A 57,351-nucleotide genomic window follows, 5' to 3' on the forward strand; every position below is an offset into this window, starting at 1 on the left:
CGGCGTGTTTCGGCCCGGGCCTTGGCGTAGGCTTCCGTAAAGGCCGGGTCGTCGAAGAAAAAGGCCGCGATGACGGTCCCGGCGATGCGGCCGGCCGCCACGTCGCTCGGGTAGTGCACGCCGCCCAGTTCCCGGTTGAACCGGTAGACTTCCGCTCTGGTGTAGATGGCGTCCGCGTGTTCGGGCAGCATATTGGCCAGAAGGATGGAGGTGACGGTGGCGAAGGTGGAATGGCCGCTGGGGTAGGAGGCGTTTCCCGGCCTGTGCAGGCAGGGCGTCAGCGCCGGATTGGTCGCGTAGGGCCTGGGGCGGTCGAAATGTTCCTTGGCCGGGCCGAGGAGCTGGTCGGCGGCGTGGCGGACCTTGTCGAAAAAAGCGGCCGTGACCGGCAGCTCGGCGGCGGAAAAGGCCGGGCTTACGGCGTCGGCGAACCGGAACACGGAGCGCATGGCGTCGGCCTGGGCCAGGGCGACCTGGGCCGGGGTGCGGGATTGTTGCAGCGTCATGAGCAGGGCCATCTCCTCCCGCTGCTTGGCCGATCCCACGGTGGGCGGCGGCGGCAGCAGCCGGACGAGGTCGACCTGTTTTGCCGTGAGGCCAAAGGCCTGTTCGCCGGCCTGGCCGGTACAGGGCACCGTCAGCAGCAGTAAAAGGACAAGCAGGCGAAACGCCTGGCGCATAGATACCTCCGGTTTCTCGTGTTGCGGGCATGACGTTCCATGCCCGGGCTTTTGTGCCCGATACGCCCGTCCGCCTTGCCACCGGGCGGCCAACCATTATATCAAGCGGATCGTCCGGTCGCGCGCGCCTTGCCGGCGCGGCCGCGCGCGCATTACGCCACAAAGGAGGGGACCCGGCGACCGTCCGGCCGCCTTCGGGTCCGAGATCCCCATATGCAGCATCCCCACGCCAACGGCCACGGCCATCCCCATAACGCGCATCCCGCCGGCCCGGCCGGCATGCCGCCCCTGCGGCTCATCGCCTGGGAGGTCACCCGGGCCTGCAACCTGGCCTGCAAGCACTGCCGGGCCGAGGCCTGCCTCGATCCCTGGCCCGGCGAGTTCGACACCGCCGACGCCAAGGCCCTTATCGACACCTTTCCGGAAACCGGCAGCCCGATCATCATTTTTACCGGCGGCGAGCCGCTGTTGCGCCCGGACATCTTCGAGCTGGTGCGCCATGCCAGGAGCCGCGACCTGCGTTGCGTCATGGCTCCCAACGGCACGCTCGTCACCGCCGAAAACGCCCGGGAAATCCGCGATTCCGGCACCGCCCGCTGCTCGATTTCCATCGACGCGCCCAACGCCGCCGACCACGACGCCTTCCGGGGCGTGCCCGGGGCCTTCGAAGGCGCGCTTCGCGGCATCGAGTACCTCAAGTCGGCCGGGGTGGAGTTTCAGATCAACACCACGGTGACCAAGCATAACATGGCAAACTTCAAGGAAATATTCAAGCTGGCCGACGCGCTTGGGGCCGCCGCCTGGCATATTTTCCTGCTCGTGCCGACCGGCCGGGCCGTGGAGCTCGGGGCCGAGATCATAACGGCCAAGGAATACGAGGAAGTGCTCAACTGGTTCTACGATTTCCGCAAGACCACCAGCATGCACCTGAAAGCCACCTGCGCCCCGCATTATTACCGCATCATGCGCCAGCGGGCCAAGGCCGAGGGCGTGGCCGTCACCCCCGACACCTTCGGCATGGACGCCATGACGCGAGGGTGCCTCGGCGGCACGGGCTTCTGCTTCATCTCGGCCGTGGGCCAGGTGCAGCCCTGCGGCTATCTGGACCTCGACTGCGGCAACGTGCGCAAAACGCCGTTCCCGGAGATCTGGCGCTCCTCGCCCCAGTTTCTCCAGTTTCGCAACAAGGACGAGTACCTCGGCAAGTGCGGCGTGTGCGAATACCACCGCGTCTGCGGCGGCTGCCGGGCCAGGGCCCACACCATGTCCGGCAACTACATGGCCCCGGAGCCCCTGTGCGACTATACGCCGGCCAAGGCCGAAAACGCCGGCGGGGAAAGCTGACGCTCACAGCACGATTGCCCGGTCGAACAGCTCGAAAACGGTGGTCACATCCGCCGGGACCGTGTGGTAGGCGAGGAGCTCTTCGATCTGGCGCAGGCAATTGAAACACGGGGCCGCGACGAGTGCGGCCCCGGTGGCCGCGATCTGCTCGATCTTCTTTTTCCCCGATACCTTCATGCGGAATTCGTAGAACGTGTCCTCGCGGTCGATGCCCTCGGCCGATTCCAGTACCGCCAGCCCGCCGCCGCCGCCGCAACAGAAATTGGCCTCCCTGTTGGGCCGCATTTCGCGAAAATCCGTCACACAGGCCCGCAAAAGCGCGCGGGGAGCCTCCGTCACGCCGCCGCTACGGGCGAAATTGCAGGGATCGTGGTAGGTGACGGGGCTGGTGTTGGCGGACGGGTCCAGGCGCAGGCCGCCCCGTTTTAGCACCCGCGCCGCCTGGGTGAAGATGTCGGTGACGGTGTAGGGCAGTCCCTGGGCGCTCGTGTAGCCGCCCATGTATTTGGCCACGCGGTAGGCGTGCCCGCATTCGCCGATGACCAGGGTCTTGGCTCCGGCATCCAGACAGGCCTCGTGCAGCATCTTGTTTTTCCGGAGCATATGGGCATCGTCCCCGGAAAAAAGGCCGAAGTTGGCCGCGTCGAAGGCGATTGTGGAAAGTGTCCAGGATATCCCGGCCGCGTGGAAAAACGCGGCGCAGCCCATGAGATTTTCGGGCCGGGCCATGATTTCGCTCGAGGCCGTGGCGAAAAAGACCTCGGCCTTGCTATCGAGCGGAATCCGGATATCCGCTCCATGCTCTTCGCACAGCTCCCCTTCGAGAAAACGAACCATGTCACGGATGGCGGCCTCGGGCGCGCCCTCGTTGTTGCCCAGGCGGTCGGACGCCCGCTGGGTGGCGACGATGCGGCAGGGCGTCAGGCTTAGGGCATGGAGAATGCCCCTGGCCTTGCGGGTGATAAGCGCATTGTCGAGGCCCAGCGGACAGTAGACGGCGCAGCGGCGGCAGCCCGAGCACTCGTAGAAGTCGCGCACCCACAGGGCAAGGTCCCGCGGGTCGGGTCCCCGGCCGCGACGGTACAGGGCGCGCAGCAGTTCGGCCCGGCGGGCGGGCAGGAAGCGCTTTTGGGGATCGGCCAGACTGACGTGGCAGGCTTCGGCGCACCTGCCGCAACGCACGCAGATGTCGCAGGCAAGCTGCAACGCCAGCGGCCCCTCCTTGATGGCCGCCACGGCTTTCCTGGCCTGTGCCAGTTCCTCCGGGCCGATGGCCGCGATTGCGGGACGCATGGCGCTTCTCCCTCCTTTTGTGCGTGAGACGCCGGTCAGGCGGGCGGGGACGCGGCCCGGACCGCGCCCTGGCCGAGCCCGAGCTTGGCCGGCAGGATGCCGGCGGCGTGCAGGAGCTTGCCGAACGGGAAGACGACGATCAGGGCCTGGGCCAGCAGAAAATGGAGGGCGAAGCCGGGTGTTTCGGGCATGGGCTCGGGGCGCAGGGAAGCCAGGGCGGCGAAATAGGACCGCACGGATTCGAGGTCGGTCGCGCGCCCCAGACGCATGGCCAATCCCGAGGCGATGACGGCCAGCAGCAGGGTCAGGAGAAAAATGTCTTCGAAGCGGGTTATGCCCCGCAGCCCGGGCAGCACGAGCCTGCGCCCGGCCAGCCACAGGCCCGACCCCAGGGCGAAAAGCCCGACCGCGCCGCCGGCCAGGGCGGCCAGGGTGGCAACCACCTCGGGAGAAAGGCCGAGCGCGGCCCAGAGCCTCGGAAAGTCGGTGAAGGCCCGGATGTGTCCGATCAGGAGCAGAACCAGGGAAAAATGGAAGCACCAGGCGGCAAGGGCCGGCCTGCCGGCGCGGCGGCCGCGCAGCAGGCAGATTTCCGCCGCGATCCGCGCCGCGTCCAGGGCGGGCGACGGCGGGGATTGCCGCGTCCGGGGCGACAGGGGAAAAAGCGGGGACGGCGCTGCCCTGGCCCGGTTCCAACGACGCAGGCGCCAGACCAGTCCGAGGACGAGGATGGCGGCCGTCAGATAGGGCAGGCAGGCGGGAACGGTGTTTGGGCCGGGGATCATGGCGGACCTCCCTGGCGGAGGGATTCCGGCGCATGGCCGGATCGCGGTGGTTTGCGGCCATGCCGCCGCATGCGTGACGGGAACGTCGCATTTTCTGTCGGGAAAAGAAATCATTGCCATTTTTAGGGAAAAGTGGCTTGATTATTGGATGCGCATCCGACGATTGTGCGGTCTCCTTGTCCTGATCGCCGGCCTCGGCCTGTCCGCCTGGATATGGCAGCGGGCCGGCGCTGGCGCGGAAACGTCGGGCTACATGGTCATCGACGGCGTGGCCTACCCGCAACGCCTGGAGGACACCAAGGCCTACAACCGCCAGATGGAGGCGTTCGGCGGCAAGGGACTGGTCCTGGCCGAAAAGCTGGAAGAGTGGTTTTCCGGGCTTGGCCGTTCCAGGGGCTTTGCCGGAGGCCTGGCCGTCTTTTCCTTGGGCCTTGGCGGCTGGCTTTTCCTGGCGCGTCCGGGCCGGCCCGACGGGGATGAAGCGGACAAGCGGGCAGGCTAGGCCGTCACGCATGGGGCCTGACGATAAAAGCCGGAGGGATCAAGTCCCCCCGGCTTTTTCCGTTGGCTTTCGGGAAACCGCGTAAAGCCTAGGCGCAATGCCCCGCCGGCGTGTCGGCCGTAGCCGCCTGGGCTTCGTGGTAGGCGATGAACGCGGCCAGCCCGGCCTTGCCCATGTAGCGCTCGAGCTGGCGTCGGTCGGCCTGGAGCAGGTCCACCACGATCAGCCCGTCGAGGCAGTCGGCGAAACCCTTGTCCACGTTGAAGGCCAGGATCTTGCCGCCAAGTTTCAGGTACTGGCGCAACAGCACCGGGATGCCTTTGCGGTCGGCCTCGATGTCGTCGATGAGCGCCAGCAGGTCGTCGAGGTCCTCGACCAGGGTCCGGGCCGCCCGGGCCAGCCATGTCTGGCCGCGCAGGGGCGTTTTGGGCCGCACCAGCCGGGCCAGGTTGGGATTGGTGACGTTGCCCTCGAAATAGCTGGCGATAAGCCGCCTGGAGGCGTGCTTGTAGTCGTTGGTGATGCTGACCGGGCCGAAAAGCACCCGGTAGCGCGGCTCGCGCACCACCATCTGGGCCAGCCCCTTCCACAAGAGCAGCAGCGGCGAGTAGCTTTTCTGGTACTCGGGCCGCACAAAGGACCGGCCCATCTCCAGCGCCGGGCTGATGCGCGAGAAAAAGGCGGCCTTGAGCACGAAAAGCGTGCTGGTATAAAGTCCTTGCGGGCCTTTTTCGGCCAAAAGCTCGTCGGTGCGGCCGATGCGGTAGGCTCCGGCCACTTCGCGTGTCGCGGCGTTCCACAAAAACAGGTGGCGGTAGAAGGGATCGAACCCGTCGAGGTCGCAGGCCTTGCCCGTGCCCTCGCCCACCCGGCGGAAGGTCAGTTCGCGCAGCCGCCCGATTTCGCGCAGCGTCAGGGGGATGTCCACGGCCTTGGCCTCGATGACCTGGAACTCGCCGCTTTGATGCAGGACCGCTCCGGCCGCAAGGGAGGCGATCTCGTCGGCCAGCAGGTCTGGGCTCACGGGTGGGATGAGTGCCTCCTGGCGGCCGGCGTTTTTCTGGGGGAAAATCGGCGGCCGGCGCAGGGGCCTGTCCGGGCGATTGCGCAAGAGCTCCGTGCGCAGGCGCAGGTAGCGGGTGATGCAGGTATCGGCTTCCTCGTCGCAGGTCGAGACCTTGGCCAGGCGATCGTACCGGATGGGGGTGCCGATGCGGGCTTCCACGGTGCGGCCGCGTTTGTTGTAGAATTCCCGGGGCAGCATGGCCGTGCGCATGAGGGGATGGATGAGCCCCAGGACCTGGAACAGACGGCTGTTGTGGCCGCTGAAGTGGATGGGCACGACCGTGGCTTCGGTCTTGCGCACGAGCCGCGCCACGGTGGCGCTCCAGGCCGGGTCGCCGATGGTGAGCCGACCGTTTTCCAGGTGGGGGTGCGCCACCGCGCCGGCCGGAAAGATGCCGAGCAGGCCGCCCTTGCGCAAAACGTGCAGGCATTCCTTGAGGGGCCGGATGTTGCTGCCCGTGGCCGAGGAGCCGCCGAAGGGGTCGACGAAGACGAAAAGATCGCGCAGCTCCGCAATGCGGGAGAGCATGAAATTGGCCATGATCCGGGTGTCCGGGCGCACGGCCAAAAGCATTTTGGCCAGCACCAGCCCTTCCAGGCCGCCAAAGGGATGGTTGGCCACCACCACCACCGGCCCGGATTTGGGAATGCGCTCCAGTTCCTCGGTCGCGGCCCGCACGCGCACGTTCATGGCATCGAGCACGGCGTCCACGAAGGAGCCGCCGTCCAGGCCGTTCGGAATGGCGCGGTAGAGGTTGTCGATGGGGGCAAGCGACAGCGCCTTGGCCAGAAAAGGCTCGGCCAGGGCGACGGCGCGGCGCGTGACGGCCCCGCCAAAGGAGGGGGCCAGGGAAAAGATGCGGGGACGTTCGCTTTGTTCCATGTCATCACCTCAGGGGATGGCGTCTAGGAAGACGGGGCCCGGAGCCACTCGTCAAACCATATAGGGCATAGCCAGCCAGGGTTACGACTCCATGGAGAATTGGCTGCGTTCGCTGACGATTGTGCGCGGATGCGTCACAACGCAGGTGGATTTGTAACATACGAAACTTACGCCGTTGTCCGCCGTCCGGCAAGATGTCGACGTCTTGACACCCGGCGCGGGCCGCTTCTAGGGTATAGGACATGCGAGAGGGAAAACCCTTTTCGCGCGCTCTCTTCCCAAAAATTTCAACCGTTATGCGATGTGGAACGACAGGCTCTTGTTTTCCGTGAAGAGTCTTTGGAAAGGGGGTCTGGGGGGAGAACCTTTCTGCAAGAAAGGTTTCCCCCAGTGGCCTTGTATAAAATAGCTCCGGGGAATGCGCCGTGTCGGAAAATCGTCTGTACTCCGTGGCCGCCATCGCCAAGCTGCTGGATATGCCGGAATCCACGCTCCACTATTGGAAAAACCGCTTCGACGAGGTGCTGCCGAGCGTCGGGCGCGGGCGCAGCAAGCGGTTTCGGCCCGAGGCGGTGGAGGTCTTCCAGGCCATCGGCCGGCTGCTCGGCCAGGGGCTCTCGGCGGCGGACGTGCGGGCCGAACTGATGCGGCAATTTCCGGTCAACGTGGCCCACGAATCGGCCGCCGAGGCGGGGCTTTCCCCTGTCGCCGCGCCCGCTTCGCCCGCAACGACCATCACTGCGGGCGAAGGGGCGTTTCACGGCGGCGAGCCGGCCGTCATGGCCATGGCCGCCGGTATCGGCACGGAAATCGCCCGGTCGATCATGGCCCAGTTCCAGCAACATTTTCCGCCGGTTCAGCCGGCCCTGCCCGAGGAGACGGCCGAGGGGCTGCGGGCGCAACTCGAGGCGGTGCGCGGCGAAAACGCCGCCATGGCCGAGAAGATGCACCTGCTGGAGGCGGAACTTGTGCGCCTGCGCAAGGATCGCCGCGAACTGGAAAACTACCTCGTGGACAAGATAAACGCCCTGCGCCGCGCCGACGAGACGTCGTGAGTGGGGGGGGAGAGGAAGAGGTGCGAGAGGGGGACCCTTTTTGGGAAAAGGGTCCCCCTCTCGCGCTCTCCCCTCCCAAAAACTTTCCTGGTTACGCACAATCCTCAGCCAGTTTGAGCAGTCTGTAAGGCATGGGCGGCGTCCGCAAGGAGACCCAGGCCAACCGCGTGAGCATTGTCGCCAAGTCATAACGGCGATTGAATCGATATCCGAACGAGGCCAGATAGCGCGACACATGTTTGCCTCTCACGGCACGATATGTTCCCAATAATGCTGACTTCACATTGCCAAGCATGGTGTTGACCCACTTAAATACTGAGTCCTGCACAGCCTTGCGGCCACTGTCTTGAACGGGTTCGTGCCGACAGCCCGCAGCCTGGACCTCGGAAAAACATGGCAACCGGTCCGTCACCACCAATGTCCCGGAACGCAAGATTTTCTGAGATGCCCGCTGCACCTCATTACGCCGAAAACCTTTGACTCGGCACAGCTTCATCTTGTGTGGTTGTCCACTTTTTGTCGTTTCAACTGCCGCAATAAACGGAATTTTTCCTGGGGCACCACGTCCACGTTTCCCACCACGTCGTTTACCGCCAAGGTAAGCATCGTCCATCTCTACGCGGCCGGTGAGACGTTGCTGGTGTTCACGTTCGAGCATGACCTGCATCAGCTTGTGAGACATTTTCCAGGCCGTCGTTTGCGTGACACCAAGTCTGCGGGCTAATTCGACACTGGAGATGCCGCCCTTACTTTGAGTGAGGTGATAAATGGCGCGGAACCACTTCTTGAGGGGAACTTTGGTGGAAGCGAAGATTGTGCCAGCGGTCACCGAAGTCTGCGTACGGCAATGTGAGCACTGAAAGAGCCGTCGCCTGCCAACAATAAGCAGCGAGTACTTATCCCTGCCGCAAATTGGACAAACGAATCCTTCGGGCCAACGCCATTGCACGAGGTGTGCCCAGCATTTCTCCTCGGTGCCGAATTGCGCCTCAAACGCATCTTCGCTCATACCCTTCTGGAATTGCACAATGTTTCTTGCCAGATCCAGCGCCTCCAACCCCCAGAAAATACACAAAACAATGACCGCTGACAATTAGCTGATGATTGTGTGTAAGCAGGAAAACTTTTAACGGTTACGGGCGGTAAGACGACAATCGGTTGTTTTCCGTGAAGAGTCTTTGGAAGGGGGGGGCCGGGGGGAGAACCTTTCTGCAAGAAAGGTTTCCCCCCGGTCTTCGCCCTGTGGGGGATGCAAATGGGGAAGGCCGCTTGCCCGGCTTGCGCCCGGCTCACGGCCTTCCTTTCCTCGAGGACTATCGCCTGGTCCGCGAGGCCGCCCCGACGCCGCGGAAACGTCGGTTCGCCTTCCGGTTGACGATGGCGGCCCAGCAGACATCGCTTAAACGATGGGTCCCGATGGGCTTGGGTGGGTCGCTTTTCGGCGACTGGCGCCTAAACGTCCATGATCTCCAGATAGACCAGGGTCTGGTTGAGAAGCTGATAGGCGATCTCGCCGTAGGTGACCGGCCCGGTGAAGGGATCGGTCTTTTTCCCTTCCAGTTCGGAATACAGGTAATTGAGGATGCAGTTGCAGGAGAAGGCCACCCGGGAGGATTCGATGGAGCATTCCTTGTTCAGGCGGCTGTTGAATTCCTTGACGTAATCCGACACGGGCTTGGCGTGCTTGTAGCGGATGCCGGAGAAGACCGGGGCGTAGAACTTCACCTGGCCTTCCACCTCGTCGACATCCTGGAAGCTGATGTTGACCATGGCTCCGTAGTAGTCGGCCACGAGCGGCAGCTTGGTGTCGAGCTTGTTTTTCACGATGTAGGCGGCGAAGTTGCGCTTTTCGCCGTTGACCATCACGTCCTTGGCGGCAAAGTCGTCGGAAGTGAAGGTCAGGATGTCGCCGTCGCCCTGTTCGAACAGGTTGAGAATGCCGATTTCGGCCACCTTGCCCTCGGGCAGCTGGGCCTGGAGCACCATGGCTCCTTCCTCGCGCACATCGCCGGTGCGGCCGTTGATGATCTTGGGGGTCTTCTTGCCCAGGTCGGAGAGGTGAACGCCCGCGACCCAGCCGATCAGCGGCCGGATGCCGAAATCTTTATAGTTTGGGGCGTTGAGGGCAAAAGACAGGTGCGTCTTGCTGGCCGCCGGGATGATGATGAAGCTGAATCCGTGCTTGGGACCCTCGGCGTAGACGCGGGCCAGGCTGGTCTCGTCGTAGGTGACGATCTCGATGGAGGTGACGATGTCGGTGATGTCCGTGGCGCAGATGAGCTCACGGCTGGACATGCCGCCCTTGTCGCTGGAAATGAAGTACGGAATCGTGCCGCCGATCCAATCGCCCTGGGGCAACTGGCGCAGGGCATCCTCGTCGCCGGCCAGAAGGAGCTTGCGTCCCGACTCGATCAACTGCCTGACATCAGCTACTTTGGAAATAGTTTGTCGCATATCGCTTTCCCCTTCTAGCCGAAGATGGTTTTCAGATCGTCCTGAACGCTTGGCATATTCACATTGTTGGCGAAAATAGCATAGAGTTGATCAACACTGGCGCCGATGTTGTCCGGCGAAGGGTCTTCCTTCACCGCTCGCGTCAGGCGGCCAAGCAGGATCTTGGCGGCAAGGAATTTGAGCTGGTAGGTTTTCTTTCCCGTCACAATTTCTTGCCAGGCTTTGTTGCTCTTGCTCGGTACATCCATATTCGCCTCCTTCTTTATGCGGCAGCACGATCTTGCGGCAGCGGGAATAATCGTCGCCTGCAACCCGGCCACGGTGACCCACGACCCTTCATGACCCGGCTGGAATCGGCGTATTGCGTGACGAAACGTCCGTGCAGGCGTCAATTAAGCAAAGATCGCACCACGGGAAAAATATCAAGAAACCCACAGGTTATTGAAAGAGTACGAGAAATTGCGGAAGAATACAAGACAAAACAGGGAGTTTCCCGTGTTCCAAAAGCCTGGTTGGAGCGTAAAATTCATTGAAATAATGAATTATTTCATAATGTTAAAATGATGGGGAGAATTGGGGCAATAAAAAGTCGCGACGGGTCAAAAGGAAACAGGGTTCGCGTCACCTAACCGACCATGAATTTTCAGCAAATTTTCTTTGCAAAAACTGTCGGATGTGCGGACACGGCCAACGGCCTCGCGTGTCCGTGAACCCGCCTACGCCTAGCGTACCGTGCGCTGCAGCAGCACCATGTCGGCCAAAACGAGCAGCACCATGGCCCGAAGCACCGGCACCACGCGCGGAATGGCGCTGCGGTCATGCCGGCCGCCCACCACGATCGACGCCGGATTGCCGGCAATGTCCGTGGTGCGCTGGGACACGGCGATGGAGGGGATGGGCTTGACCGCCGCCCGCACCACCACGGGTTGCGCATTGGAGATGCCGCCGAGGATCCCCCCGGCATGGTTGGATTCGGGCGGGGTGACTATGGGATCGTTATTGGCGGAGCCGGTCAGGCGCGCGGCGGCAAACCCGTTGCCGATCTCCACGCCCTTGACCGCGCCGACGCCCATGAGCGCATAGGCGAGCCTGGCGTCGAGCTTGTCGAAGACCGGTTCGCCAAGCCCGGCCGGAACGCCCGTGGCCGTGACCTCCACGATGCCGCCCAGGCTGTCGCCCGAAGCCATGGCTTCCTTGGCCCGGGCCTCCCAGGCCGGCACGATGGCCGGGTCCGGGGCGCAAAATGGCCTGTCCGCCGCGCCGGCAATGTCCACGATGTCGGCCGGGATGCCGCCGAATTCCACGGTGTAGGCCGCGACCTCGATGCCGCAGCCGGTAAGGAACGCCCCGGCCACTCCCCCGCCGGCCACCCTGGCCGCCGTTTCCCGGGCCGAGGCCCGGCCGCCGCCGCGATAATCGCGCCGGCCGTACTTGGCCAGATAGGTGCCGTCGGCATGGCCCGGGCGCAGCAGGTTCTTGGCTTCCTCGTAGTCCCGGGAACGCTGGTTGGTGTTCTCGATCACGAAGCCGATAGGCGTGCCGGTGGTTGCGCCCTCGAAAACGCCGGACAGCAGTCGCACGGCGTCGGGTTCCTTGCGGGTCGTGCCGGTAAGCCCCCCGGCCCCGGGCCGGCGACGGTCCAGGTCGCGCTGGATAGTAGTGGCATCGAGCGGCACCCCCGGCGGACAACCGTCCACCACGCCGCCAAGGGCCGGGCCATGGGACTCGCCATACGTGGTCAGACGAAAAACAGTGCCAAAGGTATTCCCGCTCATAAGAGTTCCTATTTTATGAGAAGGAAGTGCGAGAGGGGAAACCCTTTAAAAAGGGTTCTCCCCTCTCGCGCTCTCCCCTTCCTAAATTTTCTACTATTGTCTGTGACTCACCGTCACTATTTATAAAAGTCTTTGGAAAGGGGGTCCGGGGGGAAACTTTTCTTCAGAAAAGTTTCCCCCCGGTTCCTAACTCCTCCCCCTCCCGTTACTTCGCGACATCGCGGACGGTTTCGATGACGTAGTCGATCTGGTCGTCGGCGAGTTTCGGGTACAGCGGCAGGGTGATGGTCGAGAGGCCGATGCGGTAGGCTTCGGGGAAGTCTTCGGAGGCGTGGCCGAGGGTGTCGCGCAGGTGGGTGAGGGTGTGGATGGCCCGGTAGTTGACGGCCACGCCGATGCCGCGTCCTTTCAGTTCGTGGAGGATGGCGTCGCGGCGCTCGGGGTCGACCCACAGGGTGTAGAGATGGTGGGCCGAGGTGCCGGGGGCGCGGGGGCGCGTGATGCCCGGCGCGCCGGCGAATCCGGCGTCGTAGCGGTCGACGATGGCCTGCCTGCGCTGCCGCAGGCCGCGCAGGCGGTCGAGCTGGTCCACGAGCAGGGCGGCCCGGATGTCGTCCAGGTTGTACTTCCAGCCTTCGGCCACCATGTCCCAGTGCTCGTATTTGCCGTGGTAGCGGCCCGAGGCGTTCTTGCTCATGCCGTGGTTGGCCAGCTGCCGGGCCAGGGCGGCCATGTCGGCGTCGTGGCAGGCGATGGCCCCGCCCTCGCCGCAGGTGAGGTTTTTCGTGGCGTAGAAGCTGTAGCACGAGGCGGCGGACAGTTCGCCCGGGCGCACGCCGTCGCGGGAGCATTCGATGGCGTGGGCGCAGTCCTCGACGATGAAGAGGTTGTGTTTTTTGGCGATGGCGGCGAGCGCCTTCATGTCGCACATGGCCCCGTAGAGGTGCACGGGCAGGATGCCCTTGGTGCGGGGCGTGATGGCGGCTTCGACCTTGGACGCGTCGAGGAGTCCGGTGTCGGGCTCCACGTCCACGTACACGGGCTTGGCTCCGCAGTGCATGATGACTGTGGAGGTGGCGATGAAGGTCATGGGCGTGGTGATGACCTCGTCGCCCGGGGCAAGGCCCAGGGCGAGCAGGGCCAGGTGCATGGCCCCGGAACACGATGACAGGGCCACCACGTGGGGGATGCCGGTGAAATCGGCGAACTTGGCCTCGAACTTGGCTCCGACCGGGCCGGAGGTCAGGAAAACGGAGCGCAGGACGGCAAGGACATTGTCCATGTCCTTTTCCTCGAGGCTGTGACGGTAGAACTCAACCTGCATGGGGCATTACCTCGGGTTTGCGGGAACGCACGCGCACAAGCAGCCACACGAGCGACCCGACGAGCATGACGCTGATGCCGGAAAAAAGGAGCCAGGCCACGGTCATGGGCGTGTCGTGAAAGACCGTGACCAACCCCAGGAAAAGGCCGACTCCGGCCACTTGGAACCAGACAAAGCCGAATTCCGAGCGGGCCTGGAAGTAGACGAAAAGGATGTTGGCCACGGCGAGGAGGGCCATGGCGCTGCTGATGACGGTGAGAAGGGGGCCGGCGGCGGTGTAGCTGGCGCCGAAAAGGAGCTTCACCACGAATTTCGAGGCGATGAGGCAGAAAAGGGCGAACCCGCCGCCGAGAAGGGCGGTCAGGCCCATGGACGTCCACAGCGACGACAGGTCGTTGCGGCCGGCTTCCTTGGCCGTGGCCGCTTCGGTGAAAAGCACGCTCATGAGCACCGAGGGCAGGTAAAAGGCGATGCGGCCGAGGATGGCCGCCGTGGCGTAGAGGCCCGCGCCCTCGGCGTCGCAGTAGTGGCGCACCAGCACCAGGTCGAGGTTGCCGAGCACCATGACGATGACCGACGAGAGGAGCATGCCGACCGAATAGGTGCCGACTTCCTTGATGAGCCCCTTGGGCAGGGGGGAGGCCTTCAAGGGGAAGACGTCGCGCAAAAAGAGGCAGTTGACCGCGATGGCGACCACGATGCCGGTGAGGCTCGCAAGCAGCGCGCCGTTGATGCCCCCGGCGAGGAACATGACGAAAAGCAGCGCGCCAAGGAGGCGGAAAAGGGCGTTGGACGCGCCGGCGATGCCGTAGCCGGTGAAGCGCTGGAGCCCTTGGAGCATGCCCCAGGGCACGGGCAGGACAAACGATCCGGCCATGACCCCGAGCATAAGGAGAATCGGGGTGGCGGATTCGATGTGCAAAAAGGACTGGAGCAGCGGCAGGCACAGCGCGCCGATGCCGTAGGCTACGATGGCGAGCCCGGTGGCGTAGAGCGCGGCGCGGGAGAGCAGGGCCCGCACCAGCCCCATGTCCGTCAGCACGAACCGGGCTGTGAACCGGGCCATGACCAAGGGGACGATGGCCAGCGGCGCGGCAAAGATGACCATGGTGGAATTGAGCGCGTTGAACCCGCCGAAATCGGCCGGGCTCATGGACCGGCCGACCACGAGCTGGAAGAGGTAATTGAAGAGGTTGCCCGAGTTGAGCAGGATGAGGATGACGAAATTCTGCTTGAGAAAGCGTTTCACGCGGGCACGTCCTTAAAGGGGCGATGGATACGGAGGCTTATGGCGCGGGCGTTCGCGCGGAGTTCGCGTCTGTTTCGCGCCGGATTGGCGCAAGCTCCAGGTACAGCCCGGCCAGGAAACAGTAAAGTCCGGCCTGGACCGCGAATTCCGCCGGTCGGGCCAGCATGGCCAGACGCAGCACGGCGGCGAAGAGGAGCGACAGGGAAAATCCCAGGAAATACGGCCGACCCGGATCGGCTGCCAGCCATGTGCCAAGCGGCGCGGCGCGGCGGGACAACCGGGCGGTCACGGCCGGAGCGAGCACCCGCCATACCGGAACGAGGGCCATGGCCGCAAGGGGCACGATCAGGTGCGCGGCGGCCGCGTCCAGGGCCAGACGTATCATGAGAAGCGCTGCGCAGGTGCCAAGGCTCCAGAGCATTTCCCGGCGGGCGTCGCGGGGATCGGCCGGCGGTGTGGCCAGCCAGCGGGCGGGCTTTGCCGCCAGGGCGTGCAGGCGCGCCGGGCCGATAAGGCGCAGACCGAGCCAGATGGCGGCCAGGAGCGCCACGGCGGCCAGGGCGCGCGTCAGGGTGTTTTCATGGCCGGAGCCCGACCGGGCTTTGGGCGGGGCGGCAAAGCGGGTGACGTCGATGGGGGTCTTGGTCTCGAAGCACAGCCCGGCCACGTCGTACCAGGGATGGTTGAAAAAGCGGGCCGAGGCGTTTTGGGCGGGAAGGTCGGCCGGGCCGATGTCCAGCCAGTCGTCGGCGGCATGCAGGCGCGCGGCCGTTTTCTCGGACACGTTGCCGGGCGAAAGCCGCTTGCCGCCGAGGTCGAGGAGGGGACCGGCCGCGAAAATAGCGCGCCAGTCGGCCTGCGCCTGGCCGGAAAAGGCGGCCTGGGTCAGTTCCAGGCTGCCCGGGGCCTGCCCGTTCCGGCCCGAAACGGCGACATCCACGGTACCGGGCAACACGGCGTTCGGCTTGTCGGCCAATCTGCCGGCCAGAATGCCGGAGCGGGTGTCGGGAATGGCTGGTTGTCCGCCGGCGATGGACACGGCCACGGGATCGCCGGTCAGACTGTAGGCGGCGGTCAGCCAGGAAAGGCGGCCAAAGGGCGTCACCGGGGAAAAGTCCCCCGGGCCCGTTGCTTTGTCCGGCACGGCGGCGGTGGTCACGGGCCAGGGCAGGCGGGCGGCGTAGAGTCCTTGGTGGGGCTTTCCCGTGGGCACGGCGGTGAGCATGGCCCGGGTGAAGGGCAGGGCGAACTCGCGGCCGGTGAAGGTGAAGCGCAGGGTCGCGCCGGCAACGCTTGGCGGCAGGCCGTCAAGCCGGGTCGGCGTGCCCGGCCGCAGGGCGTAGGTCCTGGCCGGCTTGCCGTCGGGCGTTTGGAAGACGTCCAGGAACACGCCGGAAAGTCCGGGGGCGCGGCCGATGTCCAGGCGGAAGAAATAGGCCGTGTCCGCCGCCGGGGTGAAGGCGGCTGTGACCGGAACGGTCAGCCGGTCGGCCCGGCCCTCGACGGAAAGTCCCTGGCCGGTGCGGTAGAGCCGCACGCCGCCTTGGGCGCTTAGCAGGCCGGGCGCGCCCGACACGAAGACCGGGGTTTCGGTCCGGGCGTCGCCAAAGGCGAAGCGCTGTTGCACGGGGGCGAAGGGCGCGGCAAGGCTCCACAGCGGGGTCACGGTCACGCCGCCGTCGGGGCGGTCGATGTCCGGGGCCGCGCCGAGGCTGGTGGCCAGCTCGTCGGCCGCAGCCAGAAAGGCCGGGGTGTCGCGGCGCGGCGAGACCAGGGCCAGGAAGGCGTCCTCCACCGACGCGCCGCCGGGAAGTTTCGGGGCCATGGGGACCAGGCGCACGGCGGCCGTGGCCGTTTCGGAAGCGCCCATGGCGGTTGCGGCCGGGGCGATGTTGACGAAGACGCGCCTGACCCCGGCAAAGGGTTCGCGCACCCGGGTCGGCAGCCGGCCGGGCAGGCCGTCTTTGGCCACGGCGGCCGCGTCGAGGCCGGAGGGCGTAAAGACCAGACGCTCCACCACCTTGTCGCGGCGCACTTCGGCGGCGTCCTGGCGGAAGAACATCAGGCTGATTTCTTTGAGTTTCGCCGCCTTGATGCCGGCGTAATGCTCGCGCAGGTAGCGGCCGACATAGACCCGCAGCACGGTGCGGCCGTCGGGAAGCTCGAAGGTGCGCTTGGCCAGCCCGTACCAGTCGAGGACCGTGCGCGCCCGGGGATGGGCCGGGTCCAGCGCGGCCACCAGATTGACCTGGACCGGGACCGGGCGGCGCAGGATCAGGTCCACCGCGCCGATGCCGAGCAGGTCGCGGTCGAAGCGGCGCTGCAAAAAGGTGGATGGCCCGTCCTCGGCCACGCGCCAGGCGTCGTCGAAGGGGAGATCGAGGACCCGGCGGATGAGATAGAGCGGCGTCTTGTCCGCCCACTCGGCTCGGGCCACGGGCACGGAGGCGTCCGGCGCGGCGGCGGCTTCAAGGTAGGCCTGGCCCAGGCGCGAGACGCATTCCAGGGGATCGCTGACGAACGACCGGCCCTGCGGCGTGCGCACGGTCAGCGCGGCCAGGCTGGGGTTGTCCGGATCGGCGTCGCGCAGGGTCAGCCCCACTTCGTTGAATCGGCCGAAGGCCAGTTCTTTTTTGCCGTCCGGCGCGGTCAATGTCAGGTCGCGGATGCTTTCGGCCCCGCCCGGCGTGGCGGCCACGGCCAGGGGCGCGGTTTCGAGCACGCGGGAATACTTGATTTTCTTGACGCCGATTTTGACCCGCACCGTGCCTTCGGTCGGTCCTGTGCCGCCGAAGATGTCGCCGGGCAGGCGCACCGGGGCGCGCTGGGGCCGGGGATCGAGGTCCAGGGCCGCCGCCGGGCCGGGAGAGGCGGCCAGGGCGGCCAGAATGACCCAGGTGAGGCAAGCGACCGCAAGGAGCCGGAGGGTGGCAGGCTTACGGCGCGGGGACATTGTCGCCTCCCGTGGCCGGTGTCGGGGCCGGGGCCGGAATCTCGGTGGCGTCCCGGTGGCGTCTTGCGCGCCGGGGCTTTTTGGCCGGGGCCTCGGTCGGCGTGGTCGCGGCTTCCGGCGAAACGGCGCTTGTGGCATCGGGCGCGACGCCGCCGTTTTCGGTTGGCGTTGCCGGAGCCGGAGTCCCGGTCGCGTCCCGGTGCCGTCTTACGCGGCGAGGCTCCTTGACCGGTTGCGGCGTATCCGTGGCCGGTGTTTCCGGCGTGACCGTCGCGGCGGCGTCGGGTTGGGACGCGCTCGGGGTTTCCGCCGGCTTGGCCTTTTTGCGGGTATGCTGGGTCGGGAAGCGGTCGAGCACCTCCACTTCCACCTCGCCCGGGCTGGCCGGCATAACGGTCGCCGGAGCCGTGGGCGCGGCAGGCGTGCCCGGTGCCGCAGGTGTGCCCGGTGCCGCAGGCGCTGGGGGCGTGGCGGGCGGCGTTTGCCCGGTCGGGGCGGTCCCCGGGGCGATGGTCCCGGACGTGGCTGTCGGCGCTTGCGGCGGCGTGCCGGTGGTCGCGGTCGGCGTGGGCGCTCCGCCCGGTCCGGCCGGAGCCTCTCCTGCCGTTTGCGGCGTGGCTGTCGGAGGCGTCGGTGCCGCCTGGGCCGGGGCGGGCTTGGGCTGGTGCCGGCGCAGGATCAGGAAGCCGCCCTGGTCGTAGACGGTTTCCAGCTCCGCCTTGGCCCGGTCGACCAGCGCGGAAAATTCCCTGGCCACGTCCTTGTCCCGGCAGGCGCCGTTCTGGAATTCGCAGCCCTTGTCCAGCACGAACCACGGCCGGGTCAGGTCGAGCAGCACGTACTGCGCCTGCCAGGAACGCACGGGCAGGTCGGTTTTGCCGGTGCGCACGAATTTCCAGAAATCGCCCCAGCTGGCCTTGGACAGGTCGCGCACGGGATGGGGCGTGAAAACGCCCAGAGGAAAGCTGTTGTAATCCAGGCGTTCGGCCAGCGCGCCCCAGTTGAGCGTGTTTTGGGCCACCACCGGCAGATCCGGGTCGCGGGGCACGGCTTTGAGGATTTCGGCCAGGATGGCGGCGTCGCGGGCCGTGGGTTCGTAGGCCTCCATGGAGAAGGCGAAATTGTCCGTGGCCCAAAAAAGGCGCGACACGGGCGACGGGGCCAGAAGCACGTGCCCCACGGCCAGGGCCGCGAACAGCGCCAATCCGGACTGGTGCGCGCCGATGCCCGATTGCCGGGCCAGGATGCGCACCGGCCCGAGTACTTCGCAAAAGGCGAAGAAAAGCACCCCCGCCGCGCCGGCGGTGTAGTGGTTGGCCCATCCATAATAGTTGGGCTGGGTGGAGAGCAGGGCCAGGGCCAGGGCGGGCACGGCCGGCAACAGGAGTTTGGGCCGGAAAAGCGGGAAAAAGAGCAGCGCCCCAAAAAGAAAGCCCAGGTATTTCCACTTGCCGGCCACGCCGAACATCTCGCCGAGCACCGTCAGGGGATGCATCAGGCACGTGGCGAGGGCCGTGCCCGGGCCGCCGCCGAGCCAGGCGTAGCCGCCGCTTGCGGCGCCGAGGCCCCCGTCGGCCGTGCAGTAGGGCACGATCCAGGCCGTGGCGACGTAGAAATAGAGCGCGCCGAGGAGCATGAGCCACCAGCCCGGCTTGCGCTCCCCGGCCACGAAGGCGAGGTACACGCCGCAAAAGATCGTGGTCAGGGCATACGGTTCCTTCACCAGACAGGGGAGCAGGCCGAGCACGAAGGCCAGACGTGGCCGGCCCGAAGTGGCGGCGACCAGAAAGGCGAACAGGATCGGGATGAGCAGGTGGTCCAGGTGAAAATCAAACAGGGCGTTGGTCCAGACCGGGAAATACAGGGCATAGGCCAGGGCGGCCAGCATGCCGTAGCGTCGGGCGGCCAAAAGCGCCGGCAGGGCCAGGACCAGCCCCTGGACGGTCAAAAGCACCAGCGGCGCGGCCTGGTCGGGCACGAGCCGGTAAACCTGGGCATAGAGCGGCAAAAGCGGTTGGGCATGGCCCAGAAAGGCCCGCCACCATTCGCCGTAGCGGTGCAGGGAATAGAGGTTGGACAAAAAGACGCCCAGGTCGAACACCGTGGAGTGCAGGGCCAGGTATTTGAAGCAGGCCATGAGGGCCAGCACGGCGAACAGCCCGAGAAAAACCGCTCCGCCAAAGCCGCGGCTGACCGGGACCGGCAAAGTGGCGGGTGCATGCAGGTTAGACATGGGACAGCCCTTGGCGTTTGGAGAGAAACGGTCCGGCCAGGATGATGACAAGACACACGAACATCGCGGTCGCGCTTATCATAAGCCCGATGATGTACGAGGTTTGCGGCGCGAACGAAAGGAGCATTTCGCAGTCGATCCGACCGTCCTGGCCCACGGCGTAGTAGCCCGGCGTGGTCGCCGTGGCCCGGGGCAGAAGCGACAGCAGGGCGGGATCGATCCACCAGGCGTTGGCGTAGCCGTAGGCCTCGACATGGAGCGCGTCCGGCCAGGCCACGGGCTTGCCGACGTTGGTCACGGCCCAGCCGGCCGGGGCCAGGGGATGCGACAATGTCGCGGCGTTTTTCGGCGTGAAGCGGCCCGGGAAAAAGCCCTCGAACGGACCGCCGTCCGGGAGGTTGTCGTTTTGCACGGCCCCGGCCCGAAGCTTCGAGACATAGTCCACCACAAAGCGCGTGTCGTTTTTGCCGACCACCGCGCCGCCCGGGCCGTAGAGGAAGGCGTGGCGCGACTTTTCCCGGCCGTCGCCGAGCGTCGAGACGATGCCGTCTTTGGCGTAGCCGGCAAGGGTCGCGGCGTCGGCGACGTCCGGCCCCTGCACGGGCAGGGGGGCATACGTCGCCAGGGACGGCGGGGTTCTCCGCGTCCCGGTCAGGTCGCCGGCGGTATGCGGCACGAGCAGCGCCTTCCAGCCGGTGTGGAAGGTTTCCTGGAAAACCAGCGGAAAGCCGGCTGCGACGCCGTGCAGGCGCACCCGGAGTCGGGTCGGCCCCAGGCGGCGAAATTCCACGGTCGGCGTTTTGAGGCGCTCCACCGGCCTGGACACGGCCAGTTTGGCGTCGTTGGCGCGTTCGTAGATGATCCGGCTGTCCTTGGCCCCCCGGCCCATGATGGCGCCGAGAAATTCCAGAAACACCGGGTCGTGGCCGGCGCGCAGATAGACCGTGCCGGGATCGTAGCCGGGCAGGCCCACTTCCTCGGAAAGCGCCGCCACCACCGGGTTTGCGACCTTGGCCGTGCCCACGTTTTCCACCGCCGCCACCCGGTCGCCCGGCCGCACCAGGGGCAAAAACTCCGTGTTTTCGTAGAGGTCCACGTCCTTAAAAAGCGGCAGCGCGGTCAGCCCCTGCTGCATGGCCAGATTGGCGTCGAGCACGGGCTTGTAGTCCTTGTAGCCGTCGACCACGGACGGGGCGCGGTAGGCCGGCTGGAAATCGTCGTAGGTGTAGGCGTGGGCGTAGTGGGGGTAGACCAGGAACCGGCCCGAGCCCAGCGCCAAAAGCCGCGCCAGCCGGGTGTTCGGGTGCTCGGCGTAAAGCCCCGGGAAAATAGCTTCGGCCAGGGGCTGGGTCTTGAAAGCCATGAAAAAGGGCTTGGGCGAATAGGCCGAGGTCCACTCGAAGGTGAAGTCCGTGTCCCCGGGCCAGGTGATGCCGATGGGCGGCAGGTAGGTGACGCGGAAATCGTCGCGGCGGTCGCGCAAATAGCTGTAGACGGCCGCGTCCTCCTTGCCGATAGGCGTTTGCTTGAGCGTCAGCGGCTGGATGTCCTTGGCGGCGTCAAAGGGCCGGGTGAGCCCGCCGGCCAGAAACGGCGAGACGAGAACGAGCACCGTCGCCGCGCCGACAAGGGCCGTCACGCGGGGCTTCCACGCCCCGGCCAGATCGGCGGCGGCCCTGGCGAAAAGCAGGGCATAGGGCAGCACCACCAGGGGCAGCCAGCGGGTGGTGTTGGAAAAGGCGGCGAACAGGATCGGCAGCGTCTTTTTGAGGAGCAGTTGATAGAAAAGCAGGCCCGGCAGGGTGCGCGACCCGGAAACCAGCAGCACGCCGACGATGGCTGTCACGTAAAGCGCGGTCAGCTCCGGCGTCTTGCGGCGGCGAAAGGCGTAGACGAACACCCCGAGCGTGACTACAAGCGCTGCGGCGTACCAGGGCACGGTCATGCCGGTCGGAATTGGGTAGACGTATTCGGTGTCCATGCCCTGGCGCAGGCGCAAAAGCGCCGAGGCGTCGATGGGCTGGCTTGTGGACTGGTGGTAGGCCTCGCGCCTGGGCAGCTCCGTGTCCACGGTCACGTCGCCCTCGGCCGAAACCGAAAGTCCCCAGCCGTGGCGGATGGCCCCCTTGCCGAAGTAATCACCCACAAAAGGGGCCATGAAGTGGATGTTCATGGCCACGGCCACAAAGCCGATGCCCACGAAACAGGCGACCAGCGTCTTCTTGCGGGAGCTGGAAAAAAGCCGCCAGCCAAAGGCGATGGTGAGCATGGCCGCGGCGCTCATGCCCACGCCCGGATGGAGCGACGTAAGCCCCACCAGAAAGCCGGTCAGCACCGTGAAATAAAATATCCCGCGCCGTTTCGCCTCCACGCGCTCCATGAGCGTCTGGGCGGCCAGGATCACCAGCGGCAACAGCGCATAGCCGGCCAGCATCGGCATGTGGCCGGCCACGATGCGGGAGAGCGCATAAGGGGAAAAGGCGTAGAACACGGTGGCGAAAAGCGCGAACAGGGGCGAGAGGCCCTGCCGTCTGGCCAACGGCCACATGGCCGCGCCGGCGCAAAACGTCAGCACCAGCGGCAGCCACTTGGACACGGCCTCGCCGCCGGCCAGGGAAAACGGCCACAGGATGAGCCAGTACAGCAGCTCCAGCTTGAAATAGTGGTAGCGGCCCGTCTCGAAATAGGCGTCCCAGGTGGAAAAATGGTGCCTGGCCATGGCCCGGAACTGCTCGGCAAAGGCCGGAATACCCCAGTCCCAGGTGTGGCCGACCATGCCCGGCCGCGCCAGCACGCCGGCAAAGGCGATCAGGACCAGCGCCGCCAGCGCGGCCATGGCTATAAGGACTGTCGCTTTTTTCTGCCGCATGATGTTGAGGATGCCTCCGGCGGCCAGGGGGGAAACTTTTTGAAAAAAGTTTCCCCCCTGGACCCCTCTTTAAAAACTTTCAACGGGCTCCGCGCAGTGTGCGTGGTCCCTCTCGTTTTCCCTTTCTCGGGCGGCGCTGTCCCCGGCGGGACGCCGGGGACAGCGCCGCCCGCCGGAAGGGGGGACCGGGGGGCCCATGGCCCCTCGGCGGGGTGCAGGGGCAGCGCCCCTGCCGGGTCCGGGCAGCGCCCGGCGGTGGGGTCCAGGGGAGGCGGAGGCTCCCCTGGCCGCCGGAGGCTCCGTCGCCTACCCCCAGGCCGCTTCGAAGGAAGCGTCGAAAATCGCCGACCAGCGGTAGCGCTGCATGTACGTGACGGCCGCCTGTCGCATGGCCCGCCATTGGGCCGGGTCTTCGACCATGGCCGCCACGGCCGCTTCCACGGCCTCGGACGTATAATCGGCCACGATGCCCGCCTGTTCGGTCGTCACGTCCTTGGCGATCTCGGGCACGTCGGTGATGATGACCGGCACGCCGCAGGCAAGATAGTCCTTCACGCGGCTCGGGTCGGCCCAGCGCGACAGGTTGTTGTCCGTGGGGCGGTAGAGCGCCAGGCTGATGTCGCAGGCCGGCAGCGTCTCGAGGACCTTGTCGTGGTTCATGACGCCGTGGAGGATGACGGAGTCGCCGAGTTCGCGCAGGCGCGGCTCGTAGGGCGCGTAGACCACGCCGTCCTCGACGGCGTCGTTGGGCGTCTTGCCGATGACGTGCAGGCGCAGGTCGGGAAAGCGGGCGATAAGGCGCGGCCAGGCCTCGATGACCAGATCCACGCCCTTGGACGGGGCCAGCGCGCCCAAGAGCACCAGGTCGCGCGGCGCGCGGTCGGACTTGTCCGGCAGGTCGATTTTTTCCAGGTCCACGCCCACGGGCACGAGCACGTTTCGCGCGTCCGGCAGCCCCTGTTCCCGGCGCACGTCCACGATGCGCGGCGAGATGTTCCAGGCCGCGTCGCAGTTTTTCACGCAAAACCGGTCCAGGGCGTGGTAGACGGCGTTTAAAACCGGGTTGGCGAAGCGGCCGGGCATCCAGTCGATGGTGTAGAAGACCACCTGGTCGATGAGCCGGCATTTCTTGAGGATGATGGCCACCACTGCGTTCAGGGGATCGCAGGCCACGCAGTCGTTGTAGCGGCCGCCCAGGGAGAAGAAAAAGACCAGCGAGAAGATCGCGTCCTTGAAATAGGTGAGCAGGTTGGGCAGGGCCAGTCCGCAACGCTTCTTTTCGGTCGTAAGCTTCCCGGAAACGTATTTGCGGGCGATGGAACGGCGGTCCGAGCAGTAGTGGAACGGATGGTAGATGACGCCGAGGACGTCGGAACGTTCGCGGAGGTAGTTCTCCAGGGCCTCGGACGGGCCGGCCAGGTCCGTGATGTGGCTGATGAGCAGGGCTTTGCGAAAGTGCATGGGATTCCCGTTGCGGACGTATTTGAGGATAGGCCGGCGCACGGGGCCGGTCGGGGCTTGAGGTAGCCGTATCGCCCGGGGAAATCAAGGCGGTGGGGCGCGTCGGACCGCATTGGGCACGCCCACGCGGCAGGACTGTCCCGGCGTTGCCAAGGCGCGCCGCCTGGGCTACCTTGGTGATGAGAAGAATTTTCAAGGACAGGCGCATGCAATATCCTCGTGCCCGGCACGACCTGGAATTCGTTCCCATCACTCACGAAGGCCGCTCCATGATCCTCGTGCGCGACCGGCTGGGGCTCGTGCCCTACGGCACGGGCGTGCCGGCCGGACTCCTGCCGATCCTGGCGCTCATGGACGGGCAGCGGTCGCTTGCCGACCTCGAACGGGAGATCACGGCGCTCCAGGGCGGCCGGCCGGTGACGGTCGCGGACATCGAGCGGGTGCTGGCCGAACTGGACGCCGGCGGACTCCTCGATACCCCGCGCTACCAGGCCAAAAAGGCCGAGGCCGCCGCCGCATTCGCGGCCCGGGATATCCGCGAGCCCCTTTTCGCCGGCCCGGCCTATCCCGACAATCCGGAACTGCTCGTGCCCTATCTCGACGCCATCCTGGCCGATGCGCCGGAAGCTTCCCTGGGGGGCGGGCGCATCCTGGCCGCCATTGCTCCGCACATCGACCTCGAGGCGGGCAGGGCCGGCTACGCCGCCGCCTACGCCCCCCTGCGCGGGCTTTCCCCCAAGCGGGTGGTGGTGCTCGGCGTGGGACATCAGATCTTGCGCGGCCTCTACTGCCTGACCGACAAGGCCTACGGCACGCCGCTCGGGAACATCCCGGCCGACGCGGCGGCGGTCGCCGGGCTGCGCCTGGCTGGCGGAGCCTGCGTCGACCCGGGCGATTTGCAGCACCGCGACGAGCATTCGGTGGAATTTCAGGCGGTTTTCCTGCGCCACGTGCTGGCCGGCGATTTCAGCCTGGTGCCGGTGCTGTGCGGTTCGCCGCGAAGCGTGCTGCCGGCGCAGTCCCGAAGCGCCTTCCTCGACTATGCCGGGCCGTTTCTCGATGCCTTGCGCGGGGTGGCCGCCGATCCGGACACGCTTTTCGTCGCGGGTGTGGATTTTTCCCACATCGGTCCCAAGTTCGGCCACGACAAGCCGGCCTCGGAGTTGGAGCAGGCGGCCATGGCCCACGACGCGGCGCTTCTGGCCGCTTTGGCGGCCGGCGATCCCGAGGCCTTCTGGGCGGAATCGGCCCGGGTCGACGACGGCTACAACGTGTGCGGGCTCGCCTCCCTGGCCACCCTGGCCGAGATCGTGCCCGCCTGCGCCCTGACCGTCACCTGTCACGACATCATGCGCGAATCCGAAACCGCCTCGGCCGTGACGTTTGCCGCGGCCGCCCTGACCGCCCGGTGATGGCCGCCCCGATCATCCTCGATGTGCTGCACGTGGAGGCCTCCTCCCGCAGCCGGGCCGAAACCGGCTACACCATCCGGGCCGGCCACAAGAAGCACTGGCTCGAGCAGGATCTGCCCTTGTCCCTGTTCGAGAAGCTGCTGGGCGCCATCACGGCCGTGGCCGAGGTGCGTTTCCAGGGCTGGGGCGATCCCCTGGCCAACCCGGACATCCTGGCCATGCTGGCCCTGGCCAAAAAGAAGGGCGCGCGCACTGTCCTTTGCACCGACGCCGGCCGCTTCACCGACGCCCACGCCAACGCGCTGGTGCGCGACGGCATCGACGCCGTGGTCTTTCCTCTGGCCGGGCTGACCGAGGACACCAATTTCCGCCGGCGCGGCACCAGCCTTTTTTCGGTGCTCGCGGCCATGGACCGCCTGCGCACCGTCCAGGCCGTGCACGAGATCCACCTGCCGGAAGTGATCGTGCGCTACAGCCTGACCCGCTCGGGGCTGCTCGGCCATGAACTCGAGGAACTGCCGCGTTTTCTGGAAGGCATAAGCGTGCGTTCGGCCCTGGTGCGGCCGCTGTCCTACGCCACCAGCCAGCATACCGAGTTCGACGTCATCGTGCCCGAGGACCAGGCCGCCTACGACCGCGTGGCCGAGACCATGCGCCTGGCCGCCGCCGACGCCGCCGCGCGCGGCATCCGCCTGGACTGCCGGCTCGTCCACGGCGGGATTTCGCGCTTTCACTGCCCGGATACGCCCGGCAGCGGCCTCTTTCTTGCCGCCGACGGGGCGGTGAGCCCCTGCCCGCTGCGAAACGTGCCGCTTGCAGGCGAGTCCACCTACCGTTTCCACGGCCAGGACGTCCCCTTTCCCCACGACGTGCGCGGCAACCTGCACACCGAGACCCTCGCCGCCATCTGGAACGAGCCCGACTACCGGGAATTCCGCTACAAGCACGACACCGACACGCCGCCCGAAGGCTGCGCTGGCTGCTGGCGCTCCTACCTCGTGCCGGTCAAATAGGTCTCCGCCTCGTCCGCCGGTTGACGCCGAAACGGCCAAGGTCCATAACATGGCACAGTCGCCCCCCGGACGACGTACCATCCACAGGAGGAAAAACGCTTATGAGCGATCGTACCGGACTGATCACCTTTCTCGGCAATGGCCTGACCCTTTCCGGCAATCCCGTCGGCGTCGGCGACGCGGCTCCGGATTTCACCGTTTTGACCAACGAACTGGCCCCGGCCAAGCTGGCTGACTTCACGGAAAAAGGGCTCATCCTCATCGCCGTGCCGTCCCTCGATACCGCCGTGTGCGACCTGGAAGCCCGCAAATTCAACAAGGAAATGGAAAGCCTGACCGGCAAGGCCAAGGCGCTCGTCATCAGCATGGACCTGCCCTTTGCCCAGAAACGCTGGGCCGAGGCCGCCGGAGTGAAAAATATCGTGACGCTGTCCGACCACCGCGACGCTTCCTTCGGCACGGCCTATGGCCTGCTCATCAAGGAACTGCGCCTGCTTTCCCGCGCCGTGCTGGTCGTCGGCCCGGACCGCAAGGTCGCCTACATGGAGCTTGTGCCCGAGGTGACCAACGAGCCCGACTACGCCGCCGCCCTTGCGGCTCTTGGGAAGGTCCTGTAGAGGACGGGCCGTCCGCTTTGAAAGCGGACAGGGACGCCTTATGAAGCAGTATACGCACGATATGAGCCGACGCCCCCGGGCGTCGGCCCTTTTTGCGGCCTTTTTCGTCCTGGCTGCCTTGCTTTCCGGCTGCGCCGGGCAACAAGCCACGGTGCGGCCCACGGTTGTCGTGGAGAAGGAAGCCCTGGGACGCGGCGTCACAGTCGCGGTCAAGGTCGTGGATGCGAGGCCGAGCGACGAAGTGGGGCTTTGCGACCCCACGTCCTCCTTCGCCGGCAAGCTGACCACGGCCTGCAATCCGGCCCCGGCCATGCGCGCCGCCGTGGAAAAGGGCCTGCGCGACAAGGGCTTCACCCCCGCCCCGGCCGGCGAGTCCGTGGTGCGAAACATCACCGTGGAACTCAAGGATCTGGCGTATAAGCCAAGCAGGGACGGAGCCCATCTCGCCGCCAAGGCCGTGGCCGTCCTCGTCGTCACCGCCGACAACAACGGCCTGACCATGACCCGCCGCTACGAGGGCGAAACCGTCTGGAAGCTGCCGGCCGATGGCGTGGAGCCCGAGTTCGACAAGCTTTTAAGCATGACCGTGTCCAAGGCGCTTTCCCGCATGGCCTCGGATTACGAGCTGATCCACTTTCTGGAAAAAACCGTCCTGCGCACGCGGGAGCTCAAGTAATCGGGCCGGGGACGCTTTCGCGTGCCCCGGCTCCCTTTTGAAAACGGCCGCCCCCGGCCCCGTCCGGCGGACGCTCCGCCGTAAAAGGATGACCGCCCCATGGCCCTTTCCGTCGGCATCGTGGGTCTGCCGAACGTCGGCAAATCCACCCTTTTCAACGCCCTCACCAAGGCCCAGAACGCCCAGGCCGCCAACTACCCCTTCTGCACCATCGAGCCCAACGTCGCCATCGTGCCCGTGCCGGACGCGCGCCTCGACGCCCTGGCCGCCCTGGTCAACCCGGCCCAGATCGTGCCCGCCACCGTCCGCTTCACCGACATCGCCGGACTTGTGGCCGGGGCCAGCAAGGGGGAAGGGCTCGGCAACAAATTTCTCGCCCATATCCGCGAAACCGAAGTCATCGTGCACGTCGCCCGCGCCTTCGAGGACGACGACGTGATCCACGTGGCCGGTTCCGTGGACCCGGCCCGCGATATCGACGTCATCGATACCGAACTTATCCTGGCCGATATCCAGGTTCTCGAAAACAGGCTCGACCGCCTCGTCAAGCAGACCAAGGGCAGCAAGGACAAGGAACTGCTCGACAAGGTCGCCGCCGGCAAACGCCTCGCCGACCACCTCATGGACGGCAAGCCCGCTTCCAGCGTCGAAGGGGCCGATACCCCGGCCATGCAGGCCCTCTTTGACGACATCCGGCCCATTACCGCCAAACGCGTCATCTACTGCGCCAACGTCGGCGAGGACGACCCCAACGGCGAGTCGCCGCTGGTCGCCAAGGTGCGCGAAATCGCCGCCGCCCGCGGCGCGGAAGTCGTCGTGGTCTGCGCCCGCATGGAAGAGGAACTGGCCGGGCTCGCCGACGACGAACGCCAGGAATTCCTCGCCTCCTACGGCCTGACCGAATCCGGCCTCGATAGGGTCGCGCGTCTGGCCTACCATACCCTCGGGCTCATCAGCTTTTTCACCGCCGGCCCCAAGGAAGTCCGCGCCTGGACCCTGACCGCCGGCGCCAAGGCCCCCGCCGCCGCCGGCCAGATCCACTCCGATATCGAACGCGGTTTCATCCGCGCCGAAGTCATCGGCTACGACGACTACATCAAGCACCAGTCCGAAGCGAAATGCCGCGCCGCCGGCGTCCTGCGCCAGGAAGGCAAGGACTACGTCATGGCCGACGGCGACGTCGTGCACTTTCTGTTCAACGTTTAGGCGAAACGGCAGAAGAGGAAGATGCCTCCGGCGGCCGAGGGGCCACGGGCCCCCCGGACCCCCCATCCGGTATGCGTTGGCCGGGCGGGAGTGGGGCTGGCTTGCCGGCAAGGCCGGGAGTGAAGATGGAGGCGGAATTTGCCGGGACGGTGCATGTCGCTTCGCGACAAGCTCGCCCCGGACAAATTCCGCCTCCACCACGCCGTCGCCCCTTTGGGGCGAGGAAGAAAAGCTGTCTTCAATGCGGCGCTTCGCCGCTGGCGATCTTGTCGCCGCAATCGTGTCCGGCGTCGAGGCGCTTTAGCGCCTCGTGCCGCCGGGCCGATTGCGGCGACAAACCTCCGGTCTCCCGCCCCCCAAGCACCCTCATCCCCAGGCACGACACATACCCGGGAAAAGTTTTTTGGAGGGGTCCAGGGGGACCTTTTTTTCAAAAAAGGTCCCCCTGGCCGCCGGAGGCACTACTGCGCCGGCTTCACGCAGCCGGGGCGCGGGGCGAGGGTCTCGCCGGCGAGGTGGATGTCCACGGTATCGCCGACGGCTCCCATCTTGGAGTATTTGCCGGTGCCGACGTGGTAGTCCAGGCGGTTGAGGCTGACCTGGGCTTCGTAGCCGGCGACGTCGACGCAGGGCATCATGGGGTTGGGTTTGGTGCCGAGGTAGTGGAGCGGGATGACGACTTGTTTGGTGACGTCCTTGATGGTGAGCTTGCCGGTAACCTTATAGATGCCTTTGCCGGCCGGGCTGATGCGTTCGCTTACAAAACGCATTTCCGGGTAGGCGGCGCTGTCCAGGAATTCCGGGGTGCTTAAGTGTTTGTCCCGGGCGGCGACGCCGGTATCGACGCTGGCGGTTTTGACGGTGAAGGCGACGTGGCCTTTGGCCGGGTTCTGGGCCGGGATATCGATGGTGCCGGCTTTCTGGTCGAAGCGGCCGGCGACGGGGGCCACGATATGGCGGATGGTGAAGGCGACGGAGGTATGGGGCGGGTCCAGGGTCTTGCCGTCGATGACGGGGGCGTAGGGTTTGGGCGATTCGCTTTGGGCCATGGCGGGGCCGGCGGCGAGGAGCAGGGCGGCCAGGGCCACGAGCAGTCCGGGAATGGTTTTCATGGCGGTTTCTCCGGGAGTTAGTCGGGGAGCTTGTAGGTGATGTCGTCGGTGTCGAAGCGCCATTTGGGTGGGGCGACGGCGACGCCGGGCTTCAGGTGTCCAACGGCCATAAGCAGGGGAATCCAGAAGGTGTCGGGGATGGAGAAGGCTTTGCGCACGCCGTCATGGTCGAAGCCGTCCATGGGGTGGGTGACGTAGCCGAGGTCGGCGGCGGCGTACATGACGGTCATGGCGAAGAAGGCGGTGTTTTTGACGGCGAAGGCCAGGGATTTTTCCGGGGTTTCGCCGTAGAGGCTGGTGACCGAGGCGGCAAAGGCGTCGCGGTCCTCGGGTTTGAAGTGGTCGGTTTCGACCAGGTAGGAGAACTGGCGTTCGAAGGAAGGGGAGTAGAGTTTCCAGGCTGCGGTATCGGCCAGGAACATGAGGATGACGGGCGCTTCGGTGACCTTGGGCTGGTCCCAGGCCAGGACGCGCAGTTTGGCTTTCTGGGCCGGCTCGCGCAGCACGGCCACCTTCCAGGGCTGGAGGTTGAAGCTGGAGGGCGCGCGGGTGGCGGTTTCGAGGATCTTGTCCAGGTCTTCCTGGGGCACGTCCCGGTCGGGGTCGAAGAAGTTGACGGCCCGGCGGGACCGCATGACGTCTTGAAAATCCATGGCGGACTCCTTTGTTTCCAACTGTAGAGTAGTGCCCCCGCCCTGTGGTGCTGTCAATACGGTAAACCGTGGCGAAGCGCCCGGCCCTTGACTTCACCGGCCGGGAAAGGCATGCAGGCCGGACATTTTCCCCTTTCCGTCATACCAAAAAGGACCTTCCATGGCGCTCAATCTGACCCAGAAGATCATCAAGGATCACCTTGTTTCCGGCGAAATGACCCCCGGGTCCGAAATCGCCCTGCGCATCGATCAGACGCTCACCCAGGACGCCACCGGCACCATGGCCTACCTCCAGTTCGAGGCCATCGGGCTGCCGCGCGTGCGCACCGAGCTTTCCGTCAGCTATGTGGATCACAATACGTTGCAGATGGGCTTCCGCAACCCCGACGACCATGCCTATCTGCGCACCGTGGCCGCCAAGTACGGCATCATCTTCTCGCCTCCGGGCACGGGCATCTGCCACCAGCTGCATCTGGAGAATTTCGCCAAGCCGGGCAAGACCCTGGTCGGCTCCGATTCCCACACCCCCACGGCCGGCGGCGTCGGCGCCATGGCCATGGGCGCGGGCGGCCTGTCGGTGGCTCTGGCCATGGCCGGGGAGGCCTACGTCATCGCCATGCCCAAGGTGGTCAAGGTCAACCTGACCGGCAAGCTTACCGGCTGGGCCACGGGCAAGGACGTGATCCTGAAGCTCCTTGGCATGCTGACGGTCAAGGGCGGCGTCGGCAAGGTCATTGAGTACGCCGGGCCGGGCGTGGCCACCTTGTCCGTGCCCGAGCGGGCGGTCATCACCAACATGGGGGCCGAGCTCGGGGCCACCACCTCCATTTTCCCCAGCGACGACGCCACCAAGGCTTTTTTGACCGCCATGGGACGCCCCGAGGACTTTACGCCCCTGGCCGCCGATCCCGACGCGACCTACGACGAAGTGGTGGAAATCGACCTGTCGGCACTCGAACCCATGGCCGCCGCGCCGCACATGCCCGACCGGGCCGCCACCATCGCCTCGCTTGCCGGCATGAAGGTCGACCAGGCCTGCATCGGTTCCTGCACCAACTCCTCCTATGCCGACCTCATGGCCGTGGCCGACATCCTGGAGGGCAAGCGCATCGATCCCACCACCGACCTGCTCATCGCGCCGGGCTCCAAGCAGGTGCTCAAGATGCTGGCCGCGGCCGGCCGCATCGATCCGCTGCTCGACGCCGGGGCGCGCATTCTGGAGTGCGCCTGCGGTCCGTGCATCGGCATGGGCGGCTCGCCGGTTTCCGGCGGCGTCAGCGCCCGCACCTTCAACCGCAATTTCGAGGGGCGCTCCGGCACCCAGGACGCCAAGGTCTATCTGGTCAGCCCGCAGACCGCGGCCGTAACCGCGCTTCGCGGCGAGTTTTCCGACCCGGCCACCTGGGGCGAGGCTCCGGCCAAGGCCACGCTGCCGGACAATGCACCCAACATCCGCCACCTGTTCCTCTACCCGAAGGAGAGCGGCGAGGGCGTGGAGATCCGGCGCGGCCCCAACATCGCGCCGCTGCCGCCTTTCACGCCGCTGCCGGACCGCATCGAGGCCAAGGTGGCGCTCAAGGTCGGCGACGACATCACCACCGACCACATCCTGCCGGCCGGGGCCCAGATCACGGCGCTTCGCTCCAACATCCCGGCCATCAGCGAGTACATCTTCAGCCGGGTGGACGCCGAGTTCGTGCCGCGCATCAAAAAGCTCGGCAAGGGCATCATCCTCGGCGGCGAGAACTACGGCCAGGGATCGAGCCGCGAACATGCGGCGCTCGGGCCGCGTTACCTGGGCGTGGCGGCGGTCATCGCCAAGTCCATGGCCCGCATCCACCGGGCCAACCTGGTCAACTTCGGCATCCTGCCGCTTTTGCTCGTGAACGCGTTGGATTACGACCGGATTCCGGCCGGGGCGGATATCGGCATCGACACCGGGACCATCGCCCCGGGCGCGGTTTCGTCCATCACCGTGGAGGGCGTCGGCCCCGTGGCCGTCACCAACGACCTGACCGCCAAGGAACTGGAAACCATCCGGGCCGGCGGCCTGCTCAACAGCGTCCGGCAGTCCCGCGCGTAAGAGAAAGGGGGATGCCTCCGGCGGCCGGGGGGAAACTTTTTGTAAAAAGTTTCCCCCCGGACCCCCCTTCAAAAACTTTCGAAAGGGATTATGTTGCGCCCTCGAAAAACCTTATGAACGCATTTCGGGAACGCAACACACATAGCGCCGTCTAGGCGTGCGAATCGCCGAGGAGAAAACATGCTCGATCCCATGCGGAAATACGCCCAGTCCTGGGGCATCAAGATCGTTTTCGGCTTGATCATCCTGGTCTTCGTCTTTTGGGGCGTGGGCAGCTTCCAGGGCGACAAGGCCACGGTGCTCGCCACCATCGACGGCCAGCCCGTGCTGATCAAGGACTATGAGAAGGCCTACAAGGAAGGCCTGCGCCTGGTCAAAAACAAGAATCCCAACATCACGGACAAGGAGCTTCAGGACGGAGGCTTCCGCTGGCAGGTCTTCAGCAACATGGTGACCAGCCGGCTGCTGGAAGCCCAGGCCAAAAAGCTCGGCGTGTCCGTTTCGGCCGAGGAACTGCGGGCGGAAATCGCCAAGATTCCGGCCTTCCAGGACAAGTCCAAGAAGTTCGACGCCAAGCGCTACGAAAACATCCTGCGGGCCAACGAAGTGACCCCGGGCGAGTTCGAGGCGGACTTCCGCCAGAATCTGCTGCTCGAGAAGCTGGCCGCCTTCGTCAGCCTGCCGGCGTCGGTATCCGAGGCCGAGGCCCGCTCCATTTTCGATTTCATGCGCGAGCAGGCCGTCATCAAGTACATCCTGTTCAAGGCCGAGGATTTCGACAAGGGCATCAACCCCACCGACGAACAGATCAAGGCCTACTACGAGGCCCGCAAGGACCAGTTCGCCACCCCGGCCAAGATCAAGATCGACTACGTGGAATTCACGCCCAAGGCCCTGGCCGAGCCCGACCAGGTGTCCGATGCCGACGTCGAGGCCTACTACAAGGCCAATCAGAAAAAATACGCCCGGCCCGAGCAGGTCAAGGTGCGCCATTTCCTCATCATGCTGCCGGCCGACGCGCCCCAGTCGGCGGTCGACGCGGCCACGGCCAAGCTCAAGGACATCGCGGCCAAGCTCAAGGCCGGTGCTGATTTCGCTTCGCTGTTGCCCAAAAATCCCAACAATGCCGAGGGGCTTATCGGCGAGGATTGGGCCTGGTTGCCCAAGGGCAGCCTGCCCAAGGAATTCGGTCCCTTCGAGGAAAAGGCGTTTTCGCTGAAAAACGGCGAGATCAGCCAGCCCGTGCGCACGGCGCTTGGCCTGCACCTCATCCAGGCCGGCGAACGGCAGGCGGCCGGCGAGCGTCCCCTGTCCGAGGTCAAGGACGACATCCGCGAGGAGCTGGCCGAGCGCAAGGCGTCGGACAAGCTGACCAAGTCCCTGGACAACATGCAGGACAAGATCGCCTCGGGCGAGGACCTGGGCAAGGCGGCCGCGGCCGAGAAACTGCCGGTCAAAAGCGCGGACTTTTTCAGCAAGGACAATCCCCCGGTGGACCTCGGCCTGTCCGATCAGGCCCTTGGCGTGCTTTTTTCCATGAAAAAGGGCGCCGCTTCCGATACGCCGCTGTCCACCCAGGACGGCTTCCTGCTGGCCCGGGTGACGGACATCCAGCCGGCCGGTTTCCAGTCCCTGGACAACGTCAAGGAGGCGATCAAGCAGCGTCTTGTCGCCGACGAGGCGCAAAAGCGCGCCCGGGCCAAGGCCGACGAAACGGCCAAGGCCTTGGAGACTCCGGCCGGGGAGCAGAAGGTCCTGGCCGAGTACAAGGACAAGATCGCCACGTCCCAGCCGTTTAGCCGCCAGGGCTTCATCCCGGGCCTTGGCATGGCGCCGGTGCTGGTCCAGACGGCCTTCGAGGCCAAGGGGCCGGGCTGGTTCAAGGCCGCCTATGCCGTGACCGGCGGGTTCGTGCTGGCCAGCCTGGACAAGAAGATCCCGGCCGCTGCCGCCTTGTGGGACAAGGAGAAGGATCGCTGGCTGGCGACGTTGTCCCAGTCCAAGCAGTCCGAGCTCTTCAAGGCCTACCTGGCTACGGTGCAGCAGGGGGCCAAGATCGAGATCGTCAACCAGGATATCCTGGGGCCCCAGCCGGGCGCGCCGGCGACCGGCGCGGCGGAACAGGCCAAGCCCAAAAAGTAGCCTGTCGCAATTGCGACGGCCGGCCGGGCGAAAAACCGGCGGCCTGACGCGGACAACGCAGTAATGCGGGCGCGGTTTCGACCGCGCCCGCTTTTTTTAGCGCTTGGCCGGCCAGGGGTTGCGCCTGGTCGGTCACGAAAAGGCCAATACGGCGGTATTGACAAGAATGTTTGTTATCATATTCCCTTTGCCAGCGTTCCGGCTGGCGGAAGCCATGGGATCGGCGGTCCGTTCCCGTGACGATCGCGCGACGCCGTGCGGCGGGCGACAACGGGCCGATGGGTCGGGAGGCGAGGGGCCGGGCCGTTACGGTGGCGGGAATGGAGAATGTCGTGCGGCTGGTAAATGGTATCGAATCGTTGATGCTGCGTAACGCAGCGCCTGATACCGCATCGTGTCGGGGAGCAAGGCGCACTCCTTTACAGGAATGTCGCATGCGGGCTGGTCGTTCGAAGCCCGGCGGCCGGATTTTTTAAACGCGGTTTTTTCGGGCCCGGCGCGTCAGCCTGACCATGCGCCACGGCCACGAAGCCTGCGTCGAGACAACAAGGGCGGATTTTCCTCTGGAGGTGCCGTATGGACAAGGAACTCGTTAAAAAACATGAACAGTCTTTGCTGCAGGCCATGACCGGCGTCGAACAGTGCCAGGGGGTGCTGAGCCGCCTGGACAGGCAGTGGACCCGGGCCACGCTCACCGGCAAGATCAACTGCAGCCGTATCGCCCAGACGCTGATCGACTTCATCATCAGCACCCAGGACAATTTCACCGCGCTGCAAAAAAACCTCGTCGACACCCTGGTTCTGGAAAACACCCAGAAGGTGATCCTCGAGATCGCGGCCGTGGCCCAGGTGGCCATCGACATCCTCAAGCGCAACCTGTTCGAACGCACGGCGGACGTCGGGTTTCTGGCCACCGACGACGACATCGTGCAGTTCCTTTTGGGGGGTGGCGATGCCGCCGGGGCCCTGGCTTGCGTGGGGGACGAGGCGGCCCTGGTTCCTTACGGCGACGACGCGCCCGGCGTTGCGGACCGACAGGCCGTGGACCGCATCGAGGAGCGCCTGCGCCAGTACCGCGACAAGTATACGGTCTACAACGAGATCATCATCCTCGACACGGCCGGCCGCGTGCGGGCGCATCTCGACCGCGACAATGCCGTAACGAGCAGCGACGATCCGCTGATCGCCGAGACCCTGGCCGCGCCGTCCTATGTCGAGACCTACCGCCAAACCGACCTGCTCCCCGGTCGCGGGGAGGCGCTGCTCTATTCCCAGGCCATCAAGGACCCCGCCACCGGCGCGCCGCTCGGCGTGCTGTGCCTGGTCTTCGATTTCGCCGGGGAGATGGAGGGCATCTTCGGGAACCTCAAGAATTTCGCCTCGGACACCGTCATCCTGATCCTCGACGGGCGGGGCAAGGCCATTGCCTCGAGCGATCCCGTCAAGGCCCCGGTCGGCCGGACCTATCCGTTTTCGCTTCGTGACGACTTCACCATGACCCAGCTCGGCGGCGAGGCCTACCTGTCCAAGACCCTGGGCACCAAGGGCTACCAGGGCTTTTTCGGCCTGCCCTGGAACGGACAGGCGCTCAAGCGCGTGGCCACGGCCTTTCAAAACGGCACCAACGGTCACAGCCTGGACGAGGCCGCCATCCGGCGCAACGCCATCTTTTCCGGGCGTCTCCTCAAGGTCGAGGAGGCCTCCGAGAACGTGCTGTCGGACCTGCAACTGGTGGTGCAAAACGGCCAGATCATGGCCGCCAAGAAGTCCATCCAGGCCGACGCCTCGGAGCGGGTCGAGGCCCAGGCCCTGCCCCACGTCCTAAACGAGGTCAAAAAAATCGGCGACCAGGTGCAGCACGTCTTCCAGACCTCCACCGGCGGGCTGCTTAAGCTCGTGACCTCCTCGCGCCTGCACGACGTGCAGTTTCTGGCCGCCCTGGCCATCGACATCATGGACCGCAACCTCTACGAGCGGGCCAATGACTGCCGCTGGTGGGCGCTGACCTCGGACTTCCGGCGCATGCTGGAAAAGCCTTCCCTGTCCGAGGCCGACCAGGACCGCATGCGCGAGATCCTGGCCTACATCAACAGCCTCTACACGGTGTACACCAACCTCTTCGTCTACGACCGCAACGGGAAAATCCTGGCCTGCTCCAACCCCGACGAACACCGCCAGGAAGGCCGGGTGCTCCATGAGCAGTACGTTGCCAAGACCCTGGCTTGCAGCGATTCCCAACTCTACCACGTCTCGGACTTCGCGGCTTCGGACCTGTACGAGGAGGGCGGCGTGGCGCGCCATACCTACATCTACAACGCCCCCATCACCTCGCTGGTCCGCGAGGGGACGGTGCTCGGCGGCATCGGCATCGTCTTCGATTCCAAGCCCCAGTTCCTTTCCATGCTGCACGACGCCCTGCCGCGCGATGGCCTGGGCAACATTCTCGAAGGCTCGGAAGGGATGTTCGTGGAAACGAGCGGCAAGGTCGTCGCCTCCACCAACCCGGACATCGCGCCCGGGGACGACATCGACTTGGCCGGCGTCTTTTGCCAGCTCTCCTGCGGCCAGTTCACCTCGCACCTGCTGTCCGAGGGCGACAGGCTCTACGCCGTGGGCTGCTCGCACTCCGCCGGCTACCGCGAGTACAAACGCGACGGTGCCTACGTCAACGACCTGCTGGCTATCGTCAAAGTTCGTATCTAAGAGTTTTTGAAGAGATGAGCCGGGGGGAAACCTTTCTTGCAGAAAGGTTCTCCCCCCGGCCCCTCTTCCAAAGACTCTTAATAGTAACAGAGTGTTATCCGGACGACGTCCCTATCGATAGAAAGTTTGGGAAGGGGAGAGCGCGAGAGGGGAGAACCCTTTTCAAAGGGTTTCCCCTCTCGCATCTCCTTTTTCTTTTCCCTTCCCTTCGGTCGTGACGGCCATGATTTTCCAGCCGGCTTTGGGGGTGGGTTCCGGTTTGACGCCCAGGGCGTGGGTGTAGCCGCTTGGGTCGATGGCGAAGAAGGGCAGTCGTTTCATGTCCGCCTGGGTCCGGAACTGTTCGTAGGAGAACTCTGCGGTCAGCGGCGTGGTGGTGATCTTCGCGCCCTGGCGCAGGAGCTCTTCCAGGTTCTCCAGGGAGACGGTATCCGGGAAGAGGTAGTGCCCGGCGTATTTGAAGCGGGTCTTTTCGAGGGATTTCACGTTGTTGGTTTGGACGTTGCGGATGGTGAAGATCTTGTCCGGCTCGAAATCCGTGCGGTAGTAGTGGGCGACCAGGGCATTGCGCTCGCTTTGGGGCGTGATGGCCAGCAGGTAGCCGATGCCGGTGAGGTTCAAATTAATGTCCGCGTCCTCGGAAACCGGGCTGCCCCAGTAGGCTTGCAGGCCGCGCATCACCGCCGCGCGCACGGCCGACCAGTCCTGGTCGGCGATCTGGACGAAGACGCCGTTTTTTTGCAGCTCTCCGGCCAGGGCCAGGCCGAAGGGCGTGGCCCCGACGATGAGAAATCCCTTGGGTTCGGGCTCGGCCACCCCGAGCCATCTGGCGATGGGGCCGGCGGTGAAGCTTTGCAGCAGGATGGTGCCGAGGATGATGCAAAACGACAGCGGCACCAGGCTGGAGGCCAGATCGTTGCCGACGTTTTGTTCGAGCTTGAGGGCGAACAGGGCGGAGATGGCGGCGGCGACGATGCCGCGCGGGGCGATCCAGGCGAGCAGGTGGCGTTCGCCCATGCTGAGCTTCGAGCCCAGGATGGAGAGTTGCACGCTGATGGGTCGGGCGATGAACTGGACGGCCAGAAAGACGCCCAGGGCCTGCCAGCCCAGGGCCAGGAAGCCATTTAAGTTCATGCGGGCCGCCAGCACGATGAAAAGCGTGGACACGAGCAGCAGCGTGAGGCTTTCCTTGAATTCCAGGATGTCCTCGAGTTCCACCAGGCGCATGTTGGCCAGGAAGATGCCCATGACCGTGACGGTCAGAAGCCCGGATTCCGCCTGGAGCGCGTTGGAGGCGGTGAAAACGCCGCACACCAGGGCCAGGGTGACCACATTGTGCAGGTACTTCGGAATCCAGTATTTGCGCAGCACGGTGCCGAAAAGCCAGCCGGCCGCGATGCCGATGCCAAGCCCGATGGCCACCACCTTCAGCATGACGATGGCGGTGGCGATGAAGCCGTTTTCCACGCCGTGCACTTCGATGAACTTGTAGACGAGCAAGGCCAGCACGGCCCCGATGGGATCGACCAGGATGCCTTCCCAATGCAGGATGGCCGCCACGCTCTCCTTGGGGCGCACGGCGCGCAGCATGGGCGCGATGACCGTGGGGCCGGTGACCACCATGATGGCCCCGAACAGGGCGGAGAGGTCCCAGGGATAATCGAGCAGCCAATGGGTGGCGACGGTGGTCACGCCCCAGGTGACGGCGACGCCTATGGTGACGAGGTTGCGGATGACGCCGCCGACGCCCGGGATCCGGTTGAATCGCAGCGTGATGCTGCCTTCGAACAGGATGACGGCCACGGCCAGGGAGACGAAGGGGAAGAGCAGTTCGCCAAAGAGTTCGTCGGGATGCAGCCAGTGGCCTATGGGACCGACCAGCATGCCGCAGGCCAGAAGAAAGATGATGGCGGGCAGCTTGACCCGCCAGGCCAGCCATTGGCAGGCCATGCCCATAAGCAGGATGCCGGAGACCGCGAGCATCGTGTGGGTGGTGTGCATTGCATCCTCGCCGGCCCGGCGGCGATTTTGTCGTCAAAAGAACGTGAAAGCGGGGCGCCCCGTGCGGGAGGTTCCCTCGCCCGTTGGTACCGCAACAACCCTTGTGCAACGCTAGGCTGCCGCTGTTGCGCGTTTTTGGAAAGGGGGCCGGGGGGAAAACCTTGCCGTAAGAAGGATCTCCCCCCGACTTTTTTCGAAGCTGTCCCTAGCCCGGCAGGGCGGTCTGGTTCTTCCGGTCGCTTTGGGCTTCCAGGGAACGGATGAGCTCCTGGAGCACCACCGCCTGTTCGGCGAGGTCCGAGATGGCCCTGGCCGCCTCGCGCATGGCGTCGGCCGTTTCGGAGGAGATCACGTTTATCTCCTCGATATTGCGGTTGATGTCCTCGGTGGCGGTGGACTGCTGCTCGGCCGCCGTGGCGATGCCCCGCACCTGGTCGGAGGATTCGACCACGAGGCCGAGGATCGTCCCCAGCCCCGAGGCGGCCTGCTCGGTCTGGCCCAGGGACTGCTCGATGACCCGCTTGGTGCGGTCCATGCCGGCCAGGGTGCCGCCCACGCCCGTCTGGATGCCGCCCACGGCCTGGCCGACCTCCTTGGTGGCGGTCATGGTCTTTTCGGCCAGTTTTCTGACCTCGTCGGCCACAACGGCGAAACCGCGTCCCGCCTCGCCGGCCCGGGCGGCCTCGATGGCCGCGTTCAGGGCCAGGAGGTTTGTCTGGTCGGCGATGTCCTCGATGGTCTGGGCGATGGAGCCGATGCTGTCGGCCTTGTGGCTCAGGTCGGAGACCGAGTCGTAGACTTGCCGGAAGCCCTGGTGGATGTCATCCACGTCGGTTTTGACCTGCGCCATCTGCGTTTTGCCCTCGGCGGCGGCGCTCTTGGTCTTTTCGGCCAGGGCGGCCGTGGTGCCGGCGTTCTTGGCGATCTCGATGACCGAGGCCGACATTTCCTCCATGGCCGTGGCCGCCTCGTTGATGCGGCCGGACTGGTGCTCGGTGCCCCGGCTGGCTTCCTCGATCTGGGCCGACAGCTCCGCGGAGGCGGTGGACACGATGCCGGCGACGTCCTTGAGCTGCGCCGCCGCGTGCAGCATGCCTTCAGCCTTTGCCTCCTCGGCCAGACGTCTGGCCTCCTCAGCCTGTTTGCGCGCTTCCTCGGCTTCCCCGGCCGTGTGCTCGGCTTCCGCCCGCTTGGCCTCGAGCTCGCCGAGGCTGGCTTCAAGGGTGCCCGTGGTCTGGTTGAGGGCGTCGTACACCTGGCCGATCTCATCCTTGCGGTGAACGGTCAGGCGGGCATCGTAGCGGCCTTCGCCGATGGCCCGCAACTGGCCGATGATGCGCGTCAGGGGGGTGAAGATCTCCTTGCCCAGGAAAAAGGATATAGCCAGGCAGATGAGGATCAGGATGACGGCGATGGCCACCCCCGACCACAACATGAGGTTGCGGATGGGGCCGACCACCTCGTCGTAGGCGACAAAGGTCACGAATTTCCAGCCGAGTTTCGGTGCGGTGTGGCACAGGGCGAGATAGCGCGTGCCCCCCATGGTGACCACCGTGTCGCCGCGTTCGAGCGAGAAGGCCTTTTGCAGGCCGGGGATGGCCAGTTCGCTGATCTTCTTGAAGTTCTGCTCGGGGTTGCGGGGATTGGAAATCACCACCCCGTCGCCCTGGACAAAGACCACGTAGCCGGTCTGGCCGATCTTGATGGCCTTGACGATGTCCGTGAGCACCTTGAGCGAGATGTCCACGCCCACCGCGCCGATGCGCTTGCCGGCCTGGGAGACGACCCGGGCCACGCCGACCACGGCCTCGCCGGTGGTGGACATGTAGGCCTTGGAGATGACCGGCGTGTCCGGGGTGGCCAGGGCGTCCCGGTACCAGGGCCGTTTGCGCGGGTCGTAGCCCGCCGGCAGCGTTCCCTCGACGCTGGAGACGAATCCACCCAGCTCCGAGCCGAAATACACCTCCACATAGGCGGGATGCGAGTCCTGCATGCGTTTGAACAGCGTCGTGATGGCCTGGCCCGTGGCGTCGTCGCCGCGGGGAACCACTTTCATGGTTTTTTCCTTGGTGCCGACGTAGGAGGTCAGGTTGCCGTCCACCTTCTCCATCAGGGGGGAGGTGCCGAGCAGGGTCACATTGTATTTGGCCTGATCCATGAAAATGGTCATGGCGTTGTCGAGCTGGCGGATTTCCCGACGGATGGCATCGGTCTGCCCGTCGATGGTTTTCTGATAGATATCGCGGTAAAGGATCGCAAAAACCAAGGCTACGGGAATGGAGATGACAAGCACCAATCCGAGCATGATTTTAAATTTGATGGATTTCATAGAGCCCCTTTTCGTTGTTGCGATATCGTTTTCTCTCGTGAATATTGCCCGCAGCCGGTTTCCCATCTTATGATATGACAAAAAAAGCAAGGCGTCTTTAATGCACCGTCAGCAATGTGATATGGCGGTCATATATTTCACGTAAATGACAAAAAACGTGTCCGGAAAGCCTGTCGCCGAGGCAATGATGCAGGGGCAGGATGACGGCGAAGCGGGCCTCAGAGCGTGATGCAGCGGACAGCGGTCACGCCGCGCCCCGGTGTCAGGTCCACCAGGGCCAGACTGCCGCCCGGGGAAAGCGATCCGGGATTGATGAGGCGCGTGTCGCCGATGCGGATGTCCTCGGCGGCATGGGAATGGCCGAAAAAAATCAGGTCAAAGCGGTCGCCTATGGCCTTGGCGATGCGGGCGGCAAGCCCTTGCCGCATGCCCCAGCCGTGGGTCACGGCCGTGCGCAGGCCGCACAGGTCCAACTCCAATATCGCCGGGAGTTCGCTCGCCAGGTCGTAGCCGTCGGTATTGCCGGCTACGGCCTCGAAGCCCGGATGCTGGAGCAGATAGGTCCAGACGGCATAACCGGTGTGGTCGCCGCAGTGGAAAATCCGGTCGACCCCGGCCAGATGGCGGGCGTAGACGTCCTCGAACCAGGGCGTGGGCGAGGCGAGGTGCGAGTCGGAAATGACGGCCACGCGCATGGGGTTACTCCTTGGGCGGGGTGGCGTTCTTGCGGTTCCACCACTCCCGGTCCGGGGCGCGAAACCACCATTCCGCATGATCGGTGGCGGCGATGGCCTTGGCCAGCGTCCGTCCTTCCTCGGTGCGAAGCCTGCCCATGGCCGCCTCGATCCAGTCCGCGGCATATCGGTTGCCCAGATCGAGCTCTTCCTTGAGGTTGGCGATGAGGTCGATCTGGTCCGCGTCCTGGGCGAGGCGCGCTTCCAGGGTTTCGGCCGCTTCCAGCTCGTCGTGAAGCGGCATGACGGCGTCGGCCAGCCCCGTGCCGGCCAGGGCGTCGGTTAGGGCGCGACGGGCGTCCGTGGTGTTGTAGAGCTTGTTGACGTAGTTGAAATCCGCCGTCCTGGCCTCGTGCAGGTCGTGAAAGACGGCCATGCCCATGGCGCGAAAAGGATCGGCCCCGGCACCCTCGGCCAGCATGAAGGCAATCAGCGCCGTGCGAAAACTGTGCTCGGCCACGTTCTCGGCCCCGGTTCCCAAAAACTGGTAGCCGGTGCGCGGAGTCTTGCGCAACATGCCGGCTTCGAAAACGAAATCGGCCAGCCGCGTCAGACGATCCCGACCGCTCGTGTCCACCCGGCTGCAATCATCGTCCATGAAGGATTCTCCGGAGAGGTGTGAGGAGGAACCGGGGGAGGGGACCCCTTTTTGAAAAAAGGGGTCCCCTCCCCCGGACCCCCACCCTCCCCAAAAACTTCTAAAGGGTTGGAGTGGGCGGTATTCCCTTTAAAACATTCCTTACCCTTTCGCCCCGGAGGGGCGACGGCGTGGTGTTGGCGGCATTTGCCGGGACGAGCTTGCCGCGAAGCGGCATGCACCGTCCCGGCAAATGCCGCCAACACCTTCTCCCTCCGCTTGGCCGCCCGCCAGCCAGTCCTCCCGTCCGGCCAAAGCCAACCGGATGGGGGGACCGGGGGGCCCTCGGCCCCCCGGCGGAGTGCAGAGGCGGAGCCTCTGCCGGGTCCAGGGCCGCGCCCTGGCCGCCGTCTACGTCCGGTAGTCGGCGTTGATCTTGATATAGTCGTAGGTCAGGTCCGAGGCCAGCAGCAGGTAGCGGCCGGGGCCGTTGCCGAGTTCGATATCGAGGCTGATTTCGCCGCGTTTCATGTGCGGCGCGAGCAGCGCGTCCAGGTCGTCGTTCGCGGGCATGCCCTTGGTGAAAACCGGCACCCCGCCGATGCTCACGGACACGTCTTCGGCGGCGAAGCTGGCTCCGGAGCGGCCGAGGGCGCAGACGATGCGGCCCCAGTTGGCGTCCTGGCCGAAAAAGGCGGTCTTGACCAGGGGCGAGTTGCCGACGGCCCGGGCGGCCAGTTCCGCCTCGGCGTGGGAGGCCGCGCCGTGGACCTTGACCCGCAGGATTTTGGTGCCGCCTTCGGCGTCCTGGATAAGCATGTAGGCCAGGGCCTGGCAGACCTCGACCATGACGGCGAGCAGCGCCTGCCTGCCCTCGGCCGAGTCGATGACGACCTCGGACGCGCCGTTGGCGAGCGCCAGCACGCAGTCGTTGGTGGAGGTGTCGCCGTCCACGGTGATGCTGTTGAAGCTGCGGTCGGCGGCGGCGGCCACGGCTTCCTGCCACCACAGCGACCCGACCTTGGCGTCGCACAAGAGCACGCCGATCATGGTGCCCATGTTGGGGGCGATCATGCCGGAACCCTTGGCCATGCCGAGGACCCGGACCTCGCCGTTCTCGGTGGTCAGGTTGCCCCAGGCGATCTTGGGAAAGGTGTCCGTGGTCATGATGGCCTTGGCCGCGGCCACGGGCGAGGTCTCGCCGAGGTTGGCCGCCAGTTGCGGCACGGCGGCCTTCCACTTGTCCATCTTGAGCCGCGCGCCGATGACGCCGGTGGAGGCCGGCAGGATGTCCTCGGGCGAGAGGTCGGTGGCGCCGGCAACCATGGCCAGCGTGCCCCGGCAGTCGTCGATGCCGACCTGGCCGGTGCAGGCGTTGGCCTGGCCGGAATTGATGAGCACGGCCCGGGCATGGCCGCCCGAGGTGGCGATTTGATCCTTGGCCACGAGCACCGGCGCGGCCTGGAACAGGTTTTTGGTGAACACGCCGGCGGCGGCGGCCGGAACGTCGCTGACGATAAGGGCCAGATCGTCCCGGTCCGGACGTTTGAAGCCGGCGGCGGCGGCGGAAAAGCTGAACCCCTTCGGCAGGGGCACTACGGGCGAGGACATGGCAGCTCCTTCTACACGGATCATTGGGGATAGGGGCCAGGGGACGGTTTCGCGTACGGGCGCGCACCGCCGGACGACGGTGACGGCGGCGCGGCCATTTCGTCACGGGTGAGCACGCCGTCGTCGTTTTTATCCAGGCGGCGAAATTCGTTTTCGTGGAAATTGCGCCATTCTTCCAGGGTCACCCGGCCGTTTTTGTCCTTGTCCATGGCCGAAAAAAGCCGGGATGGATCGGGCGCGCGGGGACAGGGCGCGGGGCTGGTTCCGGCCGGCGCGGGCCTGGTTGCGGGCGCGGCGACTTTTGACCTGGGCTGGTCGGCCAGCGGACGGCCTATGGGCCCGGCCGGCGGACGCGGCGCGGGCGTTGGCGTTATCTGGTCGTTTTGGGGCGGATAGTCCGGGGAGGGATAGGAGGTCTTCATGGGCTGGGGCGGGGCTTCGTTTCGGGTGGCGCAACCCGCTCCAACGAGGGACAGGGCGATCATGGCCGCCGCGAGGGCCGAAACGGGATGCATGGCTGGCCTCCTTGTCCGGGCAATCATCCAGGGACGATTCCTACACCAAAGCTTCCCGGCCGGCCATACCCGGCCTTGACAGGCCCGCGTGGCTTTGCCAAGCCCCGGCCATGCGTTTTGCCATTCCCGTCCTCGTGTCCGCCTGCCTGTTTGCGTCGCAAATCCCGGCGGGCGCGGCCATGAGTCGCGACGACCTGATTTTCTACGGTACGGAATCCCTGACCAGGGGCCGCTTTCCCCAGGCCGCCCAGGCCTTTGCCGAGGTGCTGGCCGGGGATCCGGAAAATCCCTACGCCCGCACCCGGCTGGCCCTGGCCCAGGCCGCGACCGGCCAGCCGGACAAGGCCCGCCAGACGCTCGAAGCGGCCGTGGCCGCCCGGGCCGACGACCTGTTCGCCCTGTGGACCCTGGGTTGCCTGGATCTTCTCGAAGGGAAACCGGTTGCGGCGGCCAGTCGGTTTTCCGCCATGCTCGCCGCCGATCCGGGCAATCCCCGGGCCACGGTCGGGCTGGGGCTGGCCGCTTTGTCCGCCGGGCGCGTGGCTGACGGCGTGGGCCAGTTCGAAGTGCTCCGAAAGGCTCCCGCCAAGGACCCGTTGGCCCTGCATCTGGCCGGGCTGGCCTACTGGATGCTCGACGCGCCGGCCAACGCGCGGCTGGACCTGGAAGCCGCCCTGGAGCTGGAGCCGCGAAACGCCGCCACGCTGGAACTCGTGGGGCTGGTCTATCGGCGGCTCGGCAAGCCCACGTTGGCCAAAAGCGCCTGGGAGCAGGCCCTGGCCGTGGACCCGCACCGGCCCCGCGCCCGGTTTTTCCTGTCACGCTTGGCCGAGGACGAGGGGCTGGCCGCCAGCCTTGCCGGCAAGAAGTCGGAGGCCAAGCGGGCCTACGAACGGGCGCTTTCCATAGACCCGACCAACGGGGCGGCGGCCAAGGGGCTGGGACTGCCGGCCCTTGGCGCGGTGCTGCCGCCGGCCGCCAAGGATGGGGGCAAGGCCGCCCGGCCCCAGAACGTTTCCCCGGCCGCCCCAAAAGAGGAATCGCGCCAGACCGGGCGCGTGAAAAACGTCGCTCCGGCCCCGAAGCCGACGCACAAGGACCTCAGCGCGCCCTGGGAGCCGCAGTAGCGGAAAAACGGACTGGGGAAACTTTTCATGGTAAAGAGGCGTTGTTTGCGCGACATCCGTATCGGCAGGCAATTGCGGAAGAGAAAAGTGCGGAGGGCCCTTGGTAAGGGGTTTCCCCCTCTTGCAAAACAGAGAAAGGAGGAAACATGAGACGACTGCTGCCCAGCATCCTTGGGGTGCCGGCTCTGGTTTTCCTGTTGGCCGCCGCTGCTTCGGCCCAGGGCTTCGGCCCGAAAAATTACGCCGACTGCTTCATGATCAACGCCAAGCGCGCCGCTTCGCAAGACGGTGGCATGCTCATGCGCCGGGCCTGCAAATGCCGCTTTCAAAACCCCAAGGAGCCAGGCTGCGAAAAATATTCGCAGGCCGCCCTGGACTGCATGCTCGCCAACCTCGTGCCGGCGGATACCGACGACAAGGCCTGGGGCGTGGAACGCGCCTGCCGCACCAAAAATCCGGTTCAGTGATCGCGTCTGCCAATGGAACGCTTGCGCCGTCCCGTTCGGGGCGGCGTTTTTTTTGGGGGGTGCACTCCGGCCGGGAAAAGGCCCCAACGAAAGAGAGCGGCTCCGGGTCGCCATCCCGGAGCCGCTCTCTGAAAAATCCTTGTTCGGAGGAAGGATATTTCCCTTATAGCAACCGGCGTGCCAACACCTACCTCTTTGTGCAGAATCCTTGTATAACGGTATGTTATGTGAAAAGACTTGCCGCCGATAGCCGATTTTCGCGCTTGCGGCGGGCCGTAACGGTAAAAATGCTTGTACCCCCTTGCCCGAGTCAGGCGTTCGGGGACCAGGATTTTGTACCCGGCGACGAACATATTTTAAAAATACTGCTTTTCCATATAGTTACTGAGAAAGAGGCGACGGCGGACGACAGGGCTGGTGTGGCGCAAAGGCCCGGGCGCTGTCGCGGCGGAGCGGGGCGGGTACAAATCTTTGTCCCGGTGGCGCTTCCTTCTCCCCGCCCCACCTTGAAAGTTTTTTGGAGGGGAGAGTGCGAGAGGGGGACCTTTTTTTCAAAAAAGGTCCCCCTCTCGCATCTTCTCTTTCTTCCTCGTCTAGGCCATCAGCAAACGATTGCGGCGGCGGCGGGCGATGTCCACGGACGTATCCAGGGCGAGCTTTTCCTGCTTGGCCGCGAATATTTCCTGGGCGTAACACACGCCGGCCCTGACGTCCTCGGCGTCCATAAGTTCACGGACGCGTTTGGCCATGGCGTCGCGCTGTTCGGTCAGGGCGGCGAGTTCCGCTTCGAGCTGCGCCACCTGGCGCGTGGTTTCGGCGTCGGGCTCCAGCATCAGGCATCCTCCACGACAAGGGTCTTTATGTTGCAAAATTCCGTGAGCCCGAACCGGGACAGCTCCCGGCCGTAGCCCGAACGTTTGACGCCGCCGAAGGGCAGCCGGAAGTCGGAGCGGGGCACGGCATTGACCGACACCATGCCGGCCTCGATGCGCCGGGCGATGGCCAACCCGCGCTCGGTGTCGGCGGTCCAGACGCTGGCCCCGAGGCCGTAGGGCGAGGCGTTGGCCAGCCGCACGGCGTCCTCGGCATCGGCCGCTTCCACCACGGCCGCGACCGGTCCGAAAAGTTCCTCGTCGAAAGCCGGCATCCCCGGGCGCACATCGGCCAAAAGCGTGGGCGCGTAGAAATAGCCCGGCCTGGGGAGGCGTTTGCCGCCAAGGAGCAGCCGCGCCCCGGCCGCGACGGATTCGCGCACCTGCCGGTCGAGGTTATTTAGCAGATCCTCCCGGGCCAGCGGCCCGACAGTGGTGCCCGGGTCCAGGGGATCGCCGGGGACGTGGGCGGCGAGGCGTTTGGCCAGCCGATCGATAAAGGCCGTGTGGAGCGGGGCTTCGACAATGAAGCGTTTGGCCGCGATGCAGGCCTGGCCGCAGGCGCGCATCCGGGCCGTCTCGGCGGCGGTGCAGCAGTCCTCCAGCACGGCGTCGGCCAGGACGATGAAGGGATCGGACCCGCCAAGCTCCATGACCGCCTTCTTGATGGCCGCCCCGGCCGCCGCCCCGACGGCCGCCCCGGCCCGGGCCGAGCCGGTGAGCGTCACGCCTCGCACGGCCGGATGGGCTATGGCCTCGGCCACGAGCCCTTCCTCCACCCGCAGCAGCCGGAAGGTTCCGTCCGGAAATCCCGCTTCCGCAAAAAGTTCCCGCAGGGCTTCGGCCACGCTCATGACGTTCGGCGCGGGCTTGACGACCAGGACGTTGCCGGCGGCCAGGATGGGCGCGGCCGCGCGCATGATCTGCCAGTAGGGAAAATTCCAGGGCATGACGGCCAGGATGACGCCCAGGGGTTCGAGGACCACCATGCGCCGGCCCGTTTCCGAGGGAAACGTCTCCCCGGCCAGGTAGCGCGGGGCCTGTCTGGCGTAGAAGCGGCAGGCCCGGGCGCAGCGCAGCACCTCGGCCTCGGCTTCGGGTAAAATCTTGCCCATCTCGCGCACGGCCAGCCGCGACAGGGGGGCGAGGCGGGCCTCGAACAGTCCGGCCAGGCGGTCGAGCGCCTTAAGGCGTGTGGCCAGGGGCGTGTCGCGCCAGGCCGGAAAGGCTTTGGCGCAGGCGTTGAGAACGTCCCGGGCGGCCGGGGCGTCGTGGGACGGATGGCTGGCGAAAGGCTGGCCCGTGGCCGGATTGATGCTGACGAACATGGTGCTGCGGCAAGGCGGGATGCGCACAGGGCGCGCGAACCCGGGTTAAAAGGGCTGCGTCGCTCCCTGTGGCAGGGGGACGTCGAAGGTGGAGAGCACGCCGGCGATGAGGCGGTAAAAGCCGCAGAGCACCACGATTTCAATCAGTCCCTGGCGGGTCAGGGCCGCTTCGAGGACATCCTGGGTCGCCTGGGGGATGCTCGACAGGGTAAGCGCCGCATCGGCGGCATCCAGGGCCGCCATCTGCACGGCCGAAAGCTCCGTCGGCCGCCTGCCCTGGCGCACGGCCTCGAGGACCGCTTCGGGGATGCCCGCCTGGCGCGCCACCGGGGCGTGCTTGACCCATTCGTAGGCCGCGCCGCATTTGCGGCCCGTCCAGAGGATGACCAGCTCGCGCACCTGCGCCGGCAACACGCTCGGGCCGAACCGGAAATACGTGCCCAGGTCGGACACGTGGGCGGCCAGGGCCGGGTGGTTGAGCAGCGTGCGGTACATGCCGTCGATGCGGCCGCGGGAAGCCACCATGCGGTCGTAGACCGCCTGGGCGTCGGACGGCATCGCGTCACGGTCGGGCATGGGAAGCGTGGCCATGAGTCCTCCTTGGTGGCGGGACCCTACCCGTTTTGGCCGGGCAAGCCAAGGTCAACGCGCAAAAGCGCTCCAGAACGCCTGGGCGAGGAGGCTCACGCCGGAAAGCCCGAGCACGCCGAGCATCACCCGGGAGAAGGCGCGCTCGCCGATGCGGCCGCAACAGGCCATGCCCGCCGCCAGCCCGATCACGAGCGCCGGGGCGGCCACGGCGGTCCGGGTCCAGACTTCCCGATTGAGCAACCCGGCCAGATACTGGGCGCTGACCACGCCGATGCCGGCCAGCAGGAAATAGGCGGTGAGCGTGGCCCGCACGCCGTTACGGTCATAGCCCTGGCGCGAGATCCAGGCCACGACCGGGGGGCCGTTGACCCCGATGGCCGCGCCCATGCAGCCGGCCGTGAACCCTGCCAGCAAACCGAGCCCCGTGCCGGCCCGGGGACCGGTGTCGCGCCGGCGCAGGGCGTGGGCCACGAAGGCCAGTACCGCCAGGCCCAACGCTCCCTTGAGGAAGACGTCGGAGACGGAGCGCAGCGCTTGGGCCCCGATGGCCATGCCGGGCAGCGAGGCTCCGAGCAGAAGGGCCAGGGCCGGCCAGACGATATGGCCGCGCAGCTTGCCGGTCAGGATGATGTTGAGGGTGACGGCCAGCAGGCAGCAGACCGGCGTCGCCACGCGCAGGTCCATGACCAGGGCCAGCATGGGCAGGGCGACGAGGGTCGAGCCGAACCCGGCCAGTCCCTGGGTGAAGCCGCCGCACAGGGCGGCAAGGGCGAGTAGGATGATAATTGACGGTTCCATGCGGGTGGCGTTCCCGGCGTACAGTCGGGATATCGTTCAAATTTTCAGGATATTGCAACAACCCTTAATCCTGGGTAAAGGTTGGGGCAAACGATTTCACTCGAACAGGTGTTCGGAAAATATGAATCTCCTGGATCCCTGGCAGTTACGCACCTTTCTGGCCGCCGCCTCGGCCCCGTCCTTTCGGCAGGCGGCTTCGGACATCGCCCTTGCTCCGTCCACGGTCACCATGCAGATACAGGCCCTGGAAGAGACCCTGGGCGTGCCGCTTTTCCAGCGGGCAGCCGGGCGCATGGTGCTGACCGAGCACGGCCAGCGGCTCGTGGGGCATGCCCGGCGCTGGCTCGAGCTGGAAGCCGAGATCCGGCGCGGCATCGGTGGCGACGAGACGGCCAGCCCCGAACTGTCGGTGCGGATTTCCGAGAGCCTCGGGCTGGAACTCGTGCCGGCCATCCTGCCGCGTTTCCGGCAACGCTTCCCCCATACCCGGCTCATCCTGGCCACCCAATCCCGGCAAGGGCTGGCCAGCGATCTGCGCCAGGGGGGCGTGGACCTCGGCATCATCCTGGGCGAGCCGTTCGCCGCCGAGGGCGTGGCCATGGAGGAAATCCACCGGGAGCCGCTGGTCGTGATCGTGCCGCCCCGGTCCGATCTGGCCCGGCTCGCGGTGGTGGGCCCGGAGGAACTGGCCGTCCGGGAACTGCTCGTCACGCGCCATATCTGGAGCGTGCGACGGCGCATCGAAAGCGCTTTGGCCCGGGTCGGCAAGGAGCCTGCGTCGCTGACCGAATGCACCAGCCTGGAAATCGTCAAGCGCTGCGTCGCCGCCGGCCAGGGGGTGGCCCTGGCGCCGCGTCTGGCCGTGCACCGGGAGTGCGCCGCCGGGCTTTTGGCCGCGTTGCCCTGGGCCGAAGGGACGCTCGAGGTGCCGGTCGTGCTGCTGTGGCAGGCGGACCGGCCAAGGAGCGAGGTCACGGCGTATTTCGCCCGGGCGGTGCGGGAAACGCTTGAAGAAGGAGGAGAGCCTTCGGGACAGTCGGAGTCCGTTGACGCGCGCCGTTGATACGGCTTTTCCTTGCGACGGCAACCGGCTAGACTTCGTTTTCCCATCTTCGACGTACGGTTTCCCCGAGGGGAGGACGGTTTGCGGGACAGGGTTTTCCCCGCAATGCCCTTCAATCGGTCGGGAATCCGCTGTCGAACGGTTCGAAAACGTCAGGAGGCACCGATGCCACGACTTCGCTTTCTCGCGCCGCTTGTCGCGGCCTTGCTCCTTGTGCTGGCCGCCCCGGGTTGGGGGCAGACCGACCGCGACCCGTCCCGGGACGTCTTTTTGCAGACCATCGGCATGCTGGCCGGGCAGGGGCTGGCGCTCGGCCACGACAGTCTGCAAGGCCTCGCCGTCCGCTACGAAAAGCGGCTTTTGCCCCGTGAGGAAACGGTGCGGCGGCTGGCCGGGGAAGCCCGGTACGCGGATCTGGTCCTGGCCGCCTTCAAGGAACGGCTCATGGGGCGGCTCAATCCCCAGGAGCAAAAGGACCTGTCGCTTTTGATCGGCTTTTACGAGGTCCAGCGCCAGGCCATCGAAGCCCTGGCCGTGTACGTGCGCTCCGGCGGCGCGAAAAACCGGCAGCGGTTCGAGGAACTCCAGAAGCAGGTCGGGGAGGTCATCCGGCGCATCAGCCTGGTCGGCGGGACCCCGTGACGGGCGACTTCTTGCCAATCCCCGGGTGTTGTGCCAAGAAGCAGACGTCGAAATGCGTTTCGTGCGGCGTCGTCATCCGGGAAGCTTGGGGCCGGGGATTCCCGCCCCCGCGACCGGGCGCGCCACGAACCGAGGAGAGGTTATGAAAAAAGCTTTGTGTCTGTGCCTGCTCGCCGGCTTCATGCTGGCGGCCGTGGCCGTGGCGCAAAATGCCGAGGCTCGTCCGCCCTGTCCGCCGGGCTACTTTTGGGACGGTCCGCGCGGCTGCATGCCCCTGCCCTATTACCCGCCGCCGCCGCCGGCGTATTATCCGGCCCCGGTCTACCCGGTCCCGGTCTATCCGGCTCCGGTCTATCCGGCCTGCCCGCCCGGGACCTTCTGGCGCGCCGGCGCCTGCCGGCCCGCGCCGCGTCCGGCTCCGGGCATCCGCGTCTACCTGCCGCCGGTCTACATCGGACCTTAGGAAGAGCGGAGGGAAGAGGGTGCGAGAGGGGAAACCCTTTCAAGAAAGGGTTCTCCCCTCTCGCGCTCTCCCCTTCCTAAAGTTTCTTCCTTTTTGAAACGTCAAGCGCCCCGGAAAGACCTTACAATGGCTGTCTTTCCGGGGCGCTTCCATTGAGGAATTTGGACCACCCCCCTCCCCCGCATCCTTTTCTTTCCAGCTCTTCTTACCCCTATGGTCCGTCCTGGGAGCGTTCGGCCGGGCGCATGTCGGGGCTGGTGTAGAAAAATTCGATGCGCCGGTTGCGGGCCTTGTTGGCCGGCGAGGTGGGGGGCACCAGCGGCTGGCTGTCGGCCAGTCCCACGGCCCGAAGGCGCGTCGTGGGGATGCCGGTCGTTTCGGCCAGGTAGCGTGTGGCGGCGGCGGCCCGGGCGGCGGAGAGCTCCCATTTGGACGGGTAGGGGCCGCCTTTTTCGTCGTCGTCGGCGAAACCGCGCACGGTCAGGTTGATCTTGTAGTCGCGCAGGATCTTGGCCACGCCGTCGAGGACCTTTCGGGCTGTCGGGGTCAGCTCGGCCGAGCCGGGCTTGAACATGACGCCGTTGTTGACCTGCATCATCACGCCCGAGGAGTCGTTGGACACGCCGGAATTTTTCCGGACGTTGAGGTCCGAGGTGATGAGTTCCTTGATGAGCAGGGCGATTTCGTACTTGAGCTTGTTTTCCTGGGACAGTTTGAATTCAGGCGACCCCTTGATGGCGTCGGGGCTGATGAAGGTCGGCACCTTTTCCAGGTTCTGGACTTTTTCCTTGGAGGGCACGTTCTTGTCCTGGAAAACCAGGGACAGTTCCTGCTTGGTCTTGGGCTTGAGCGACACCACCAGCCACAGGAGCAGGAAAAAGGCCATCAGCGCCGTGACGAAGTCGGCGTAGGCCACCTTCCATGATCCGCCGTGGTGCCCGCCGTGCTCGCCCTCGGATTCGCGGTAGATGATGACGGTTTTGCCCTGGTCGCTATTTTTTGCCACGAAGCGCCCCCTCCATGTCCTCCATGGTCGGGCGCACGTCGTCGGGAATGGCCCGGCGGCCCATCTCCACGGAGAGCATCGGGGAAAAGCCCGAGTTGAACGCCGCCAGCACGTCCTTGGCCACGAGCAGCATGTGCTGCTGGGCCTTGGCCTGGTACTCCAGGTTGGAGGCCATGGGGCCGACGAAGCCGTAGCACATGAGGATGCCGAGGAAGGTGCCGACCAGGGCCGCGCCGATGCTGTGGCCGAGGACCTCGGGCGGCTCGTTGATCTTGCCCATGGTCAAAACGATGCCGAGCACCGCGGCCACGATGCCGAGTCCCGGCAGCGAGTCGGCCACCCGGGTGACGGCCGAGGGCGCGATCATGGCGTGGTGGTGCAGGGTGGCGATGTCGGTGCGCATGAGGTCGTCGTAGCGATGGGCGTCGATGCCTTCCGAGAGCAGGGCCTTGATGTTGTCGCAGATGAAGTAGGCCAGCTGCTTGTTTTTGGCGATGTTGGGGTAGCGGTTGATGGTGGAGGACTGCTCGGGCTTGGAGACGTGGGGCTCGAGCGCCACGATGCCGTCGCGGCGGGCGATGTTCATGAGCTCGAAAAGCAGGGTGAGCAGGTCCTGGTAGTCGGCGGCCGAGGCTTCCTTGCCCGAGAACACGTGCAGGATGTGCTTGAAGGTGCCGACGACCACGGACTTGGGCGCGGAGATGAGAAAGGAGCCGAGGGCCGCGCCGCCGATGATGAGCAGTTCGATGGGCTGCATGAGCACGCCCATATGGCCGCCTTCCAGAAGGAAGCCGCCGATGACGCAGCCAAGGACGACAACGATGCCGATGATAACGAACATGACCCACCATGTGGACGCGCGTACGGGCCGCCCCGGACTGCCCGGGGAGGGATGGTCGTTTCCCTCCCCGGCGTGTGAACGCGCTTTTGCCGCCTGGGCCTAGGTGTAGAAAAAACCAGGTCGAGGGGCAAGCGCTCCGGCGGCGGACGCTATTTGGCGCCGCAGCATTTCTTGTATTTCTTGCCGCTGCCGCAGGGACAGGGATCGTTGCGGCCGACCTTGGGCTCGTTGCGGCGTTTGGGGGCCTTTTTGGGGGCCTCGCCCGTTTCCGCGCCCGAGTACCGGAGGTTGGCCGTCTCGTCCTTGTGCTGGAACTCCTGCTCGCGCATCTCGTTTCTGATCTGCACCCGGGAAAGGGCCCGGATGGCGGCGTCGCGGATGCTGTAGACAAGCTCCTGGAACAACTCGAAGCCCTCGCGCTTGTACTCCTGCTTGGGGTCCTTCTGGCCGTAGCCGCGAAGGCCGATGCCGTCGCGCAGGTGGTCCATGGAGAGCAGATGCTCCTTCCAGTTCCGGTCCAGGCTGTCGAGCAGGAAGTAGCGGGCGATCTCCCGGTACTGCTCCCCGGCCACGTCGGACAGTTCCTTCTGCCGGGACAGGGCCGCGTCGAGCACGGCCTGCTTTTCGGCCTCGTCGCCGGTTTTGATCTCCACCTTGAGGTCCAGCAGGTCCTCGATGAGCGAGGCGGCCGTTTCCAGCCCCTCGGGCTCGGGACTTCCCTTGGCCGCCATCAGGGGCGCGAAGATCTCGTCCACGATCTCCTCGATGGCGCCCGTGACGAAGGTTTCGGGCTCGGAGGTCCCCATGAGTTCGCGGCGGCGGGAGTAGATGACCTCGCGCTGCTGGTTCATGACGTTGTCGTATTCGAGCAGCTGCTTGCGGATTTCGAAGTTGTGGGCTTCCACCCGCTTCTGGGCGTTCTCGATGGCCCGGGAGACCATGCGGTTCTCGATGGGCTCGCCGTCTTCCATGCCGAGCTTGTCCATGATGCCCTTGAGGCGGTCGGAGCCGAAAAGGCGCATGAGGTCGTCGTCGAGGGCCAGGTAGAAGCGCGAGGAGCCTGGGTCGCCCTGACGGCCGGAACGGCCGCGCAACTGGTTGTCGATGCGCCGGGACTCGTGGCGCTCGGTGCCGAGGATGTGCAGGCCGCCGAGGTCGGTGACGCCCTCGCCGAGCACGATGTCCGTGCCGCGGCCGGCCATGTTGGTGGCGATGGTCACGCGGCCGGCGTGGCCGGCCTGGGCCACGATCTCGGCTTCCTTCTCGTGATTTTTCGCGTTTAAGACGTCGTGGGGCACGCCGGATTTCTTGAGCAGGCCCGAGAGCAGCTCCGATTTCTCGATGGACACCGTGCCGACCAGGACCGGCTGGCCGCGGCCGTGCAGTTCCTTGACGTCCTTGGCGATGGCCGCGAACTTCTCGTGCTGGGTCTTGTAGACGAGGTCCGGGAAGTCCTTGCGGATCATGGGCTGGTTGGTGGGGATGGAGATGACTTCCAGGTTGTAGATCTCGCGGAATTCCACGGCTTCGGTGTCGGCCGTGCCGGTCATGCCGCCAAGCTTCTTGTACATGCGGAAGTAGTTCTGGAAGGTGATGGTGGCCAGCGTCTGGTTTTCGGCCTCCACGTCCACGTGTTCCTTGGCCTCGAGCGCCTGGTGCAGGCCGTCGGAGTAGCGCCGGCCGGGCATGAGGCGGCCGGTGAACTCGTCGACGATGAGGACCTCGCCGTCTTTCACCACGTAGTCCACGTCGCGCTGGAAGATGTGGTGGGCTTTGAGCGCCTGGAGCACATGGTGCTGGAGCGTGATGTTGGCGGCGTCGTAGAGGTTGTCGATCTTGAGCACTTCTTCCATGCGGGCCACGCCGTCGTCGGTTAAAAGGACGGTGCGGGCCTTCTCGTCGATGGTGAAGTCCGTCTCCTTGCGCAGTACGGGAATGAACGCGTCGATGCGGGCGTAGAGGGTCGAGGAGTCCTCGGCCTGGCCGGAGATGATAAGCGGGGTTCTGGCTTCGTCGATGAGGATGGAGTCCACTTCGTCGACGATGGCGAAGTTGAGTTCGCGCTGCACGAGCTGTTCCTTGTAGAACTTCATGTTGTCGCGCAAGTAGTCGAAGCCGAACTCGTTGTTGGTGCCGTAGGTGATGTCCGCGCCGTAGGCGGCCTGGCGCTCGGGGTCCTCGAGGCCGTGGACGATGGTGCCGACGGAGAGGCCCAGGAAGTTGTAGAGCTTGCCCATCCAGGCGGCGTCGCGCTTGGCCAGGTAGTCGTTGACGGTGATCAGGTGCACGCCCTTGCCGGACAGGGCGTTTAGGACGATGGGCAACGTGGCGACGAGGGTTTTACCTTCACCGGTCTTCATCTCGGCGATCTTGCCCTGGTGCAGGGTGATGCCGCCGATGAGCTGCACGTCGAAGTGGCGCATGCCAAGGGAGCGCATCGAGCCTTCGCGCACCAGGGCGAAGGTCTCGGGCAGGATGTCGTCCAGGCTGCGGCCGTTCGCCACTTCCTGGCGCAGTTCGGCCACGCGGGTGCGCATCTCGTCGTCGGAGAGCGCTTTGACCTGCGGCTCGAAGGCGTTTATGGCCGCGACCAGCGGGCGCAGCCCCTTGAGATAGCGTTCGTTTCTGGACCCGACGATTTTTCGGGCTATGGTCTTGAGCATCGAATCGACTCCTTTATGGGGCGGGGCGCGACGGATTTCCGTCCAGGCCCGGCCCGTCGTCCAACGGGTGTTGGTTGGCGTTTAAGCGAGGGCTCCGGCCGTGGGGCGGCGGCGTGACATCGCGTGCGGGAAGCCGGCCGTTTCCCACCGGGGGGGGCTGGCCGGCGCGGCGCGTCAGCCG

The 57,351-nt window shown here is 65.7% G+C and carries 46 protein-coding genes (2 of these 46 only partly in view); 16 read left to right on the forward strand and 30 right to left on the reverse strand.

Translation table 11 applies throughout. The features are described from left to right. Nucleotides 1-680: the 5' portion of a phosphatase PAP2 family protein gene (locus K9F62_08780; protein ID UJX42750.1), read on the reverse strand. It extends 22 nt beyond the left edge of the window; the window shows 680 of its 702 coding nt (coding positions 1-680); the start codon lies at nt 678-680; its stop codon lies beyond the left edge, outside the window. A gap of 213 nt (nt 681-893) precedes the next feature. Here K9F62_08780 and ahbD point away from each other — a divergent pair, with 213 nt between their 5' ends. Next, nucleotides 894-2,024, forward strand: coding sequence for a heme b synthase (gene ahbD / locus K9F62_08785; protein UJX42751.1), 1,131 nt, complete (start codon nt 894-896; stop codon nt 2,022-2,024). Between the two features lie 3 nt (nt 2,025-2,027). Here the strand turns inward: ahbD and K9F62_08790 are convergent, their stop codons facing one another. Together K9F62_08790 and K9F62_08795 are read right to left on the reverse strand one after the other, a co-directional pair. Continuing rightward, nucleotides 2,028-3,317 (reverse strand): (Fe-S)-binding protein, encoded by a 1,290-nt coding sequence (locus K9F62_08790; protein UJX42752.1) that lies wholly within the window; start codon nt 3,315-3,317, stop codon nt 2,028-2,030. Between the two features lie 35 nt (nt 3,318-3,352). After that, entirely contained in the window at nt 3,353-4,102 is a 750-nt protein-coding gene (locus K9F62_08795) for a respiratory nitrate reductase subunit gamma (protein ID UJX42753.1), read from the reverse strand. A 148-nt stretch (nt 4,103-4,250) separates the two neighbouring features. On the opposite strand from K9F62_08795, the gene K9F62_08800 reads away from it, so the two are divergent. Then, on the forward strand, nt 4,251-4,604 hold the full coding sequence (locus K9F62_08800) for a hypothetical protein (protein UJX42754.1): 354 nt from the start codon (nt 4,251-4,253) through the stop codon (nt 4,602-4,604). Nucleotides 4,605-4,692: 88 nt separating this feature from the next. Here K9F62_08800 and K9F62_08805 read toward each other — a convergent pair whose 3' ends face one another. Next, nucleotides 4,693-6,552: a lysophospholipid acyltransferase family protein gene (locus tag K9F62_08805; GenBank protein UJX42755.1), complete on the reverse strand. Its 1,860-nt coding sequence runs from the start codon at nt 6,550-6,552 to the stop codon at nt 4,693-4,695. 425 nt (nt 6,553-6,977) lie between these two features. Between K9F62_08805 and K9F62_08810 the strand changes: the two genes are divergently transcribed. Beyond that, on the forward strand, nt 6,978-7,607 hold the full coding sequence (locus tag K9F62_08810) for a helix-turn-helix domain-containing protein (protein ID UJX42756.1): 630 nt from the start codon (nt 6,978-6,980) through the stop codon (nt 7,605-7,607). Between the two features lie 91 nt (nt 7,608-7,698). On the opposite strand, the gene K9F62_08815 is transcribed toward K9F62_08810, so the two are convergent. The 10 genes from K9F62_08815 to K9F62_08860 form a co-directional block, all read right to left on the reverse strand. Continuing rightward, on the reverse strand, nt 7,699-8,649 hold the full coding sequence (locus tag K9F62_08815; GenBank protein UJX43175.1) for an IS1595 family transposase: 951 nt from the start codon (nt 8,647-8,649) through the stop codon (nt 7,699-7,701). Nucleotides 8,650-9,059: 410 nt separating this feature from the next. Next, entirely contained in the window at nt 9,060-10,061 is a 1,002-nt protein-coding gene (locus tag K9F62_08820; protein ID UJX42757.1) for a hypothetical protein, read from the reverse strand. Nucleotides 10,062-10,075: 14 nt separating this feature from the next. Beyond that, entirely contained in the window at nt 10,076-10,309 is a 234-nt protein-coding gene (locus K9F62_08825; GenBank protein ID UJX42758.1) for a hypothetical protein, read from the reverse strand. Nucleotides 10,310-10,783: 474 nt separating this feature from the next. Continuing rightward, nucleotides 10,784-11,836, reverse strand: coding sequence for a chorismate synthase (gene aroC / locus K9F62_08830; GenBank protein UJX42759.1), 1,053 nt, complete (start codon nt 11,834-11,836; stop codon nt 10,784-10,786). Between the two features lie 205 nt (nt 11,837-12,041). Further along, nucleotides 12,042-13,160 (reverse strand): DegT/DnrJ/EryC1/StrS family aminotransferase, encoded by a 1,119-nt coding sequence (locus K9F62_08835; protein UJX42760.1) that lies wholly within the window; start codon nt 13,158-13,160, stop codon nt 12,042-12,044. Further along, on the reverse strand, nt 13,150-14,409 hold the full coding sequence (locus tag K9F62_08840) for an oligosaccharide flippase family protein (GenBank protein ID UJX42761.1): 1,260 nt from the start codon (nt 14,407-14,409) through the stop codon (nt 13,150-13,152). The genes K9F62_08835 and K9F62_08840 overlap by 11 nt, the downstream gene beginning before the upstream one ends. Nucleotides 14,410-14,446: 37 nt before the next feature. Then, complete coding sequence (locus K9F62_08845) at nt 14,447-17,362, reverse strand: hypothetical protein (protein UJX42762.1); 2,916 nt, start codon at nt 17,360-17,362, stop codon at nt 14,447-14,449. Continuing rightward, the gene (locus tag K9F62_08850) at nt 17,346-19,595 is read right to left on the reverse strand and encodes a DUF2079 domain-containing protein (protein UJX42763.1); all 2,250 of its coding nucleotides are present in this window, start codon (nt 19,593-19,595) and stop codon (nt 17,346-17,348) included. Before K9F62_08850 ends, K9F62_08845 begins: the two co-directional genes overlap by 17 nt. Then, nucleotides 19,588-22,464, reverse strand: coding sequence for a hypothetical protein (locus K9F62_08855; protein UJX42764.1), 2,877 nt, complete (start codon nt 22,462-22,464; stop codon nt 19,588-19,590). Before K9F62_08855 ends, K9F62_08850 begins: the two co-directional genes overlap by 8 nt. 306 nt (nt 22,465-22,770) lie before the next feature. Next, nucleotides 22,771-23,925, reverse strand: a complete 1,155-nt coding sequence (locus K9F62_08860; GenBank protein UJX42765.1) for a glycosyltransferase — start codon at nt 23,923-23,925, stop codon at nt 22,771-22,773. A gap of 206 nt (nt 23,926-24,131) precedes the next feature. Here K9F62_08860 and amrB point away from each other — a divergent pair, with 206 nt between their 5' ends. The 5 genes from amrB (at nt 24,132) to ychF (ending at nt 28,849) form a co-directional block, all read left to right on the forward strand. After that, nucleotides 24,132-25,337, forward strand: a complete 1,206-nt coding sequence (gene amrB, locus K9F62_08865; protein UJX42766.1) for an AmmeMemoRadiSam system protein B — start codon at nt 24,132-24,134, stop codon at nt 25,335-25,337. Then, complete coding sequence (locus tag K9F62_08870) at nt 25,337-26,350, forward strand: SPASM domain-containing protein (GenBank protein UJX42767.1); 1,014 nt, start codon at nt 25,337-25,339, stop codon at nt 26,348-26,350. Before amrB ends, K9F62_08870 begins: the two co-directional genes overlap by 1 nt. 101 nt (nt 26,351-26,451) lie before the next feature. Further along, nucleotides 26,452-26,967 (forward strand): thiol peroxidase, encoded by a 516-nt coding sequence (gene tpx, locus K9F62_08875; GenBank protein UJX42768.1) that lies wholly within the window; start codon nt 26,452-26,454, stop codon nt 26,965-26,967. Between the two features lie 40 nt (nt 26,968-27,007). Further along, entirely contained in the window at nt 27,008-27,643 is a 636-nt protein-coding gene (locus K9F62_08880) for a YajG family lipoprotein (protein UJX42769.1), read from the forward strand. 99 nt (nt 27,644-27,742) lie between these two features. Continuing rightward, nucleotides 27,743-28,849, forward strand: a complete 1,107-nt coding sequence (gene ychF / locus K9F62_08885; GenBank protein ID UJX42770.1) for a redox-regulated ATPase YchF — start codon at nt 27,743-27,745, stop codon at nt 28,847-28,849. A 461-nt stretch (nt 28,850-29,310) separates the two neighbouring features. Here ychF and K9F62_08890 read toward each other — a convergent pair whose 3' ends face one another. After that, complete coding sequence (locus K9F62_08890; GenBank protein UJX42771.1) at nt 29,311-29,961, reverse strand: YceI family protein; 651 nt, start codon at nt 29,959-29,961, stop codon at nt 29,311-29,313. Nucleotides 29,962-29,978: 17 nt separating this feature from the next. Continuing rightward, entirely contained in the window at nt 29,979-30,614 is a 636-nt protein-coding gene (locus K9F62_08895; protein ID UJX42772.1) for a nitroreductase family protein, read from the reverse strand. 160 nt (nt 30,615-30,774) lie between these two features. Between K9F62_08895 and K9F62_08900 the strand changes: the two genes are divergently transcribed. The 3 genes from K9F62_08900 (at nt 30,775) to K9F62_08910 (ending at nt 37,542) form a co-directional block, all read left to right on the forward strand. Next, entirely contained in the window at nt 30,775-32,697 is a 1,923-nt protein-coding gene (locus K9F62_08900) for an aconitate hydratase (protein UJX42773.1), read from the forward strand. 180 nt (nt 32,698-32,877) lie between these two features. Continuing rightward, nucleotides 32,878-34,839, forward strand: coding sequence for a SurA N-terminal domain-containing protein (locus K9F62_08905; GenBank protein UJX42774.1), 1,962 nt, complete (start codon nt 32,878-32,880; stop codon nt 34,837-34,839). 576 nt (nt 34,840-35,415) lie between these two features. Further along, a complete protein-coding gene (locus tag K9F62_08910; protein UJX42775.1) occupies nt 35,416-37,542 on the forward strand; it encodes a cache domain-containing protein in 2,127 nt (708 codons plus the stop codon). 162 nt (nt 37,543-37,704) lie between these two features. On the opposite strand, the gene K9F62_08915 is transcribed toward K9F62_08910, so the two are convergent. From K9F62_08915 to K9F62_08940, 6 genes are all read right to left on the reverse strand, one after another. Next, nucleotides 37,705-39,543 carry a cation:proton antiporter gene (locus K9F62_08915; protein UJX42776.1) on the reverse strand — a complete coding sequence of 613 codons (1,839 nt, stop codon included), beginning with the start codon at nt 39,541-39,543 and terminating at the stop codon, nt 37,705-37,707. 205 nt (nt 39,544-39,748) lie between these two features. Continuing rightward, the gene (locus K9F62_08920) at nt 39,749-41,872 is read right to left on the reverse strand and encodes a HAMP domain-containing protein (GenBank protein ID UJX42777.1); all 2,124 of its coding nucleotides are present in this window, start codon (nt 41,870-41,872) and stop codon (nt 39,749-39,751) included. Between the two features lie 218 nt (nt 41,873-42,090). Next, nucleotides 42,091-42,567, reverse strand: coding sequence for a metallophosphatase family protein (locus K9F62_08925; GenBank protein ID UJX42778.1), 477 nt, complete (start codon nt 42,565-42,567; stop codon nt 42,091-42,093). 4 nt (nt 42,568-42,571) lie between these two features. Then, on the reverse strand, nt 42,572-43,204 hold the full coding sequence (locus tag K9F62_08930; GenBank protein ID UJX42779.1) for an HD domain-containing protein: 633 nt from the start codon (nt 43,202-43,204) through the stop codon (nt 42,572-42,574). A 390-nt stretch (nt 43,205-43,594) separates the two neighbouring features. Then, nucleotides 43,595-44,794 carry a bifunctional glutamate N-acetyltransferase/amino-acid acetyltransferase ArgJ gene (gene argJ / locus K9F62_08935; GenBank protein ID UJX42780.1) on the reverse strand — a complete coding sequence of 400 codons (1,200 nt, stop codon included), beginning with the start codon at nt 44,792-44,794 and terminating at the stop codon, nt 43,595-43,597. Nucleotides 44,795-44,814: 20 nt separating this feature from the next. Further along, entirely contained in the window at nt 44,815-45,309 is a 495-nt protein-coding gene (locus K9F62_08940) for an EF-hand domain-containing protein (protein ID UJX42781.1), read from the reverse strand. Nucleotides 45,310-45,419: 110 nt separating this feature from the next. On the opposite strand from K9F62_08940, the gene K9F62_08945 reads away from it, so the two are divergent. Both K9F62_08945 and K9F62_08950 read left to right on the forward strand, forming a co-directional pair. After that, nucleotides 45,420-46,436, forward strand: a complete 1,017-nt coding sequence (locus K9F62_08945; GenBank protein UJX42782.1) for a tetratricopeptide repeat protein — start codon at nt 45,420-45,422, stop codon at nt 46,434-46,436. 146 nt (nt 46,437-46,582) lie between these two features. Next, nucleotides 46,583-46,903, forward strand: coding sequence for a hypothetical protein (locus tag K9F62_08950; GenBank protein ID UJX42783.1), 321 nt, complete (start codon nt 46,583-46,585; stop codon nt 46,901-46,903). A gap of 593 nt (nt 46,904-47,496) precedes the next feature. Here K9F62_08950 and K9F62_08955 read toward each other — a convergent pair. From K9F62_08955 to K9F62_08970, 4 genes are read right to left on the reverse strand one after another with little or no spacing between them, the layout of a single operon-like run. Continuing rightward, nucleotides 47,497-47,736 carry a hypothetical protein gene (locus tag K9F62_08955; protein ID UJX42784.1) on the reverse strand — a complete coding sequence of 80 codons (240 nt, stop codon included), beginning with the start codon at nt 47,734-47,736 and terminating at the stop codon, nt 47,497-47,499. Further along, nucleotides 47,736-49,103, reverse strand: coding sequence for an aldehyde dehydrogenase family protein (locus K9F62_08960; protein ID UJX43176.1), 1,368 nt, complete (start codon nt 49,101-49,103; stop codon nt 47,736-47,738). The genes K9F62_08955 and K9F62_08960 overlap by 1 nt, the downstream gene beginning before the upstream one ends. 45 nt (nt 49,104-49,148) lie before the next feature. Next, nucleotides 49,149-49,694: a carboxymuconolactone decarboxylase family protein gene (locus K9F62_08965; protein ID UJX42785.1), complete on the reverse strand. Its 546-nt coding sequence runs from the start codon at nt 49,692-49,694 to the stop codon at nt 49,149-49,151. 51 nt (nt 49,695-49,745) lie between these two features. Beyond that, a complete protein-coding gene (locus K9F62_08970; GenBank protein UJX42786.1) occupies nt 49,746-50,492 on the reverse strand; it encodes a sulfite exporter TauE/SafE family protein in 747 nt (248 codons plus the stop codon). Nucleotides 50,493-50,613: 121 nt separating this feature from the next. Between K9F62_08970 and K9F62_08975 the strand changes: the two genes are divergently transcribed. From K9F62_08975 to K9F62_08985, 3 genes are all read left to right on the forward strand, one after another. Then, nucleotides 50,614-51,555 carry a LysR family transcriptional regulator gene (locus tag K9F62_08975; GenBank protein UJX42787.1) on the forward strand — a complete coding sequence of 314 codons (942 nt, stop codon included), beginning with the start codon at nt 50,614-50,616 and terminating at the stop codon, nt 51,553-51,555. Between the two features lie 165 nt (nt 51,556-51,720). Further along, a complete protein-coding gene (locus K9F62_08980) occupies nt 51,721-52,197 on the forward strand; it encodes a hypothetical protein (GenBank protein UJX42788.1) in 477 nt (158 codons plus the stop codon). Between the two features lie 142 nt (nt 52,198-52,339). Continuing rightward, nucleotides 52,340-52,660: a hypothetical protein gene (locus K9F62_08985; protein UJX42789.1), complete on the forward strand. Its 321-nt coding sequence runs from the start codon at nt 52,340-52,342 to the stop codon at nt 52,658-52,660. A gap of 211 nt (nt 52,661-52,871) precedes the next feature. Here the strand turns inward: K9F62_08985 and K9F62_08990 are convergent, their stop codons facing one another. From K9F62_08990 to K9F62_09005, 4 genes are all read right to left on the reverse strand, one after another. Continuing rightward, nucleotides 52,872-53,666: a flagellar motor protein MotB gene (locus K9F62_08990; GenBank protein ID UJX42790.1), complete on the reverse strand. Its 795-nt coding sequence runs from the start codon at nt 53,664-53,666 to the stop codon at nt 52,872-52,874. Further along, on the reverse strand, nt 53,653-54,507 hold the full coding sequence (gene motA / locus K9F62_08995) for a flagellar motor stator protein MotA (protein ID UJX42791.1): 855 nt from the start codon (nt 54,505-54,507) through the stop codon (nt 53,653-53,655). Before motA ends, K9F62_08990 begins: the two co-directional genes overlap by 14 nt. A gap of 149 nt (nt 54,508-54,656) precedes the next feature. Next, nucleotides 54,657-57,170 carry a preprotein translocase subunit SecA gene (gene secA / locus K9F62_09000; protein ID UJX42792.1) on the reverse strand — a complete coding sequence of 838 codons (2,514 nt, stop codon included), beginning with the start codon at nt 57,168-57,170 and terminating at the stop codon, nt 54,657-54,659. A gap of 174 nt (nt 57,171-57,344) precedes the next feature. Further along, nucleotides 57,345-57,351: the final stretch of a (Fe-S)-binding protein gene (locus K9F62_09005; GenBank protein UJX42793.1), read on the reverse strand. Its footprint extends 1,181 nt past the window's final position; the window shows 7 of its 1,188 coding nt (coding positions 1,182-1,188); its start codon lies off the right edge, out of view; it ends in the stop codon at nt 57,345-57,347.

Origin of the sequence: Desulfovibrio sp. JY, from assembly GCA_021730285.1 — a bacterium.
Classification (GTDB): Bacteria; Desulfobacterota; Desulfovibrionia; order Desulfovibrionales; family Desulfovibrionaceae; genus Solidesulfovibrio.

What these genes read in the sequence shown, in the direction of transcription:
- ahbD (UJX42751.1), top strand. Translation starts at nt 894, where the DNA reads ATGCAGCATCCCCACGCCAACGGCCACGGCCATCCCCATAACGCGCAT.
- K9F62_08790 (UJX42752.1), bottom strand. Translation starts at nt 3,317, where the DNA reads ATGCGTCCCGCAATCGCGGCCATCGGCCCGGAGGAACTGGCACAGGCC.
- K9F62_08795 (UJX42753.1), bottom strand. Translation starts at nt 4,102, where the DNA reads ATGATCCCCGGCCCAAACACCGTTCCCGCCTGCCTGCCCTATCTGACG.
- K9F62_08800 (UJX42754.1), top strand. Translation starts at nt 4,251, where the DNA reads ATGCGCATCCGACGATTGTGCGGTCTCCTTGTCCTGATCGCCGGCCTC.
- K9F62_08805 (UJX42755.1), bottom strand. Translation starts at nt 6,552, where the DNA reads ATGGAACAAAGCGAACGTCCCCGCATCTTTTCCCTGGCCCCCTCCTTT.
- K9F62_08820 (UJX42757.1), bottom strand. Translation starts at nt 10,061, where the DNA reads ATGCGACAAACTATTTCCAAAGTAGCTGATGTCAGGCAGTTGATCGAG.
- K9F62_08825 (UJX42758.1), bottom strand. Translation starts at nt 10,309, where the DNA reads ATGGATGTACCGAGCAAGAGCAACAAAGCCTGGCAAGAAATTGTGACG.
- aroC (UJX42759.1), bottom strand. Translation starts at nt 11,836, where the DNA reads ATGAGCGGGAATACCTTTGGCACTGTTTTTCGTCTGACCACGTATGGC.
- K9F62_08835 (UJX42760.1), bottom strand. Translation starts at nt 13,160, where the DNA reads ATGCAGGTTGAGTTCTACCGTCACAGCCTCGAGGAAAAGGACATGGAC.
- K9F62_08845 (UJX42762.1), bottom strand. Translation starts at nt 17,362, where the DNA reads ATGTCCCCGCGCCGTAAGCCTGCCACCCTCCGGCTCCTTGCGGTCGCT.
- K9F62_08850 (UJX42763.1), bottom strand. Translation starts at nt 19,595, where the DNA reads ATGTCTAACCTGCATGCACCCGCCACTTTGCCGGTCCCGGTCAGCCGC.
- K9F62_08855 (UJX42764.1), bottom strand. Translation starts at nt 22,464, where the DNA reads ATGCGGCAGAAAAAAGCGACAGTCCTTATAGCCATGGCCGCGCTGGCG.
- K9F62_08860 (UJX42765.1), bottom strand. Translation starts at nt 23,925, where the DNA reads ATGCACTTTCGCAAAGCCCTGCTCATCAGCCACATCACGGACCTGGCC.
- amrB (UJX42766.1), top strand. Translation starts at nt 24,132, where the DNA reads ATGCAATATCCTCGTGCCCGGCACGACCTGGAATTCGTTCCCATCACT.
- K9F62_08870 (UJX42767.1), top strand. Translation starts at nt 25,337, where the DNA reads ATGGCCGCCCCGATCATCCTCGATGTGCTGCACGTGGAGGCCTCCTCC.
- tpx (UJX42768.1), top strand. Translation starts at nt 26,452, where the DNA reads ATGAGCGATCGTACCGGACTGATCACCTTTCTCGGCAATGGCCTGACC.
- K9F62_08880 (UJX42769.1), top strand. Translation starts at nt 27,008, where the DNA reads ATGAAGCAGTATACGCACGATATGAGCCGACGCCCCCGGGCGTCGGCC.
- ychF (UJX42770.1), top strand. Translation starts at nt 27,743, where the DNA reads ATGGCCCTTTCCGTCGGCATCGTGGGTCTGCCGAACGTCGGCAAATCC.
- K9F62_08890 (UJX42771.1), bottom strand. Translation starts at nt 29,961, where the DNA reads ATGAAAACCATTCCCGGACTGCTCGTGGCCCTGGCCGCCCTGCTCCTC.
- K9F62_08895 (UJX42772.1), bottom strand. Translation starts at nt 30,614, where the DNA reads ATGGATTTTCAAGACGTCATGCGGTCCCGCCGGGCCGTCAACTTCTTC.
- K9F62_08900 (UJX42773.1), top strand. Translation starts at nt 30,775, where the DNA reads ATGGCGCTCAATCTGACCCAGAAGATCATCAAGGATCACCTTGTTTCC.
- K9F62_08905 (UJX42774.1), top strand. Translation starts at nt 32,878, where the DNA reads ATGCTCGATCCCATGCGGAAATACGCCCAGTCCTGGGGCATCAAGATC.
- K9F62_08910 (UJX42775.1), top strand. Translation starts at nt 35,416, where the DNA reads ATGGACAAGGAACTCGTTAAAAAACATGAACAGTCTTTGCTGCAGGCC.
- K9F62_08915 (UJX42776.1), bottom strand. Translation starts at nt 39,543, where the DNA reads ATGCACACCACCCACACGATGCTCGCGGTCTCCGGCATCCTGCTTATG.
- K9F62_08920 (UJX42777.1), bottom strand. Translation starts at nt 41,872, where the DNA reads ATGAAATCCATCAAATTTAAAATCATGCTCGGATTGGTGCTTGTCATC.
- K9F62_08925 (UJX42778.1), bottom strand. Translation starts at nt 42,567, where the DNA reads ATGCGCGTGGCCGTCATTTCCGACTCGCACCTCGCCTCGCCCACGCCC.
- K9F62_08930 (UJX42779.1), bottom strand. Translation starts at nt 43,204, where the DNA reads ATGGACGATGATTGCAGCCGGGTGGACACGAGCGGTCGGGATCGTCTG.
- argJ (UJX42780.1), bottom strand. Translation starts at nt 44,794, where the DNA reads ATGTCCTCGCCCGTAGTGCCCCTGCCGAAGGGGTTCAGCTTTTCCGCC.
- K9F62_08940 (UJX42781.1), bottom strand. Translation starts at nt 45,309, where the DNA reads ATGCATCCCGTTTCGGCCCTCGCGGCGGCCATGATCGCCCTGTCCCTC.
- K9F62_08945 (UJX42782.1), top strand. Translation starts at nt 45,420, where the DNA reads ATGCGTTTTGCCATTCCCGTCCTCGTGTCCGCCTGCCTGTTTGCGTCG.
- K9F62_08950 (UJX42783.1), top strand. Translation starts at nt 46,583, where the DNA reads ATGAGACGACTGCTGCCCAGCATCCTTGGGGTGCCGGCTCTGGTTTTC.
- K9F62_08955 (UJX42784.1), bottom strand. Translation starts at nt 47,736, where the DNA reads ATGCTGGAGCCCGACGCCGAAACCACGCGCCAGGTGGCGCAGCTCGAA.
- K9F62_08960 (UJX43176.1), bottom strand. Translation starts at nt 49,103, where the DNA reads ATGTTCGTCAGCATCAATCCGGCCACGGGCCAGCCTTTCGCCAGCCAT.
- K9F62_08965 (UJX42785.1), bottom strand. Translation starts at nt 49,694, where the DNA reads ATGGCCACGCTTCCCATGCCCGACCGTGACGCGATGCCGTCCGACGCC.
- K9F62_08970 (UJX42786.1), bottom strand. Translation starts at nt 50,492, where the DNA reads ATGGAACCGTCAATTATCATCCTACTCGCCCTTGCCGCCCTGTGCGGC.
- K9F62_08975 (UJX42787.1), top strand. Translation starts at nt 50,614, where the DNA reads ATGAATCTCCTGGATCCCTGGCAGTTACGCACCTTTCTGGCCGCCGCC.
- K9F62_08980 (UJX42788.1), top strand. Translation starts at nt 51,721, where the DNA reads ATGCCACGACTTCGCTTTCTCGCGCCGCTTGTCGCGGCCTTGCTCCTT.
- K9F62_08985 (UJX42789.1), top strand. Translation starts at nt 52,340, where the DNA reads ATGAAAAAAGCTTTGTGTCTGTGCCTGCTCGCCGGCTTCATGCTGGCG.
- motA (UJX42791.1), bottom strand. Translation starts at nt 54,507, where the DNA reads ATGTTCGTTATCATCGGCATCGTTGTCGTCCTTGGCTGCGTCATCGGC.
- secA (UJX42792.1), bottom strand. Translation starts at nt 57,170, where the DNA reads ATGCTCAAGACCATAGCCCGAAAAATCGTCGGGTCCAGAAACGAACGC.